The 57,671-nt window shown below is 72.4% G+C and carries 46 protein-coding genes (2 of these 46 running past the window's edge); 22 read left to right on the forward strand and 24 right to left on the reverse strand.

Going from position 1 to position 57,671, the window contains the following annotated elements; genetic code table 11:
• From rffA to HOO61_RS16470, 3 genes are all read right to left on the reverse strand, one after another.
• Positions 1-1,063 carry the 5' portion of a dTDP-4-amino-4,6-dideoxygalactose transaminase gene (rffA, locus tag HOO61_RS16460; protein ID WP_172260388.1) on the reverse strand. Its footprint begins 134 nt before the window's first position, so the window shows 1,063 of its 1,197 coding nt (coding positions 1-1,063); the start codon lies at positions 1,061-1,063; its stop codon lies beyond the left edge, outside the window.
• 110 nt (positions 1,064-1,173) lie between these two features.
• Complete coding sequence (locus HOO61_RS16465; protein WP_172260390.1) at positions 1,174-1,923, reverse strand: sulfotransferase; 750 nt, start codon at positions 1,921-1,923, stop codon at positions 1,174-1,176.
• On the reverse strand, positions 1,920-2,825 hold the full coding sequence (locus HOO61_RS16470; protein WP_172260392.1) for a glycosyltransferase family 2 protein: 906 nt from the start codon (positions 2,823-2,825) through the stop codon (positions 1,920-1,922). The genes HOO61_RS16465 and HOO61_RS16470 overlap by 4 nt, the downstream gene beginning before the upstream one ends.
• A gap of 223 nt (positions 2,826-3,048) precedes the next feature.
• On the opposite strand from HOO61_RS16470, the gene HOO61_RS16475 reads away from it, so the two are divergent.
• Genes HOO61_RS16475 through HOO61_RS16485 form a run of 3 tightly spaced genes read left to right on the forward strand, consistent with a single transcriptional unit; the run spans position 3,049 to position 7,627 of the window.
• Entirely contained in the window at positions 3,049-6,120 is a 3,072-nt protein-coding gene (locus tag HOO61_RS16475; protein WP_172260394.1) for an FtsX-like permease family protein, read from the forward strand.
• Complete coding sequence (locus HOO61_RS16480) at positions 6,120-6,962, forward strand: ABC transporter ATP-binding protein (protein ID WP_172260396.1); 843 nt, start codon at positions 6,120-6,122, stop codon at positions 6,960-6,962. The genes HOO61_RS16475 and HOO61_RS16480 overlap by 1 nt, the downstream gene beginning before the upstream one ends.
• Entirely contained in the window at positions 6,959-7,627 is a 669-nt protein-coding gene (locus HOO61_RS16485; protein ID WP_172260398.1) for an ABC transporter ATP-binding protein, read from the forward strand. Before HOO61_RS16480 ends, HOO61_RS16485 begins: the two co-directional genes overlap by 4 nt.
• Here the strand turns inward: HOO61_RS16485 and HOO61_RS16490 are convergent.
• The 3 genes from HOO61_RS16490 to HOO61_RS16500 are packed head-to-tail and all read right to left on the reverse strand — an operon-like array spanning position 7,620 to position 13,313.
• Entirely contained in the window at positions 7,620-11,027 is a 3,408-nt protein-coding gene (locus tag HOO61_RS16490; RefSeq protein WP_172260400.1) for an error-prone DNA polymerase, read from the reverse strand. The two genes, HOO61_RS16485 and HOO61_RS16490, sit on opposite strands and share 8 nt — an antisense overlap.
• On the reverse strand, positions 11,027-12,607 hold the full coding sequence (locus HOO61_RS16495; protein ID WP_216659073.1) for a DNA polymerase Y family protein: 1,581 nt from the start codon (positions 12,605-12,607) through the stop codon (positions 11,027-11,029). The genes HOO61_RS16490 and HOO61_RS16495 overlap by 1 nt, the downstream gene beginning before the upstream one ends.
• A 19-nt stretch (positions 12,608-12,626) precedes the next feature.
• On the reverse strand, positions 12,627-13,313 hold the full coding sequence (locus tag HOO61_RS16500; protein WP_172260404.1) for a hypothetical protein: 687 nt from the start codon (positions 13,311-13,313) through the stop codon (positions 12,627-12,629).
• 178 nt (positions 13,314-13,491) lie between these two features.
• On the opposite strand from HOO61_RS16500, the gene HOO61_RS16505 reads away from it, so the two are divergent.
• On the forward strand, positions 13,492-14,940 hold the full coding sequence (locus tag HOO61_RS16505; protein WP_172260406.1) for a phospholipase D-like domain-containing protein: 1,449 nt from the start codon (positions 13,492-13,494) through the stop codon (positions 14,938-14,940).
• A 64-nt stretch (positions 14,941-15,004) separates the two neighbouring features.
• Here HOO61_RS16505 and HOO61_RS16510 read toward each other — a convergent pair whose 3' ends face one another.
• The 6 genes from HOO61_RS16510 to HOO61_RS16535 form a co-directional block, all read right to left on the reverse strand.
• Positions 15,005-15,295: a sigma factor-like helix-turn-helix DNA-binding protein gene (locus HOO61_RS16510; RefSeq protein ID WP_172260408.1), complete on the reverse strand. Its 291-nt coding sequence runs from the start codon at positions 15,293-15,295 to the stop codon at positions 15,005-15,007.
• Between the two features lie 190 nt (positions 15,296-15,485).
• A complete protein-coding gene (locus HOO61_RS16515; RefSeq protein ID WP_172260410.1) occupies positions 15,486-16,115 on the reverse strand; it encodes a YceI family protein in 630 nt (209 codons plus the stop codon).
• Positions 16,116-16,269: 154 nt separating this feature from the next.
• Positions 16,270-16,548, reverse strand: a complete 279-nt coding sequence (gene catC / locus HOO61_RS16520) for a muconolactone Delta-isomerase (protein ID WP_172260412.1) — start codon at positions 16,546-16,548, stop codon at positions 16,270-16,272.
• A 6-nt stretch (positions 16,549-16,554) separates the two neighbouring features.
• Positions 16,555-17,424: a catechol 1,2-dioxygenase gene (gene catA / locus HOO61_RS16525; protein ID WP_172260414.1), complete on the reverse strand. Its 870-nt coding sequence runs from the start codon at positions 17,422-17,424 to the stop codon at positions 16,555-16,557.
• A gap of 66 nt (positions 17,425-17,490) precedes the next feature.
• Positions 17,491-18,591 carry a mandelate racemase/muconate lactonizing enzyme family protein gene (locus HOO61_RS16530; RefSeq protein WP_172260416.1) on the reverse strand — a complete coding sequence of 367 codons (1,101 nt, stop codon included), beginning with the start codon at positions 18,589-18,591 and terminating at the stop codon, positions 17,491-17,493.
• Positions 18,588-19,514 carry a LysR substrate-binding domain-containing protein gene (locus tag HOO61_RS16535; RefSeq protein ID WP_172260418.1) on the reverse strand — a complete coding sequence of 309 codons (927 nt, stop codon included), beginning with the start codon at positions 19,512-19,514 and terminating at the stop codon, positions 18,588-18,590. The genes HOO61_RS16530 and HOO61_RS16535 overlap by 4 nt, the downstream gene beginning before the upstream one ends.
• A 233-nt stretch (positions 19,515-19,747) precedes the next feature.
• Between HOO61_RS16535 and HOO61_RS16540 the strand changes: the two genes are divergently transcribed.
• Positions 19,748-20,530 (forward strand): 1,6-dihydroxycyclohexa-2,4-diene-1-carboxylate dehydrogenase, encoded by a 783-nt coding sequence (locus HOO61_RS16540; protein WP_172260420.1) that lies wholly within the window; start codon positions 19,748-19,750, stop codon positions 20,528-20,530.
• A gap of 83 nt (positions 20,531-20,613) precedes the next feature.
• Positions 20,614-21,675: a 2-keto-3-deoxygluconate permease gene (locus tag HOO61_RS16545; RefSeq protein ID WP_172260422.1), complete on the forward strand. Its 1,062-nt coding sequence runs from the start codon at positions 20,614-20,616 to the stop codon at positions 21,673-21,675.
• Positions 21,676-21,729: 54 nt separating this feature from the next.
• Here HOO61_RS16545 and HOO61_RS16550 read toward each other — a convergent pair whose 3' ends face one another.
• The 5 genes from HOO61_RS16550 to HOO61_RS16570 form a co-directional block, all read right to left on the reverse strand.
• A complete protein-coding gene (locus HOO61_RS16550; protein ID WP_172260424.1) occupies positions 21,730-22,905 on the reverse strand; it encodes an endonuclease/exonuclease/phosphatase family protein in 1,176 nt (391 codons plus the stop codon).
• Between the two features lie 81 nt (positions 22,906-22,986).
• A complete protein-coding gene (locus HOO61_RS16555; RefSeq protein ID WP_172260426.1) occupies positions 22,987-23,628 on the reverse strand; it encodes a 3-oxoacid CoA-transferase subunit B in 642 nt (213 codons plus the stop codon).
• A complete protein-coding gene (locus HOO61_RS16560) occupies positions 23,625-24,404 on the reverse strand; it encodes a CoA transferase subunit A (RefSeq protein ID WP_172260428.1) in 780 nt (259 codons plus the stop codon). Before HOO61_RS16560 ends, HOO61_RS16555 begins: the two co-directional genes overlap by 4 nt.
• Entirely contained in the window at positions 24,401-25,177 is a 777-nt protein-coding gene (gene pcaD, locus HOO61_RS16565) for a 3-oxoadipate enol-lactonase (RefSeq protein ID WP_172260430.1), read from the reverse strand. The genes HOO61_RS16560 and pcaD overlap by 4 nt, the downstream gene beginning before the upstream one ends.
• Before the next feature lie 55 nt (positions 25,178-25,232).
• A complete protein-coding gene (locus HOO61_RS16570; RefSeq protein ID WP_172260432.1) occupies positions 25,233-26,447 on the reverse strand; it encodes an acetyl-CoA C-acetyltransferase in 1,215 nt (404 codons plus the stop codon).
• A gap of 176 nt (positions 26,448-26,623) precedes the next feature.
• On the opposite strand from HOO61_RS16570, the gene HOO61_RS16575 reads away from it, so the two are divergent.
• The 8 genes from HOO61_RS16575 to HOO61_RS16610 all read left to right on the forward strand — a co-directional run bounded on the left by HOO61_RS16575 (position 26,624) and on the right by HOO61_RS16610 (position 33,910).
• Positions 26,624-27,151: a hypothetical protein gene (locus HOO61_RS16575; RefSeq protein ID WP_172260434.1), complete on the forward strand. Its 528-nt coding sequence runs from the start codon at positions 26,624-26,626 to the stop codon at positions 27,149-27,151.
• A 55-nt stretch (positions 27,152-27,206) separates the two neighbouring features.
• On the forward strand, positions 27,207-28,091 hold the full coding sequence (locus tag HOO61_RS16580; protein WP_172260436.1) for a LysR substrate-binding domain-containing protein: 885 nt from the start codon (positions 27,207-27,209) through the stop codon (positions 28,089-28,091).
• A gap of 102 nt (positions 28,092-28,193) precedes the next feature.
• On the forward strand, positions 28,194-28,376 hold the full coding sequence (locus HOO61_RS16585; protein ID WP_172260438.1) for a hypothetical protein: 183 nt from the start codon (positions 28,194-28,196) through the stop codon (positions 28,374-28,376).
• Positions 28,377-28,382: 6 nt separating this feature from the next.
• A complete protein-coding gene (locus HOO61_RS16590) occupies positions 28,383-28,550 on the forward strand; it encodes a hypothetical protein (RefSeq protein ID WP_172260440.1) in 168 nt (55 codons plus the stop codon).
• Positions 28,537-29,118, forward strand: a complete 582-nt coding sequence (locus HOO61_RS16595; RefSeq protein WP_172260442.1) for a TetR/AcrR family transcriptional regulator — start codon at positions 28,537-28,539, stop codon at positions 29,116-29,118. Before HOO61_RS16590 ends, HOO61_RS16595 begins: the two co-directional genes overlap by 14 nt.
• 40 nt (positions 29,119-29,158) lie before the next feature.
• Positions 29,159-29,974, forward strand: a complete 816-nt coding sequence (locus HOO61_RS16600) for a DNA/RNA non-specific endonuclease (RefSeq protein WP_172260444.1) — start codon at positions 29,159-29,161, stop codon at positions 29,972-29,974.
• 220 nt (positions 29,975-30,194) lie between these two features.
• On the forward strand, positions 30,195-31,760 hold the full coding sequence (locus HOO61_RS16605; protein ID WP_253942522.1) for a CocE/NonD family hydrolase: 1,566 nt from the start codon (positions 30,195-30,197) through the stop codon (positions 31,758-31,760).
• A gap of 41 nt (positions 31,761-31,801) precedes the next feature.
• On the forward strand, positions 31,802-33,910 hold the full coding sequence (locus tag HOO61_RS16610; RefSeq protein WP_172260449.1) for an elongation factor G: 2,109 nt from the start codon (positions 31,802-31,804) through the stop codon (positions 33,908-33,910).
• A 15-nt stretch (positions 33,911-33,925) separates the two neighbouring features.
• Here HOO61_RS16610 and HOO61_RS16615 read toward each other — a convergent pair whose 3' ends face one another.
• On the reverse strand, positions 33,926-35,251 hold the full coding sequence (locus tag HOO61_RS16615) for a serine hydroxymethyltransferase (protein ID WP_172260451.1): 1,326 nt from the start codon (positions 35,249-35,251) through the stop codon (positions 33,926-33,928).
• 73 nt (positions 35,252-35,324) lie between these two features.
• Between HOO61_RS16615 and HOO61_RS16620 the strand changes: the two genes are divergently transcribed.
• The 4 genes from HOO61_RS16620 to HOO61_RS16635 all read left to right on the forward strand — a co-directional run bounded on the left by HOO61_RS16620 (position 35,325) and on the right by HOO61_RS16635 (position 42,057).
• Positions 35,325-36,236 (forward strand): LysR family transcriptional regulator, encoded by a 912-nt coding sequence (locus HOO61_RS16620; protein ID WP_172260453.1) that lies wholly within the window; start codon positions 35,325-35,327, stop codon positions 36,234-36,236.
• A 111-nt stretch (positions 36,237-36,347) separates the two neighbouring features.
• Positions 36,348-37,859 carry a DUF3375 domain-containing protein gene (locus tag HOO61_RS16625; protein ID WP_172260455.1) on the forward strand — a complete coding sequence of 504 codons (1,512 nt, stop codon included), beginning with the start codon at positions 36,348-36,350 and terminating at the stop codon, positions 37,857-37,859.
• Positions 37,856-38,599 carry a DUF4194 domain-containing protein gene (locus HOO61_RS16630; protein ID WP_172260457.1) on the forward strand — a complete coding sequence of 248 codons (744 nt, stop codon included), beginning with the start codon at positions 37,856-37,858 and terminating at the stop codon, positions 38,597-38,599. The genes HOO61_RS16625 and HOO61_RS16630 overlap by 4 nt, the downstream gene beginning before the upstream one ends.
• Positions 38,600-38,601: 2 nt before the next feature.
• Positions 38,602-42,057, forward strand: a complete 3,456-nt coding sequence (locus HOO61_RS16635) for an ATP-binding protein (RefSeq protein WP_172260459.1) — start codon at positions 38,602-38,604, stop codon at positions 42,055-42,057.
• Here HOO61_RS16635 and HOO61_RS16640 read toward each other — a convergent pair.
• Positions 42,054-42,881 (reverse strand): SigB/SigF/SigG family RNA polymerase sigma factor, encoded by an 828-nt coding sequence (locus HOO61_RS16640; protein ID WP_172260461.1) that lies wholly within the window; start codon positions 42,879-42,881, stop codon positions 42,054-42,056. The two genes, HOO61_RS16635 and HOO61_RS16640, sit on opposite strands and share 4 nt — an antisense overlap.
• A 175-nt stretch (positions 42,882-43,056) precedes the next feature.
• Between HOO61_RS16640 and pta the strand changes: the two genes are divergently transcribed.
• Positions 43,057-45,132 (forward strand): phosphate acetyltransferase, encoded by a 2,076-nt coding sequence (pta, locus tag HOO61_RS16645; RefSeq protein ID WP_172260463.1) that lies wholly within the window; start codon positions 43,057-43,059, stop codon positions 45,130-45,132.
• On the forward strand, positions 45,129-46,328 hold the full coding sequence (locus HOO61_RS16650) for an acetate kinase (protein ID WP_172260465.1): 1,200 nt from the start codon (positions 45,129-45,131) through the stop codon (positions 46,326-46,328). Before pta ends, HOO61_RS16650 begins: the two co-directional genes overlap by 4 nt.
• Positions 46,329-46,415: 87 nt before the next feature.
• Here the strand turns inward: HOO61_RS16650 and HOO61_RS16655 are convergent, their stop codons facing one another.
• The 3 genes from HOO61_RS16655 to HOO61_RS16665 all read right to left on the reverse strand — a co-directional run bounded on the left by HOO61_RS16655 (position 46,416) and on the right by HOO61_RS16665 (position 48,509).
• Positions 46,416-46,691, reverse strand: coding sequence for an HU family DNA-binding protein (locus HOO61_RS16655; protein ID WP_172260467.1), 276 nt, complete (start codon positions 46,689-46,691; stop codon positions 46,416-46,418).
• Between the two features lie 104 nt (positions 46,692-46,795).
• Positions 46,796-48,103, reverse strand: coding sequence for a threonine/serine exporter ThrE family protein (locus tag HOO61_RS16660; RefSeq protein ID WP_367650220.1), 1,308 nt, complete (start codon positions 48,101-48,103; stop codon positions 46,796-46,798).
• Positions 48,104-48,113: 10 nt separating this feature from the next.
• Positions 48,114-48,509, reverse strand: coding sequence for an SHOCT domain-containing protein (locus HOO61_RS16665; RefSeq protein WP_172260469.1), 396 nt, complete (start codon positions 48,507-48,509; stop codon positions 48,114-48,116).
• A 170-nt stretch (positions 48,510-48,679) separates the two neighbouring features.
• Between HOO61_RS16665 and HOO61_RS16670 the strand changes: the two genes are divergently transcribed.
• Positions 48,680-49,663, forward strand: a complete 984-nt coding sequence (locus HOO61_RS16670) for a YihY/virulence factor BrkB family protein (RefSeq protein ID WP_172260471.1) — start codon at positions 48,680-48,682, stop codon at positions 49,661-49,663.
• Here the strand turns inward: HOO61_RS16670 and HOO61_RS16675 are convergent.
• Positions 49,653-50,258 (reverse strand): hypothetical protein, encoded by a 606-nt coding sequence (locus HOO61_RS16675; protein WP_172260473.1) that lies wholly within the window; start codon positions 50,256-50,258, stop codon positions 49,653-49,655. The two genes, HOO61_RS16670 and HOO61_RS16675, sit on opposite strands and share 11 nt — an antisense overlap.
• A gap of 102 nt (positions 50,259-50,360) precedes the next feature.
• The gene (locus HOO61_RS16680) at positions 50,361-53,045 is read right to left on the reverse strand and encodes a GNAT family N-acetyltransferase (protein ID WP_172260475.1); all 2,685 of its coding nucleotides are present in this window, start codon (positions 53,043-53,045) and stop codon (positions 50,361-50,363) included.
• Between the two features lie 278 nt (positions 53,046-53,323).
• Between HOO61_RS16680 and HOO61_RS24240 the strand changes: the two genes are divergently transcribed.
• On the forward strand, positions 53,324-57,671 hold the 5' portion of the coding sequence (locus HOO61_RS24240) for a ThuA domain-containing protein (protein ID WP_172260477.1). It continues 2,261 nt past the right edge of the window; 4,348 of the gene's 6,609 nt are visible here — the first part of the coding sequence; it begins with the start codon at positions 53,324-53,326; its stop codon lies beyond the right edge, outside the window.

A 57,671-nucleotide genomic window follows, 5' to 3' on the forward strand; every position in this document is an offset into this window, starting at 1 on the left:
CCGTCGGGCGCACGGCGAACGAGCGCCCGGCGTCGGAGGTGTGGAGCGGCTGGTAGTGGAAGGTGGCCTGCACCCCCGCCTTGCGCATCAGCTCCAGCACGTCGTTGCGGCGGTCGCGGTGGGACAGCAGGACGTAGAACATGTGGTGCGCCGCGCCCCGGTCCTCCGGCACCCGCATCACCTCGAAGCCCAGCTCGTCGGCGTACGGCGCCAGCGCGGCGGCGTAGCGCTCGCTGACGCGCTGCCGCTTGGCCTGCACGGCCTCGCGCTGCTCGAGCTGGCCGAGGAGGTAGGCGGCCAGCACGTCGGACAGCCCGAACGAGGAGCCGGTGTCCTTCCACGTGTACTTGTCGACCTGGCCGAGCATGAAGGCGTGGCGGTTGGTGCCCTTGTCGTAGAGCACGCGGGCGCGGTCGACGTCCTCCGGGTCGTTGAGCAGGAGAGCGCCGCCCTCGCCGCAGACGAAGTTCTTGGTCTCGTGGAAGCTCAGGGTCGCGTAGCGGCCCAGGCTGCCCAGCGGCTCGCCGCGCCAGGTGCCGAACAGGCCGTGGGCGTTGTCCTCGACCAGGCGCACCTCCGGCCACTCGGCCAGCACGTCGCGGATCCCCTGCACGTCGCAGGCGACGCCGGCGTAGTGCACGATCACGACGGCGCGCACGTGCTCGTCGAGGAGCGTGGCGAGGTGGGCGGGGTCGAGGCCGAGCGTGTCGGGCTCGATGTCGCAGAAGAGCAGGCCGGCGCCCTGCCGGGCGAAGGCGAGCCCGGTGCTGGTGAAGGTGAACGACGGGACGATGACCGTGTCGCCCTCCTGGAGGTCCATCAGCATGGCCGACAGCTCGAGGGCGGCCGTGCACGAGGTGGTCATCAGCACCTCGGCCGAGCCGGTGTCGGCCGCGAGGACCTCCGCCGACCGTCGAGCGAAGTCGCCGCCCGACGACAGGTGCCCGCTCCGGACGGCCGCCTGCACGTGCTCGAGCTCGCGCCCCTCCACCGAGGCGACGTTGAACGCGATGTCCGGCAGCTCGCCGACCAGGTCGTGCTCGAGCTCCTGTGCATGTGCCACGACGGGCACCTCCCTCTGTCCTTCTCGTGTGTCCGGGCCTTCTCGTGTGTCCGGGCCTTGTCGTGTGTCCGGGCCTTCTCGTGTGTCCGGGTCGTTCGCGTCGGTGCGGGTCACCACGGCAGCGCTCTCCCCAGCTGGTCGGCCAGGCGGACGTTGCTGTCCTTGAAGTACCCCTCGAGCGTGCCCCTCACGCCTGCGTCGAGCACGGGGGCGTCGCCGGGGCTCGCGTTGACCTGCCTCGCCCCCGGCGTCGGCGTCCGCCCGGGGTCGAGGCCGACGTCCGCGACGAGCCCGCGCAGCACCTCGGGGTCGGCCAGCAGCTCCTCGAGGAACAGCACGTGCGTGGTCGCCGGGAACGTCGCGAACCACGGTGCGAGCTGCTCGGCGTAGCGACCGCGGCGCAGGTAGGCCACCGGCGACACCGACGAGCGCCGGGTGTCCCACGGCTGGTCGTCGTGCAGGTCGGCGAGCAGGGCGTCCTCGAGGTCACGGTCCTCGAAGCCGTTGGCGGTGCTGAACCGCCAGTGGGACACGGCTCGGCGCACGGGGTCCCGCAGCAGCGCGACCACCTCGACCTCCCCGAGCATCGCCGCGGCGCGGCCCGGGGCCTGCGGGTCCTCGAGGTAGCTGGTGCTCTTGTCGCCGAGCAGCTCCTCGTCGCGGGCGTGGGCGAACCACGTGCGGTGGTAGGAGTCCGCGCCGCGGGCGGTGAGCTCCGCGTCGCAGAAGACCTTCGGCTCGGGCGGCGACGGTCGGGCCATGGTGAGGTCGGGGTGCGCGTCGAGCGCGCGGCTCAGGTACGTCGTACCGCACCGCTGCGCACCGACGACGAGGAGGTGCCGGTGGTCGCAGCCGGTCACGAGGACACCCGGCGGGCCACGTGGTAGGTGGTGACCGCGCTGACCGCGTTGAGCGTGCGGACGACGTACTCGCCCAGCATCGACAGCAGCATGATGACGAAGCCGTTCATCAGCGCGAGCAGCACCGCGATCGTCGTCCAGCCCGGCACGGTGGAGTCCACGAACAGCGCCCGGACCAGGTAGAAGAGGCCGAGCAGGAAGCTGACGCCCGCGACCGCGAAGCCCACGCCGGCCGCCAGTCGCAGCGGGAAGACGGAGTAGCTGAACAGGATGGTCAGCACGAGCGAGGCGATCCGTCGCAGGCCGTAGTTGCTGGCGCCGACCGGTCGGGGGTCGTGCCGCACGAGCACGTCGGCCGGGTCGCTGGAGAACATCAGGGCCTGGCCGGTGATGTAGGGGTGGGCCGTGCGGGAGTCGCAGATCCGCTCCACCACGTCGCGACGCAGGATGCGGAAGTTGGACACGGCCAGGCCGGGCGGCTGGTCGAAGACCCGGCGGTTGATCATGCTGATCGCCTTGCTGCCCAGCCGTCGGTAGCCGCGCGCCTGCTTGCGCTCGAAGCGGCCGAAGACGACGTCGTGGCCCTCCATCGCCTTGTCGATCAGCAGCAGCACCTGATCGGGCGGGTTCTGCAGGTCGTCGTCGAGGGTGATGACGTAGTCGCCGGTCGACTCCCGCATGCCCGCGAGGTTGGCGTGGTGCTGGCCGTAGTTGCGCAGCAGGTCGAGCGCGACGACGTGGGGGGAGGTGCGCGCGCGCTCGGCGATCACGTCCCAGCTGTCGTCCCGGCTGCCGTCATTGACCAGCACGACCTGGTAGCGCAGCCCGGCGGACTCGAAGACCTCGACGACGCGGTCGACCGTCGACCCCACGACGTCCTGGCTGTTGTAGACGGGGATCACGACTGTGTACGAGCTGGCTGACCGGTCTGCGGTGGACTGTTCGAGAGCGCTTCGGTCGTCGCCCACCATGCCTCCTGATCGTCGTCCGCCGTCGCCACAGGGCGGCTCGCATCGAGCATATGGCCCATCGACCCACCGGGGGGACGGCCGGTCCTGTCGTCCCACCCGGACGGGCGACGGACCGCTATCCTCCCCGCACCGCACGACGACAGGAAGTGGCCACATGGGCTGGCGATCCCCGCGCGCGCACGCGTGGTCGCCCGGCCGCCACGCGTGGCGGTCGGCATGGCGCCACCGGCGCGGCCAGGCGTTGGCCCTGGTCGCCATCTCCGCACTGGTCACGGCCTGCACCACCTTCGCCCCGGTGTACGACCGGGCGATGCAACAGTCCCTGGTCGACACGCTGCTGGCGCAGGCGACACCCGCCGAGGCGACGGTCACCCTGGTGTCCGAGAGCAGCGACTTCGCCGGAGGGACGGAGCCGCGCGACCCGCGCGAGCTCGCGATGCGCATCCCGGACGACCAGGCTGCGCGCCTCGGGCCGGTCGTGCTCGGCCGCTCCGCGATCGTCGTGCCCACGACGGGCGAGGTCCCGCCCTCGGGCCTGCTCCTGTGGCGCGACGGCGCGTGCGAGCACGTACGCATCCTGAGCGGCGCCTGTCCGGACGCGCCCGGCGAGATCCTGGTGAGCGAGGAGGACGTCGACAACTTCGGGCTGCGGCTCGGCTCGGTCCGCGAGGTCGGCTCCTCGATCACCGACCTGCCTGACATCCGCCTCGAGGTCGCCGGGACCTACGCCCCGCCGCTCGACGACGTGTGGTGGCAGGGCCAGCGCATCGTGGGCGTCTCGGCCCTCGTGCGCGGGCTCGACCCGTCGGCCAACCACGACGCGTGGTTGACCACCGAGGCGACCTTCACCGACGGCTCGATCATGACGGCGGAGACGTCACAGGCAGGTGCACCCGTGCGCACCGAGGACGCCGATGTCGACGGCGTGCTCGCGCTGGGAGACGGCGTCCGGGAGATCGACGACGACCTGCGCCAGCGGGGCGATGACCTGGGGCTCCGCACCGGCCTCGACGAGCTGATCGACACCGTGCTCACCCAGGTCGACCAGGCCCACCGCACCGTGCCGTTGCTCCTGGCGCCGATCGGTGTGCTGTCGGTCTTCGTGCTCTGGCTGGTGCTCAGCGCCGCCACGTCCTCGCGACGCAATGAGGTCGCGGTCGCGCGACTCCGCGGCCATGGCCCGTCGGGCGCCGCCGGGCTCCTCCTGCTGGAGCTGCTGCCCGCGCTCCTGGTCGGCGTCGTGCCGGGTGCCGTCCTGGCAGTGGCGGGAGGGATGGTCGTCGGTCGCGTGCTGCCCGGATCCGCGCCGCTCGAGGCCGGGGCGGGCTTCGGCACCGCGCTCCTCATCGCGATCGCCGTGATCGTGCTGAGCTCCCTCGCCGCCGCCGTACGCACGGCGCGCGAGCCGTTGCCCGACGTGGTGCGCAGCGGCCCGGCGCCGACGAACCGGTGGACGCTGGGAGCGGTCGACGCGTTCGTCGTCGCCTGTGTCGGCACCGGTGTGGTCGCCTTCGTGACCGGGAGCCTGCAGGGTCCCCTCGCCCTCGCCGGGCCCGCACTCATCGCACTGCTCACCGGCCTGCTGCTGGCGCACCTGGCCGGTCCTGTCGGTCGGCTGCTCGGCCGTCGCCTGCTGGCGCGCGGTCGCCTGGTCTCCGGCACGAGCCTGCTGGAGGTCGGACGCCGGTCGGAGGGGCGAACCGTGATCGTCGTCCTCACCGTCGCATGTGCGCTCGCGGTCTTCTCCATGGACGCCCTGGCCATCGGCGAGCGCAACCGGGCCAACGCCAGCCAGCACGACGCCGGCGCCCCGGTCGTGCTCCGGGTCGCGGGTGGCGACGTCGACGGTGTGCGAACGGCGTTGACGGCCGCCGACGCCTCGGGCCGGGCGACGGCCGTCCTGGTCGGACGCGACACCCTCGCCGTCGACCCCGACGAGTTCCGGCAGATCGCGTTCTTCCCGCGCGGCGGTCCCACCGAGGAGGAGTGGCGGGCGATCGCCCCGCCCGACCGTGAGCCGATGGAGATCACCGGCACGCGCGTCTCGCTCGACGTGGAGACCGGCGCCGGTCTCGCCTCCGGAGACGTCTTCGGCAACGAGGTCGACGTACGGCTGAGCCTGGTCGTCACCTCCGCCACCGGCGTACGACGCACGGTCCAGCTCGGAACCCTGCCGCCGGACGGCGCGCGCCAGCGGCTGACGGGCAGGGCCGACGCCTGCTCCGAGGGCTGCCGGTTGGCAGCGCTGCAGCTGACGACCGTGCAGGGCGCGCTCGTCCGGGGCAGGCTCGCGCTTTCGGGCCTGCGCGTCGACGGCAAGGTGGTCGACTGGGCGACCTCGGCCTCGGACTGGAACACCACCGAGGACAAGGACACCTTCATCTCAGCGGTCGGCGGCGGTGGGGGCACGCTGCGGCTCGCGATCGAGGGGCGCGGCTTCTACCCGATCGAGGTCTCCCCGGCCTGGGTGCCGCGGGCGATCCCCGCGCTGCTGACCGTCGAGCCGCCGCATGCGTCCGCGGAGACGCTGATGCTCGAAGGTGTGGACGGCACCGATCGGCCGGCGGAGGACGCCGGTTCGCTCGTCCTCGTGCCGGCGATGCCCGACGGATCCAGCCTGGTCGACATCGACGCTGCCACCCGCGGTGCGGCGATCACCGACGACACACGCGTCGAGGTCTGGATGGAGGACGACGCCGAACTGGTGGCAGCCGTGCAGACGGCGCTGCGCGAACGGGTGATCGCGCCGAGCGACGTACGGCGCTTCGCGACCGTCCGTCAGTCCTACGACGACACGGTCGCCCGCTGGAGCCTGGCGCTCGGCGCCGCGGTGGCGCCGGCGGTGATGGTCCTCGCGCTGCTCGTCCTCCTGGTGCTCGCGGCGATCGGCTGGCGCACCCGCGCCCGCGACCTCGCCGTGCTGCGGCTCACCGGGGTGGACGGGCGGACGACCCGCCGCCTCGCCGTCTGGGCTCAGCTGTCGGCCGTCATCCCGGCCATCGTCGTCGGAGTGGCAGCAGGCATCGCTGGCGCGGCGCTCGCCATGCCGGACGTGGCGTTCTTCCCCGAGCCGCCGGAGGTCCCGGTCGTCGACCCGTCGACCTCGTGGCCGGCTGTCCTCGCGGTTGCCGCGACCTGCGTCGTGGTGCTGCTCGTGGTGGCCGGGGTCGCGGGCCTGGTGGGGGCTCGCCGAGCCCACGTCGAGCGGGTCAGGGAGGGCGCCTGATGCGCGGGCTCACCATTCGCACCCGCGGCCTCGTGCACATCTACCACGCCGAGGGGCACGACGTCGCGGCGCTGTCGGGGGTCGACCTCGACGTCGCGGCGGGGGAGACGGTCGGGCTGCTGGGCCCGTCCGGCTCGGGCAAGTCGACGTTGATGAGCCTGCTGGCAGGGATCTTCCGCCCCAGCGCCGGCAAGGTGTTCGTCGGCGAGACCGAGCTGTCCACCGCACCGCCGCGCGCGCTCGACCGGCTCAGGGCGACCGACGTCGGCCTGATGCTCCAGGGCGCGAGCCGCAACCTGCTGCCCCACGCCACCCCCGCCGACAACGTCCGGTTCGCCCAGCAGCAGGCCCGTCGCGCCGGCCGCTCGCTCCCCGACCCGGCCGAGGTGCTCGCCGAGCTCGGCCTCATCGACCATGCAGACGAGCCGCTCACGCGGCTGACCCCCGGCGGGTTGCAGCTCGCGGCGGTCGCCGCCGCCGTCTCCAACCGTCCCGGCCTGCTCCTGTGCGACGAACCGACCAGCCAGCTCGACCACGCTGCACGTGACCGGGTCCTCGACGCGCTGGCGCACGTCAGCACCACCCACGGGACCACCGTCGTCCTGGTCACCCACGACCCTGACGTCGCCCGCGTGCTGCCACGCACGGTCACCATCCGCGACGGCAGGATCGGTGGTGAGGGGCGCAGCGGCGACGAGTACGCCGTGGTCACCGCCGACGGCTTCCTCCCCCTCCCGGGCCACGTCCGCGACAGGCTGTCGCCGGGCACGCTGGTCCGGATCGACGAGGTCGGCGACCACTTCGAGCTCAAGGCGCAGCACGACGAGGAGGACCCCGCATGAGCGACCTCGGGTGCACCGGCCTCGGTGTCGCCTACGGCGAGCTCGTCGCCGTACGTCCCCTCGACCTGCACGTGCCCGGCGGGCGCATGCTCGCGGTCACCGGACCGTCGGGCGCCGGCAAGTCCTCGCTGCTGTGGGCGCTGGCGTGTGCCTGGCGCCCGGCGGCAGCGACGGTCACCGGCGCGGTGGAGGTCGACGGCCGCACGCTCGGCGACCGCGACGACGCCGCCCGGGCCGGGGTCGTCCTGGTCCCGCAGGGCAACGGCCTCAGCGTGTCCCTCACGGCCGAGGAGAGCATCCTCGTCCCGCTGCTCGGGATCGGTGTGCCCGCCGGGGAGGCGTCGGGCCGCGTGACCGAGCAGCTCGGCCGGGTCGGGCTGGCGGAGTTCGGCCGCCACCTCGTCGACCAGCTCTCGGGCGGCCAGCAGCAACGCGTCGCGCTGGCGCGTGCCTTCGCGCTGCAGCCGCGCGTGCTCCTCGCCGATGAGTCCACCAGCGACCTCGACGCCGGCAACCGCGAGCTGATGATCGCCGCTCTCCGCGAGGAAGCCGCCCGCGGCGCGGCCGTGGTCCTCGCGACCCATGACCCCGAAGCCGCCGCGCAGGCCGATGCGGTGCTCGCGCTCGACGAGGGCACGGCGACCTGGGTGCGCCCGCTCACCTGAAGTCGCGAGACGACGCTCGTGCCTGCAGGACCGCCCCTGCGCCGGGGACGACGACGTCGATGCCCTCGACCCGGTCGGCGACGAGGTTGGTGACGCCCTCGTTGCGCTCGAGCCGCCCGCGCACGACGACGGCGACCTTGTTGCGGGCGGCCTGCCGGTGGGCCTTCATCACCCCGATCGAGCACACGACGTTGAGCATCCCGGTCTCGTCCTCGAGGTTGAGGAAGGTGACGCCCATCGCGGTGCCCGGCCGTTGCCTGTGGGTCACGAGGCCGCCGACGTGGACGCGCCGCCCCGACTCGGCGTCGGCCAGCTCGGCCACCGAGCGCACCCCCGCGCGGCGCAGCTCGTCGCGCAGGTGCTCGACCGGGTGGCGCTCGGGAGAGACGCCGGTGGCCCACAGGTCGGCCAGGGTTATCTCGGGCTCGCTCATCCCTGGCAACGTCGGCGCAGCGGGGGCGGGAGTGGTGCCGGGCAGGTGCTCGGCCGCCTCGGCGAACCCGGCCGTCCACAGCGCCGAGCGGCGGTCCAGCCCCCAGGCGTCGAAGGCGCCGGCGGTGGCCAGAGCCTCGAGCTGCGCGGACGTCAGGGAGGCTCGGCGGGAGAGGTCGGTGATCCCGGTGAACGCGGCCTCCTCGCGGGCGGCCACGATGCGGCGCGCCACGTCGAGCCCGATGCCGCGCACCGAGTCGAGCCCGAGGCGTACGGCGAGCGCACCGTCGCGGCGGTGGGTGGGCACCGGGTCAGGGGTGCCGGGCACCCACTCGACGCGGGTGAACCTCGGCCGGCAGCACTCGTCGAGACCGGTCGCCACCACCGCGTCGGACCCATTTCCGGGCAGCAGGGGCTCCAGCTCGGCCTGGGCCGCGGACAGCGTCACGTCGGGGCGGCGTACGTCGACGTCGTGGCGGCGGGCGTCGTGGACCAGCGACTGCGGGGAGTAGAAGCCCATCGGCTGGTTGCGCAGCAGCCCGGCGAGGAACGCCGCCGGGTAGTGAAGCTTGAACCACGACGAGGCGTAGACGAGCAGCGCGAAGGACAGGGCGTGCGACTCGGCGAAGCCGAAGTTGGCGAAGGACAGGATCTTCACGTAGATCGAGTCGGCCAGGTCGCCGGTGATGCCGCGCCGCTGCATGCCGGCGTAGAGCTTCTGCTTGACCGACTCGATGCGCTCGACGCCCCGCTTGGAGCCCATCGCGCGGCGCAACAGGTCGGCGTCGTCACGGCTGCAGTCGCCGAGGGTGACGGCCATCGCCATCAGCTGCTCCTGGAACAGCGGGACGCCCTTGGTGCGCTCGAGGACCGGCACCAGCTCCGGGTGGTCGTAGGTGACCGGCTCCTGCCCGGTGGCGCGGCGGACGTAGGGGTGGACCGCGCCACCCTGGATCGGCCCGGGGCGGATCAGGGCGATCTCGATGGCGAGGTCGTAGAACTCGCGCGGGCGCAGCCGCGGGAGGGTGCCGATCTGGGCGCGGCTCTCCACCTGGAAGACGCCGATCGAGTCGGCGCGGCACAGCATGTCGTAGACCGCCGGCTCCTCCTTGGGCATCGTCGCGAGGTCCCACTCCTCGCCGAGGTGGTCGGCGACCAGCCGCATCATGTGGTCGAGGGCGCCGAGCATGCCCAGCCCGAGCAGGTCGAACTTCACCAGCCCCATCGACTCGCACGCGTCCTTGTCCCACTGCAGCACGGTGCGTCGCTCCATCCGCGCCCGCTCGATGGGGCAGACCTCCCCGATGGGCCGCTCGGTCAGGACCATCCCGCCCGAGTGGATGCCGAGGTGGCGCGGCGCACCCATCAGCTCCTCGGCGAGCGCGACCACCGGGGCCGGCACGTCATGCGCGGCGGGGTCGCCCATGTCTCCGGCCACGACCGCCTTCCACCCGTCGATCTGCTTGGACCAGGCGTCCTGCTGGCCGGGCGAGAAGCCGAGGGCCTTGGCGGCGTCGCGCACCGCCATCCGCGGCCGGTAGGCGATGACGTTGGCCACCTGGGCGGCGTTGCGCCGGCCGTAGGTGTCGTAGACCCACTGGATGACCTCCTCACGCCGGTCGGAGTCGAAGTCGACGTCGATGTCGGGCTCCTCGTCGCGGTGCGCGGAGATGAACCGCTCGAACGGCAGCTTGTAGAACACCGCGTCGACGGCGGTGATGCCGAGGGCGTAGCAGACCGCCGAGCTGGCCGCGGATCCCCGACCCTGGCAGAGGATCTTCCGCTCGCGGGCGAAGGCGACGATGTCGTGGACGATGACGAAGTAGCCGGCGAAGTCCTTCTCGGCGATGATCCGCAGCTCGTGCTCGAGCCGCTCGCGCGCCTCGGCCTCGTGGGGGACGCCGGCGTAGCGCTCGGCGAAGCCGCGCTCGGCCAGCACCCGCAGCCACGAGTCGGCGGTGTGGCCCTCGGGGATCTGCCGCTTGGGCAGTGCGGGTGACGCCTTGCGCAGGTCGAAGGCCAGCTCGTCGGCCAGGGTGACGCTGCGCGCGACCGCGTGGGCGTACGTCGGCAGAGCGGCGGCTGTCTCCGCACCGGTGCGCAGGTGTGCGGAGCCCGAAAGGTCGAGCCAGCCGTCGAGGTCGGTGAGGCTGCGACGGGCCCGTACGGCAGCCATCGCGGAGGCCAGCCGGTGTCGCTGGGGGGTCGCGTGGTGCACGTTGCCGGCCGCGACGACGTCGAGCCCGTGGACGGCGGCCAGCCCCGCGAGCGAGGCGTTGGTGGTGTCGGCGCCGGGGCGCGGGGACAGCTCGACGAGCACGTGCTCGAGGCCGAACAGCGACGTCAGCCGGTCGAGGGCCTCGGCAGCCGCGGCCTCGCCGCCCGTCGCCAGCGCCTGGCGCACGTCGCCCTTGCGGCACCCGGTGAGCACCACCCAGTGGCCGCGCCCCTGCTCGGCCAGCTCGTCGAGGTCGTAGACCGGACGACCCTTCTCGTCCCCGCGGAGGTGGGCGTCGGTCATCGCCGCGGCCAGCCGGTGGTAGCCCTCGACGCCTCGCGCCAGCACCAGCAGGTGGCTGCCCTCGGGGTCGGGGACGCCGTTCTGCGGGCCGCTGAGCCCGAGCGACAGCTCGGCGCCGAAGACGGTGGGCAGGTCGTAGGCCGCCGCTGCCTCGGCCAGCATCGGGGCGCCGTAGAAGCCGTCGTGGTCGGTGATCGCGAGCGCGTGCAGGCCGAGCCGCACCGCCTCCTCGACCAGCTCGGCCGGCGAGGACGCGCCGTCGAGGAAGCTGAAGTGGCTGTGGCAGTGCAGCTCCGCGTAGGGCGTGACCGCAGCGGGCCGCTCGATGGATCGCGCCTCGGTGGAGGCGCGCTTGCGCCGCGAGACCGGGGCGTCGTCGGCTCCTGGCAGGCCGCTGAGCCGGCGCTCGAGCTCCTTCCAGTGCATCTGGGGGTTGTTCCAGCCCATCAGTCGTACCCCGCTTCGAGCGCCCAGCCCTCCGGGGCGCGCACCAGCAGCCAGGCCCGCCCGTCGGCCCCGACGACCTGGAAGCGGGCGGTGGGGCCGGACCCGCCCGACCACCAGCCCTCGTCGGTGGGCCAGGGGCCGGCCCACGCCGTCACCGGCTGCCACGGCAGGCCCGTGCCGTCGCGGCCGGTCACCCGGAAGCGCCGCGGCTCGCCGCTGACAACGCCGCGATCGGTGACGCAGACCTCGCGGCCGGCGTCGTCGACGACCTCGGCCGCCGGGGGAGTGGCGAAGACACGGACGGGCGCGGGGCCGGGCACCCGTCCGGGCCATGGCCGGTCCACCGGCCTCAGGTCGACCGCGCGCTCGCCCCACGGCACCAGGGCCTGGCGCGCGCCCGGGCTGCGGCCGCCCTGCAGCACCGGACGTCGTACGGCGTCGAAGCCGACCATGCCCTGCACCCGGGCCACCCCCCGTTGGACGAGGTCGTCGGAGGCGGATCCCCACAGCGCCTCGCCGTGGGCGGCGGCGGGCTCGACCAGCTCGGGCAGGAACCGGACCCGGTCGATGGGCGCGCGCACGTCTCCCACCTGCTTGCGGGCGCGCAGCGAGCCGCCGGCACCGCTGGTGGACCCGGCCGACTGCAGCTGCCAGTGCACGCGGTCGACGAGGTCACGGGCGGTGAAGTGGCGTGGGTGCAGCCACACGCGTGAGGAGCACACGGCGCCGTCGGACTGCGCCTCGACGCGCACTCCGGTGGCGACCAGCTGGTGGTGGGCGAGCTGCGAGACGAACCGCTCGGCCGTGGTGCGGACGCTGAAGGTGATCGCCTCGACGGAGTCGAGCGGCGGCTCGAACGCCACCTCCGCGTCGAGCTCCGGCGGCGGGGTGCGCGCCGCGAACAGCGTGGGGTCCTCGCCCCGGGCCCGCCGCCTGACGGTGGCACCGTAGGCGCCGAGCCGGTGCTCGACCGCGTCGCCGGGCAGGTCGGCCAGGTCGCCCAGCGTGCGCAGACCGAGCCGCTCGAGCAGCCCGACGAGCTCGCGACCGCGCGCGCCGTCGTCCTGCAGCACGTGCACGGGCAGCCCTCGCAGGAAGGACGGTGAGCCGCCGTCCGGGACGACCGTCCACGACTGCACCTCCGCGGTCCGGGCGGCCTGCTCGGCGGTGAAGAGGTCGTCGGCGATGCCGACCCGCACGTCCCACACGCCCGTCTCGACCAGCGCCTGGCAGGCGGTCGCCGCTGCAGCGGTCTCGCTGCCGTACCAGCTGCCGGGGGCGCGCACGGCCAGCAGGCCGGGACGCAGGGCGGCCACCCCGGGCCGCAGGTCCTCGACGACCGCGAGGACCGGCTCGAAGGCCCGGGCGTCGCGGTCGGGGTTGGCCGAGAGCAGCAGCAGGTCGGGGCACCGGGCCTGCGCGTCGCGTCGGCGCTGCCCACGACGTACGCCCTCGGCGCGGGCCGGGCCGTTGCAGACCTCCACGACGTTGGCCGACAGCACGGCGGCGGGGGAGCGGAGCGACCGGTCCGCCTCCTCGAGCGCGGCGACCACCGACCAGTCGGGGCACCACACGACCATGACCCTCACCGGAGCACCGTCATCCGGCTCTGCCGTCGACCGACCGGATCTCGCGGACCTGGCGGACCGGGGGCGCCTCGAGACGGCGTACGCCCGGCCACGCCAGGTCGGCACGCTCGGGCGGCCGCGCGCCGCGGTGTACGGCGACGCGGGCGCGCCGCTCCTGCAGCTCGCCGGCGCCGGAGCCCGGACCGCTCCAGCGCGATTCCTCGACACCGATCCGGGCGGTGGCCCGCGGCCAGTGCCCGTGGACGACGAGCACCGCGGATCGGGTGCGCAGCCGCGAGTCGAGGATCCCCGCCGTGCGCTCGTCGACGGAAGCAGGCGGTCGCAACACCACCACCCGCAGCACGTCGACGAGCGCGGCCGTCACCTCCAGCCAGTGCTCACCGGGGTCGGGCACCAGCACCGTGCGGGACAGCTCGATGCCGAGCTCGGCCGCGGCCTCGGCCCCGAAGTCGGCACAGCCAGCGAAGCCGACCCACTCCCCGGCCTGCGAGGCCCCCGCCGCGAGCGCCAGCGCGAGCGACGCCGAGTCGACGGCGTAGGTCGAGCCCGCGTGGAGGGGGACCAGGTCGGCCAGCCCGGGCAGCGTGGCTACCGGCTCGCCGGCCGGCCTGCGCTCCATCGCCGCTACCCGCTCGCGCAGCTGCTCGACCACGGACCGACCCGGGTCGAGCGCGGCGATCGAGCGGGCGGACGACATGGCTCCATGATCGAACACGTGTTCGAACGAGTCAAGCGGAACGGTCTTGCCACGACCCCCCGGGGTGGGACATCAGACCACGAGCAGGTCGCCGTGGTCGTGTCGCTGGACGGAGCGGCCCGGAACGGGCCGCGTCTGCTTATGCTGACCGCACGCGTTCGACGGAAGGGTTGGGGTCGTGTCGAAGATCTCGAGGCTCGTGGGGGGTCTCTGCCTGGTGCTGGTGGCCACGCTGGTGCTGGTCGCACCAGGACAGGCGGTCTCGGACGCCGGCGCGCCCACAGCCGCCGAGCCGAAGCCGAAGCCGAGCAAGTGGGAGGCGCCGAGCGGCCCCTTCTTCAATGACCCCCACCTCGCGAAGGGTCACTTCGAGATCGAGCGTCGGGTGATCAAGACGATCCGGAACACCCCCAAGGGGTCGACCATCCGGATCGCCATCTACTCCCTCGACCGTGTCGGAGTCTCCCGGGCGCTCGTCGCGGCCTACCGGCGCGGCGTCCGGGTGCAGATGCTCCTCAACGACCACTGGGAGAACGGTGCGGTGAAGATGCTGCGCGACGAGTTCGGCAAGAACCCGCGGCGCGACAGCTTCGTCTACAAGTGCAAGCAGAGCTGTCGGGGAGCGGCCAACGAGTTCAACAACCTGCACTCGAAGTTCTACCTCTTCAGCCAGGCCGGGAAGTCCGAGGACGTCATCGCGGTCGGCTCGGCCAACATGACGCGCAACGCCGCGATCCACCAGTGGAACGACCTCTACTTCACCGACGGCGACCACGAGCTGTTCCGGCAGTTCGTCGGGCTCTTCAACGACATGCGCAAGGACTACGACACCCGCCAGGAGCCGATCGCGTTCTGCGGGACCCCCGCCAACGGCGTGGCGTGCGACGACTCGCTCGACAAGCACACCGCCGTCGCGTTCCCGCGGGTCTCGAGGCCGAAGGACGACCTGGTGGTGCACCTGCTCGACCGTGTCCGCTGCCTGACCCCCGACCCGGTGACCGGCGAGGTGAAGCGCACCCGCCTGGCCCTGTCGATGCACACCATGCGCGGCAACCGCGGCAACTACCTCGCCGAGGCGATCCGGCAGAAGTGGGTGCAGGGCTGCGACGTGCGGGTCACCTACGGCCTCATCGGCTACCACACGAAGGGCGCCATCGCCGCCCCCACCAAGCGCGGCCGGATCCCGCTGCGTTCGACGGGCATGGACTACGACCTCGACGACAACTTCGACCTCAACAACGACGGGATCGACGACCTGATCCTCGACTACTACAGCCACCAGAAGTACCTCGTGATCGAGGGCACCTTCAACGGCGTGCCCGACACGTCGATGGTGCTGACGGGATCGGTGAACTGGTCGAGCCTCAGCACCGCCAACGACGAGGTCTGGTTCACCGTGCGGGGTGCGGTCGTGGCGAAGAAGTACCTCAAGAACTTCGACTACCAGTGGAACAACGCGCGCAACACCCGCAACGCCTACACGACGACGTACGCCAACTTCCGCGTCCGTCGCACCGTGCGTCAGCCGGACGGCACCGTGCGCACGGTCTGGCGGACCGTGCGCCGTCCCGTGACGACGGTCGAGCCGGACCGCTACCTGCCGGGCCCCTACTGGGAAGCCGACTGACGGAAGCCGGCTGACGGAAGCCGGCTGACGGAAGCCGGCTGACGGAAGCCGGTCGCGCGGGGTCTCAGGCGGCGGGGAGTGGACCCGAACGGGCCCGGCCGACCACGCGCCTGAGGATGCGGCCCACCTGCGCCTGGGTGAGCCCGACGAGCTCGGCGACCTCCTGCTGGGTGCGCTCGTCCACCAGTCGCCACTCCAGGACCCGGCGCTCGCGTTCGGGAAGCCCGCTGGCACGGGCGCCGAGCACGAGCCGGGCCTCCACGGACTCGGGTCCGCGGTCGACCCAACCCACCAGGTCCGCGATCGTCCGGGTGCGGTCCGGCGCTTCGGACAGCTCCGCGATGCTCGTGGTCATGGGATCCCCTCCCGGCGGTGGGTCGTGTGGCCCGGCTCGTGCGCCGGCCGTGGCACGACTCTGGCGCTTCGCCGCGCTGCCTGACAGCCGAAAAGCGAAAAGCATGGACAAACCTTGGACAGAACGACGGACGGACCCGGGAGCTCGTGGCTCCGGGTCCGTCCGGGAGGGGCGGCGTCGCTGCCGGGGGTCAGGCGTTCCTGATCGCCGAGACGTCGAACTCGAGCTTGATCTTCTCCGAGACGAGCACGCCGCCGGTCTCGAGAGCGGCGTTCCAGGAGAGGTCCCAGTCCTTGCGGTTGATCGAGGTCGCGCCCTCGAAGCCCACCCGGGTGTTGCCGAACGGGTCGATCGCGGTGCCGGTCTCCTCGAACGGGATCGTCACGGGGCGGGTCGTGCCCTTGATCGTCAGGTCGCCGGTGATGGTCCACCCGGTGCCGTCGCGCTCGACCGAGGTGGAGGCGAAGGTGATCTCGCCGTGGTTCTCGACGTCGAAGAAGTCCGCGGAGACCAGGTGGCCGTCGCGGTCGGCCGAGCCGGTGGAGATGCTGGCGGGCCGGATGCTCAGGGAGACGCTCGAGGCGGCCGGGTTCTCGGCGTCGACGTGCGCGGTGCCCTCGAAGTCGGTGAACTGGCCGCGGACGGTGGTGACCATCGCGTGGCGGGCCGAGAAGCCGAGGCGGGAGTGGCTCGCGTCGATGGTGTAGTCGCCGGTGAGGGCGTCGCGCTCGGCGACGGCGACGGGCGCGGCGGCCTGGTCGACGACCGGCTGGGCGGCGGCGGGGGTGGTGGTCTTGGGGCTGCGGCGGAAGAACGACATTGGGGTGCTCCTGGCGTCTAGGGGTTTGGTTGATGATTCAACCAACTCAACCGACGGGGACGGCTCCGCATTCCCGTCCCGATGTGATCCGCGTCATGCCGACGGCCCGGTTCCGCCGGTGGGCGGGGCCGGGCCGTCGGTCGTCGATGGTCGCTCAGGCGATCGACGAGGGGTGCGTCGCCAGCGGGGTGACCTGGATGTCCATGTAGGGGAACAGCGGCAGCCCGGAGAGCAGGTCGTGGAGCGCGTCGTTCGACTCGACGTCGAAGATCGAGACGTTGGCGTACTCGCCGACGACCCGCCACAGGTGCGGCCAGCGGCCGGAGTGCTGCACCTCCTGCGCGTACGCCTTCTCCTGCGCGACCAGGTCGGCCCTGACGTCGGCATCCATGTCGAGCGGGATCCGGACGTCCATCCGCACGTGGTAGAGCATCGGCGCTCAGGCCTTGACGGGGTCGAGGACGAAGTCGTACGTCACAGTGGCGGAGCCGTCGGCCTGCTGCTGCGGGTCGAGGATCAGCTCGGGCTTGACGGCCGAGGCGATGTCGTCGTCGTTGTGCTCGTCGCCGGGGAAGTAGAGCTGGGCGGTGAGCAGCTCGTGGCCGGGGGCCGAGACCTTGACGTGCAGGTGGGCCGGGCGCCACGCGTGCCAGCCGGCGGCGGCGATCAGCTTGCCGCAGGAGCCGTCGGTGGGGATCTGGTACGGCGCCGGCTGGACGGTCGTGATCTCGAAGCGGCCCTCGGCGTCGGCGGTGAAGGAGCCGCGCAGGTTCCACTGGGGGATGCCCGGGGCGAACTGCGAGTAGAAGCCGTCGTCGTCCGCGTGCCAGAGCTCGACCTTGGCGCCGCCGAGCGGGGCGCCACCGGTCGAGGTGACCTGGCCGCTCCACACGAGCGGGGTGCCGCCCTCGTCCTCGCGCATCGGGATGGTGCCCTTCGCGCCCTGCTCGGGGGCGTCCGGGACGTAGTAGGGGCCCTCGATCGAGCCCTTGTTGCCCTCGCGGTGCTCGGTGGCGACGTCCTCGACCACGTGCTCGAGCCACACGTCGAGGAAGAGCGGCCACTCGCCGTCCTCGCCGACGTTGATCAGCCACGCCTTCAGCGCGTTGAACTCGTCGTAGGTGACCTTGTGCCTGCGGACCGTCGCGTAGATCGCCTCGAGGACCTCGCGGGCGAGGGTGTCGACGCGCTCGGCGGGGACGTCCTTCACTGCGTCGAAGGGCGACTTGTCGGCGTGGAAGCGCTCGGTGGCGCTGGCGCCGGAGGCGGCAGCGGAGGCCTTCTCGGTCTCGTTCAGGGTGGTGCTCATGGCGGTGCTCCTTGCTCGGGGTAGGGGTGGTGCGGGAGTGCTTCTGGGAGTGCTTCTGGGTGCGCGTCAGTCCTGGCGGTAGCGCGCGAGCTTGTCGGGGTCGATGGCGGCGCCGAGCCCGGGCCCGGACCGGGCGACGAGCTGGCCGCCGCGGATGTCGAGCGGCTCCGCGAGGAGGTCGTCGGTCATGTCCAGGAAGTTGGAGAGCTCGCCGGCACGGCGCGAGGTCAGCTCGAACGCCGAGCCGAAGGCGACCGAGCACAGCGAGCCGAGCTGGCCGTCGATCTGGTTGCCCATGACGACCTCGACGCCCAGTCCCTCGGCGAGGTGGTGGACGCGCCGGCTGGCGGTGAAGCCGGTGCGGGCGGTCTTGATGCTGACCGCGGTGGCCGAGCCGCCGAGGACCTCGCGGGTCACCTCGGCCGGGGTCACGACCGACTCGTCGGCGATGAACGGCACGTCGAGCTGCTGGACCAGCCAGCGGCGGCTCACGACGTCGTCGGCGGGGCACAGCTCCTCGGCGAAGGTCAGGTCGAGGTCGGCCATCTCCTTCATGGCCCGCGCGGACTCCGAGGCCGACCAGCCGCGGTTGCCGTCGACGTACAGCTCGACCTCGTCGCCCAGGCCGACGCGCAGGGCGCGCACGACCTCCGTGTCGAGCCGGACCGGGCGGCGGCCGACCTTCACCTTGAAGGTGGTGATGCCGTAGGTGTCGCGCATCCGCTCGGCCTCGGCGACCATCGCGGCCGGCTCGTCGAAGCCGAGCATGTGGGAGACCCGCATCCGGTCGGTGTAGCCGCCGAGCAGCTCGGTGACGCTGTAGCCGAGCGACTGCCCGAGGGCGTCCCAGATGGCCATGTCGAGCGCTGCCTTGGCCGTCGGGTTGCCGACGGTGCGCGACAGGCGGGCGTGGATCTGCTCGCGCTCCACCAGGTCGAGGCCGACGACCTGGCCGGCGAAGATGGTGTCGATGACGGCGACGATGCCGGCCTGGGTCTCGCCGTAGGTGAACGGACGCGGCGGCGCCTCGGCGACCCCGACGACGCCGTCGTCGGTGGTGACGCGCACGAGCACGTGCTCGGCGACGTGCACCTCGCCGCTCGCGAACTTCAGGGGCTTGCGGTAGGGGATGGCGAACGGGATCGCCTCGACCTGCGTGATCTTCATCGGGGGACCTCGTCGGGCTCGGGGAGCGTGGTGGGGGAGGCGGTCGTGGGGGAGTCGGCGGACAGCACGTCGAGGACGGCGAGCACGGCCGGGTTGGTCTCGTCGGCCCGCCACACGAGGGCCAGGTCGACGGTGGGGGCATCGGTGACGTCGCGGAAGACGACCCCGGCCAGCGGCGCGGCACGTACCGACGCGGGTACGAGGGCGACGCCGAGGTCGGCGGCGACCAGCGGCAGCAGGACCGAGATGCCGGCCGCCTCGTGCTCGCGGATCGGGACGAAGTCGACCTCCCGGGCACCGCGCAGGATGGCGTCGTTGACCGCGGAGTCCGGGCCGGAGAACAGGACGAACCGCTCGGTGCGCAGGTCGCCCATCGAGATGCTCGTCTGCTCGGCGAGCGGGTGGTCCTCCGCGACCGCGAGGACGAGCGGCTCAGAGGACAAGGTGCGTGAGGCGAGCCCGTCGCCGGGCATCGGTGGCCGGAGCACGCCGAGGTCGAGCGTCCCGTCGTGCAGGCCGTCGACCTGGGCGGGCGTGAGCAGGTCGGCGTGGATCTCGAGGCCCATGCCTGGCAGCTCCCGCTTCACGGTGCGCGCCATGCGGGGGAGCTCGGTGTGGGCGGCACTGCCGGTGAAGGCGATGCGGACGAGGCCCTGCCGGCCGGCGGCGATGCGTCGCACGCCGCGGGTGGCGGCCTCGACGGAGTCGAGGATCCGGGCCACCTCGAGCTGGAAGAACTCCCCGGCCGGCGTCATCCGCACCTGACGGGTGGTTCGGGCGAACAGGGGCGTGCCGAGCTCGGACTCGAGCTGGCGGATCGACTGCGACAGCGCGGGCTGCGCCATGTGGAGCCCTTCGGCCGCGCGGCCGAAGTGGCGCGTCTCGGCCACGGCGGCGAAGTAGCGCAGGTGTCGCAGCTCCACGGCGGGCTCCCTTCGTGTGGTGGTGATCACGTATGTCGACGGTAAGTCGCGACATTGATCGAGCACAAGGTCGCATCTCTGGCTGATTGATTGACAGCAACGATGAATGGGCCGAGCAGATTGATACGTCAGAGAGCGGCAATCATCGGCAACTGATCTTTCTCCTCGACCGAATCGTCGTGCCACCCTGCTGCTCGGCGTGACACTCGTCACCGCTCGAGAGGAGGTCATGGATGTTCGACAGACGATTCGCCGACAAGGTCGTGGTGGTCACCGGGGCCGCGCAAGGCATCGGTGCTGCGGTGGCACACCGCGCAGCCCGGGAGGGCGCCCGCGTGGTGCTGGGTGATCGTTCCCCGTTGGTCGAGGAGGTGGCGGACGAGATCGCGGAGGTCGGCGGTCGTGCCCTCGCGCACGAGTGCGACCTCGAGTCGTACGAGGGGGCCGAGTCCCTGGTGGGGACGGCGACGGGCGAGCACGGGCGCATCGACGTGTGGATCAACAACGTCGGCGGCACCATCTGGACCCGGCCGTTCGAGCACTACGACGTGGCGGCGATCGAGCAGGAGATCAACCGGTCCCTGTTCCCGACGCTGTGGTGCTGCCGCGCCGTGCTCCCCGTCATGGTGGGCCAGGGCCGCGGGACCATCGTGAACGTCTCGTCCATCGCGACCCGCAGCATCAACCGTGTGCCGTACGCCGCAGCCAAGGGCGGCGTCAACGCATTGACGGCGTCGCTGGCCTTCGAGGCTGCCGCGAAGGGCGTGCGGGTCGTGGCCACCGCTCCGGGCGGGACGGAGGCACCCGCCAGGCGGGTTCCCCGCAACACCGAGGACCTCGACGAGCGCGACCGGCGGTGGTACGAGGAGATCGTCGATCAGACCGTCTCGTCGACCCACCTGTCCCGCTACGGGACGCTCGACGAGCAGGTCGCACCGATCCTCTTCCTTGCCTCGGACGAGGCGTCCTACATCACCGGCAGCGTGCTGCCGGTGGGTGGTGGCGACCAGGGCTGAGCCGGCCACCCGGTCAACGCCCCACGACTTTCCCCCAGCCGGGCCGCACGATCGTGCGCGCCCCTACACGAAGGACTCTTGTCATGGACCCACTCCTGCGCGCCATCGGTCGGATCCCGGGCGCCCTCATGATCGTCCCCCTCTTCCTCGGGGCCGTCGTCAACACCGTGTTCCCCGACGTTCTGGCGATCGGCAGCTTCACCACGGCGCTGTTCAAGGACGGCGCACCTGTGCTCATCGGCCTGTTCTTCCTCTCCGTCGGTGCGCAGATCCAGCTGCGTGCAGCCCTGCCGGCCGTGGAGAAGGGCCTCGTCCTGCTGCTCGCCAAGTACGGCGTCGCGGTCCTCGCCGGCCTGGCGGTCGCGTTCCTGACGCCCGAGGGCAACCTGTGGGGACTGGTGCCGCTGGCCGTGATCGCCGCGATGTCGAACTCCAACGGGTCGCTCTACGTCGCGCTGACCAGCCAGTTCGGCAACAAGACCGACAAGGGCGCCATCTCCATGCTGTCCATCAACGACGGCCCGTTCCTCACGATGGTCGCGCTCGGTGCGGCAGGGCTCGCGGACTTCCCACTCATGGCCCTCCTGGCGGCGATCCTGCCGATGATCCTCGGCTTCGTCCTGGGCAACACGAGCACGATCGCCCGTGAGTTCTTGGCGCCGGGGGAGAAGCTCATCATCCCCTTCGCGGCGTTCGCGCTGGGCGCGGGCATCGACTTCACGGTGCTCGCCACGTCCGGGCTGGTCGGGGTCCTGCTCGGTCTGGCCACCGTCGTCCTCTCCGGCGGAGCCGCCGTGCTCGCCCTCTATGCGTGGCACGTCGTTCGCCGCCACCCGCGGCCGACGCGCAACCTCGTCGCCGGTGTGAGCGAGGCAAGCACCGCCGGCAACGCCATCGCCACGCCCGTAGCGGTGGCCAGCATCGACCCCAGCCTGCTGGCGGTCCAGGAGAGCGCCACGGCGCAGGTCGCGGCGGCGGTGGTCACCACGGCCTTCACTGCGCCCTTCCTCGTCGCCTACGTGTCGGCGTGGCAGCGTCGTCGCGGGGTCACGCCCGAGGCCGAGGAGGCCCTGTACGAACCCCGCGAGGCCCCGCTCGCCCTCGAGGGAGAACCGCTGCCACAGCTCGACCCGCAGCGAGTCTGACCGCACGCACGTAGAGGCCCCCTCCCGCGGGAGGGGGCCTCTACGTGCGTGCGGTCAGCGGCGGGCCGGCACCACCAGGCGTGCGACGACACCGGCGTGGTCGGAGGGCCACAGGCCCGACGCGGTCATGTCGGCCGGGTCGTCGCCGACGATGTGGGCGCGGGCGGCCTTGACGTCGCGGCTGTGCAGGACCAGGTCGATCCGCGAGGTGAGCGGGTTGTCCGGGTCGGTGAGGGTTGCGCCGAGGCAGCACGTGAAGCCGGGGTCACCGGGGTTGTTCCTCGGCCAGGCGTCGGCGCCGACGCCCGCCAGGAGGCGCGTGTACGCCGGTGCGTCCGGTGCGTCGGAGTTGTAGTCACCGACGTAGACCATCGGCAGGCTGCCGAGCTGGGTCGTGAGAGCGGCCTGCGCGGCCAACAGCTCGCCGACCTGGGCGACGCGGACCTGCTCGCCGTCGAGACCGGGGATGCCGAAGGCCTCGAGGTGGGAGTTGACGAAGCGGAACGTGGCCTTGCCCACCGTCAGGTCCGCCGAGCCCCAGCCCCGCGCCACGGGCAGCAAACCCCCGTCGTAGGGGAAGCTGATGATGGTGTCGTAGGTGCCGGTGCGTGCGTTGGTCGCGGCCACGTCGTCGCGGACGATGATCACGTCACGGTCGGCGAGGCTGACCGCGCGCGTCGGGAACGTGGCCGTGGGGCTCGCCAAGTAGGGGATGGGCGGGGAGGAGAAGTTGTGCGCCGTCGCGCCCGCGACCTCCCGGTAGTCGGCGCCCCGCTCCTCCAGCGCATCCAGCAGCAGTTCGAGGAAGTCGTACGCGACGGTCGGGTTGCTCGTCTCGCGGGTCAGCGGGTTGTAGGCGTACGTCGTCCAGGTGGTGACCTCCTGCAGGCCCACGGCGTCCGCATCGGCCGCCACGATCTCGTCGGCGATCGCCCCCATCCGCTCCTCGGGCCGGGTCGCCTGCACGGCGGCCCACGTCTGCGTCGCGGCGCCGACGATGGCGGCGTTGTTGCCGCTGACGAGCGCCGTCAGGATCGGGGTCAGCTCCGCACCGAGGTAGAGGTTGCGCGTCATGACGGTGGCCGTGCGCGCCGGGGTGCCCTGCCCGGCGCCCGGAGGGCCGGCATGGACGCTCGCGCTGGGCACCAGTGCGGTGCCCAGCGCGAGTGCCGAGGCGAGGAGACCCAGGAGGACGCGGAGGAGGACGCGGTGGTGGGGGGTTCTGGTCATCCTCGGACCGTCGCACTCCCGGCCGCGACGGGGCATCCCCCAATTGGGGGCATTGGGCCTCAGTCGTCGTGAGTCGTCATGTCAGACCCCGACCGGCACCCGCACGGGGGCGGCGGTCCGCTCGACGAGCTCCTCGGCGGTGACGCCCGGCGCGAGCTCGACGAGCTCGAAGCCGTCGCCCGCGACGTCGAGGACGCCCAGGTCGGTGACGACCCGGTCGACGACGCGACGGCCGGTGAGGGGGAGGTCGCACGCGGCGACCAGCTTGGCGGCGCCGCTCCTGGAGACGTGCTCCATCAGCACGATCACCCGACGGGCGCCGCTGACGAGGTCCATCGCGCCGCCCATGCCCTTGACCATCGATCCCGGCACCATCCAGTTGGCGAGGTCGCCGGCCATGGAGACCTGCATGCCGCCGAGGACGGCGGTGTCGATGTGGCTGCCGCGGATCATCGCGAAGCTCAGCGAGGAGTCGAAGAACGACGCCCCGGGCAGCACCGTGACGGTCTGCTTGCCGGCGTTGACCAGGTCGGGGTCGACCTCGTCCTCGTAGGGGTAGGGCCCGACACCGAGGATGCCGTTCTCGGCGTGCAGAGTGACCGTCGAGTCCGCCGGCAGGTGGGCCGGGATCATCGTCGGCAGGCCGATGCCGAGGTTGACGTACTCGCCGGCCCTCAGCTCGAGCGCGGCCCTCGCGGCCATCTCGTCTCGTGTCCAGCTCATGCCTGCGCCGCCTCTCGGGGTCGGGTGGTCAGCTTCTCGATGTCCTTCTCGTGGGCCTGCGACGGCGTCAGCTCGACGACGCGCTGGACGAACACCCCGGGCAGGTGGATGTCGTCGGGCGCGATGTCGCCGACCTCCACGACCTCCTCGGCCTCGACGATGGTCAGCCGCCCGGCCATCGCGGCCGGGATGTTGAAGTTGCGGGCCGAGGCGTGGAAGACGCAGTTTCCCGCGCGGTCGACCTTCGCGGCGCGGACGAGTGCGACGTCGGTGACGATCGACTCCTCGAGCACCATGTCGACGCCGTGGAAGGTGCGCACCTCCTTGGCCTCGGAGGCGAGCGCGACGGTGCCGTCGGGGTGGTAGCGCCAGGGGAGGCCGCCCTCGGAGACCATCGTGCCCACGCCGGTCGGGGTGAAGAAGGCCCCGATGCCGGCACCGCCGGCGCGCAGCCGCTCGGCGAGCGTGCCCTGCGGGGTGAGCTCGACGGTCAGCTCGCCGGCGAGGTACTGCCGGCCGAACTCCTTGTTCTCCCCGACGTACGACGCGATGACGCGCGTGATGCGGCGGGCCTCGAGGAGCAGGCCGAGGCCCGCGCCGTCGACGCCGCAGTTGTTGGACACGACGGTGAGGTCGTCGGCGCCCTGGTCGAGCAGCGCGCTGATCAGCGTCCACGGGATGCCGACCAGGCCGAAGCCGCCGACGGCCAGGCTCGCGCCGGGTGCGATGTCGGCGACGGCCTCCGCGGCGCCGGGGACGACCTTGTCGATGCTCATGCCGTGCTGCCCTTCAGGTGCTGGACGATCGCGGGGGTGATGGCCTGCGGCTGCTCCGCGTTGGCGAGGTGGGCCGATCCGGGTACGACGAGCAGGTGTCCGTCCTGGACGCCGTCGGCGATCGCCTCGAGGTGCGGTGGGGGCGTGGCCGGGTCGTCGGCACCGGCGATCGCGAGCGTCGGTGCGGCGATGCGGGGGAGGTCGTCGCGCAGGTCCATCTCGGCGATGACCTCGCAGCACGAGGCGTAGCCCTCGGCGGGCGTGGCGCTCACGACGGCCTCGCTCTCCGCGCGGACGTCGGGGTTCTCCCCGAGGAAGTCCGGGGTGTACCACCGGGCGACGACGGCCTCGGCGACCGCCGAGCTGCCGTTCGCGCGCACGGTGGCGGCGCGGTCGTGCCAGGCGCTGGACGGGTCGAGCTTGGCGCCGGTGCACAGCACGACGAGGCGGTCCACGCGCTCGGGGTTGCGGGCGGCGAGGCGCATGCCGGTCATGCCGCCGAGCGACAGGCCGACGAAGTGGGCCTTCTCGACGCCCAGGCTGTCGAGCAGCGCGACGACGTCGTCGGCGAGGTCGTCGATGCCGTAGGGACCGGGCGGGACGGGGGAGCCGCCGTGGCCGCGGGTGTCGTAGCGCACGACGCGGAAGTCCTTCGCCAGCTCGTCGGCCTGGGCGTCCCACATGGAGGTCGTGGAGCCGAGCGAGTTCGACAGCACCACGACGGGGGCGCCCTCGGGGCCGGTGACGACGTGGTGGACGGAGACGGCGCTCATTTTCGGGGTCCCTGGTCGAAGCGGAGCGGAACGAGCATTCGGCTGGGGTGAATCATCAGACGACCCGCTCGAAGACTGCAGCGAGACCCTGCCCGCCGCCGATGCACATCGTCTCGAGGCCGTAGCGCGACTCCCGGCGCTGCATCTCGTGGGCCATCGTGGCGAGGATGCGGGCACCGGTGGCGCCGACCGGGTGGCCCAGCGAGATGCCGGAGCCGTTGGGGTTGAGGCGCTCGTCGGTCGGGTCGACCTTCCACTCGCGCAGGCACGCCAGCACCTGGGCGGCGAAGGCCTCGTTGAGCTCGATCAGGTCGATCTCGTCGAGCGTGAGCCCGGCGCGCTCGAGTGCGGCTGCGGTCGCGGGGACCGGGCCGATGCCCATCACCTCGGGCCCGACCCCGGCCACGGCCCACGACCGCAAGGCGAGCAGCGGTCGCAGCCCTCGGCGCTCGGCCTCGTCGCGTGTGGTGACCACGCACATCGCAGCGCCGTCGTTCTGCCCGCTGGCGTTGCCGGCGGTGACGGTCGAGGCGGGGTCGACCTTCTCGCGGACCGGCCGCAGCGCGGCGAGCTGCCCGAGAGTGGTGTCGGGGCGTGGGTGCTCGTCGCGGTCCACGACCACGTCCGGCTTTCCGCGGCGGCCCGGGACGGTGACGGGCACCAGCTCGTCGGCGAGCCGGCCCGCCTCGTGGGCCGCGCCGGCCCGCTGCTGGGAGCGGACCGAGAGCTCGTCCTGCTCCTCGCGCGAGATGTCGTACTCCCTGCGGAGGTTCTCCGCCGTCTCGAGCATCCCACCCGGCACCGGGTGGTCCTTGCCGCCGGCGGTCTCGCGGGCCCGCACCAGGCGGTCCATCAGCTCGACGCTGCCGCTGCGGACGCCGGTCCGGAGACCGAGGGCGTAGTGCTCGACGTTGGACATCGACTCGGCGCCACCCGCCACGATGAGCGTGCCCGCGCCGCTGGCGACCTGCGCGGCGGCGTACAGGACCGCCTGCAGGCCCGAGCCGCAGCGACGGTCGAGCTGGAGACCGGGGACGCCGGTGCCGAGCCCGGCGTCGAGGGCGGCGATGCGGCCGATGGCCGGGTTCTCGCCGCTCGGGTAGCAGTTGCCCAGGACGACGTCGTCGACGTCCCCCTCCTGCAGGCCCGTCCGGCGGACGAGCTCGATCAGGGTGGTCGAGGCCAGGTCGACGGCGGACAGGGAGGCGAACGCGCCGCCGTAGCGACCCACCGGGGTCCGTACCGGCTCACAGATGACGATGTCGGGCATGGATCGAACCTAGTCGTGACGTTCGATACAGTGAAGTATCCGTTTCGGCGACACTGAGACCCGCAGCGTCCTAAAGGTCTGCGGGAGGTGCGCGGCGGTTGAGCGATCGCCGGCGCCGACCCTTGCGGCCGGTCAGCGAGCGGCGCGATCATGGGAGCCCGGGGGAGGGAAGCGGCATGGACACGACGAGATGGACCGCTCGCGCACTGTCTGCCTGTGTGGTCGGAGCGATGCTGGCCCTCCCGGGGGCGGCGCACGCGGGGACCGGCGTGTTCGACGATCCGGTCGGGGACTCGACCGGCGTGGACGTCTCGCGGGTGCGGGTGGTCCACAGGAACGCCGTGAAGGTCAGCGTCCGCTCGGCCTTGCCGCTGGCGGTGGCGCAGGTCTACTCGTTCTGGATCGACACCGGCCGCGGCGCCCGGCCGACCTACCGGGTGTCGTTCCGCGCCAACGCGGGGTTCGACGACGCGCTCGGGCTCGTGGGGTCCTTCGGCCAGCGGCCGTCGCGCTTCGTGAGGTGCCCCGGCATGCGGGCGCGCGCCGACATCTTCACGGACGCCCCGGTCTCCCTCCGGATCCCGCGGCGGTGCCTGGGCGACCCGAGGAGGGTCCGGGTCGCCGTACGCTTCGAGGACGAGACCACGGGCTCGACCGACTGGGCGCCGGAGCGACGGACGTTCACTCCCTGGGTGACGAGGTAGACCGGAGGTCGTGCCACTCATTCCGACCTGATCGAGACTCTGGAAGTCTTGGTCCATGGAACTGCGCCACCTCCGCTACTTCGTCGCCGTCGCCGAGCAGCGCCACTTCGGCCGGGCTGCCGAGCTGCTGCACATGGCGCAGCCGCCCCTCTCGCAGGCGATCCGCCAGCTGGAGGCCGAGCTCGGCGTCACCCTGCTCACCCGCACGACCCGGCGGGTGGACCTGACCGCTGCCGGCACGGCCTACCTCGCCCGGGCGCGCGACATCCTCGCTTCGGTGGACGCCGCGAGGGAGGAGGCCGAGCGGGTCGCGTCCGGCCGGTCTGGCCGTCTGGTCGTCGGGTGCGTCGGCTCGGCGACGTACTCACTCCTCCCCGCCCTCGCGCGCCGGCTGCGTGAGGAGGTCCCTGCGGTCGACTTCGGCTTCCGTGGCGAGATGCTGTCGCCCGAGCAGGTCGCGCGGCTGCGGGACGGCTCCCTCGACCTGGCCCTGCTGAGGCGGCTGCCCGACCAGAACGGCCTGACCGTGACCGGCGTGCGGCACGACCGCCTGCTCGTGGCGATGCCGCAGGATCACCGCTTCGCGTCGAGGCGGCGGTTGCGGGTCACGGACCTGGCGGGGGAGGACCTCGTCGTCCACGCCGGGGGAGGCCGGTCGGCGATGAACGCGCTCGTGCAGGACCTCTTCGAGGATGCCGGGCAGGAGGCCCGGGTCGTCCACCAGGTCGCCGAGACCTCGACCCTGGTGACCTTCGTGGCGGCCGGGCTCGGCATCGCCGTCGTGCCCGAGCCGACCGCGGCGCTCGCGGTGCCTGGCGTCGTCTACGTCTCGCTCGTCGGGGCGCCCGGGATCGAGCTGGTGGCTGCGCACCGCGCCGACGACGACAACCCGGTGCTCGCCCGCGCGACCGCTGCGCTGTCGGCGGTGGCGGACGGCTGACGCCGGCGCGGCCCCGCACCTCGCGGCCCTTGGTGGGTGTCGCTACGATGACCGTATCGTTATCCCGAGGGCCGGTGACCGGCCCAGGAAGAGGTGGCAGGAATGAGTGTCGAAGTGGTCGTGTTCATCGTCGCGGCGTCGCTGGCAGGCGGGCTCTCGATGGGGGCCGTCACCTGGATCTACTTCCTCGACAAGTGGCGCTCGGACCCGGAGACGTCGTCCGCGCCACCGCCCCGCTCCGTCTTCGCGGGGCCGGACGAGGGTCGCCTCGACGAGGCGGCGTGAGCCGACATGCACCCGCTGCTCGTCCTGCTCGCGTTCACCGTCGCGGCCGTGGCGACGTACGCCGTCGTGCTGGGGCTGCTCACGGCGGCATCGGTCGTCCCGCGCGACCGTGGGGAGGGGCAGGCGTCGGAGGAGCCTGGTCTCCGACACGATGGTGAGCATGCCGGCCACTGACTCGTCCTCGCGACCGGGCCGCCCGCGCGAGGCATCGGTGGACCAGCGCCTGCACGCCGCCGTGCTCGAGCTGCTCCGCACCGGCGGCCCGGGAGCCGTGACGGTCGACCGGGTCGCGGCGACCTCGGGTGTCGCCAAGACGTCCATCTACCGCCGTCACGCCAACCGCAGCGAGCTGCTGACAGCCGTCCTGTCCACCGCCATCGGCCTCCCCGACGTGCCCGAGGAGGACGAGGTGCGCGACAAGATCCGCGCCTCGCTCGAGCAGACCTGGCGGCAGATGGGTGTCGTCCTGGGGCCCGGTGGCCTCGCTGCGATCGTCGGCGACAGCGACCCGGAGTTCACCGGGCTGTTCCGCGCGGCGCTCCAGCCCTACGTCGACACGCTCGTCCAGCTGATCCGTGCCGACGTCGACGCCGGCCTCCTGCGCGCCGGGCTCGACGCCGAGGGCGTGGTGAGCCTCATGGTCGGCGCCTACCTCGGCGAGCTCGTGCGGCGCGGCGAGGTGGCGCCCGCGTGGTTGGACCGGACCCTCGAGCTCCTCTGGGTGCTCATGGCGCCCTGCTGAGCACAGCGCCCCGGTTCGAGGCGTGCGCGAGACTGCGAGCATGGCCGACCTCGGGTACGACCCCCGCTTCCTCGACACCGACATCGCGCCGCCGCAGACGCCCGCTCCCGGTCCCGACGACGACCCCGCGCTCGCGACGCCGCTCGACTACGCCCACTTCACGGTGCGGATGCACCCCGAGCGCCGACTGGCCTGGTGGGTGGCCTGGAACGTCGACGGTCTGCGCCTGTTCCCCAGCGACAGCATCAGCCGGTCGGGGGAGCGGTTCCGGCTCGACCCCCGCATCCCGGCCGACACGCAGACGGGTGAGGCGGTGTACGCGGCCAACGACCTCGACCGCGGCCACGTCGCGCGCCGCTCCGACGTGCTGTGGGGGACGCTCGACGAGGCGAGGCTGGCCAGCTCCGCCTCGTTCTACTTCACCAACATCACGCCGCAGCACCAGGACTTCAACCAGTCCGGCCGCGGCGGGGTGTGGGGCCTGCTCGAGAACGCCGTGCTGGCCCTCGAGGGGTTGGCGGAGCGCCGGCTGACCCTCTTCGCCGGACCTGTGCTCGACCCCGACGACCCGCCCTACCGGGGCGTGCAGCTGCCCGTCGAGCACTGGAAGGTCGTCGTCTACCGGCTCGACGGGCGGCTGCGCGCGAAGGCGTTCCTCCTGACGCAGGACCTCGACGGCCTCGAGCGCGCGGCGCCTGACTTCCTGGACGACTTCGACACCTGGCTCGTGCCGCTCGCGCTCCTCGAGGAGCGCACCGGCCTGACGTTCGCGAGCCTGCGGGACGCCGTCGAGCCCGAGGAGCTCCGACCCACAGGCCCGGTCCTCATCACGGACGCCGAGCAGGTCGACTGGTAGCGAGGGCAGGCCGGCGTCTCGAGCTCGTTGACAGACCTCCCGGTCGGACCGATCGTGGGAGATGAGCCCGGGCCGGCCGGCCCGGGCGTCGGTCCAGAGCTCCCGGACCGGAGGCGGCATGCGGCACCGGTTGCGGCACCCCCTCGCGGGCGGCGTCGCCCGCGTCCTCCGGCTGCCGCCGGGCCGTCACCGCTACACGGTGCGCCCGGTGTGTGTCCCCATGCGTGACGGCGTGGAGCTGCTGGCCGACGTGTACACGCCGGTGGCCGGGTCCGCGGGCACGGTGCTCATCCGTACGCCGTACGGCCGTGACGGGCTCGTCGCCCAGCTCACCGCGGGCTTCTTCGCCGCTCACGGTTACCAGGTCGTGAACCAGGGCTGCCGCGGGACGTCCGGCTCCGGCGGGACGTTGGACCCGTTCCGCCAGGAGCGTGCCGACGGGGCCGACACCGTCGCCTGGCTGCGTGGGCAGCCCTGGTTCGGCGGTCGGCTGGCGCTGTGGGGTGCCTCCTACCAGGGGCACGCGGCCTGGGCCGTGCTGGCGGACCCTCCTCCGGAGGTGGTGACGGCGGTGATCGTCAACTCGGCGCACGACGGCCACTGGGCGACGCACGGGTCCGGCGCCTTCTCCCTCGAGGAGGTGGTGGGTCTCATGGACGGCCTGGGCCACCTCGACGTCGGCGCGGTCAAAGGTCTCGCGCGCGGCGTGACGGCGGGTCGGCGGCTGCGGCCCGCGTTCGAGGAGCTTCCCCTCGTCAGGGCCCAGGAACTCTTCGTGCGCACCGGCATGCCGTACGCGGACTGGCTGGTGGCGTCGGACCCTGACGACCCGCTGTGGCGCGACATGCGACTCGGCCAGGCCCTCGACCGGGTCACCGTGCCGGTCCTGCTGCAGACAGGGTGGCAGGACAGGTTCCCCGCCCAGATGATCGAGGCATTCGGGCGGCTGCAGCAGCGCGGCGTCGAGGCCGGGCTCACCATCGGACCGTGGACCCACGTCCAGACGCTCACCAAGGGCGCGGCAGTCGTCATGGCGGAGGCACTGGACTGGCTGGCCGAGCACCTCGCCGGCGCCCCGGGTCGGCAACGGCCGGGCCCGTTCCGGATCTACGTGACGGGAGCGGAGGAGTGGCGTCACCTGGACGCGTGGCCGCCGCCCGCCGCCGAGCGTGTGCTGCACCTCCAGCCCGGGGGCGGGCTCGCGGAGACGCCGCCGCCGTCCTCGGCCGGCCCGACGACGTTCACCTACGACCCTGCCCGCCCCACGCCGGCGGTCGGCGGCCGGGTGATCAACCCGGCGATCGGCGGTCGCCGCGACAACCGCACGCTCGAGGCGCGCCCGGACGTCGTCACGTTCGACAGCGCACCGCTGACCGAGCCACTGGAGGTGCTCGGCGAACCGGTCGTCGAGGTCGTGCACGAGACCGACAACCCGTGGGCCGACCTCTTCGTGCGCCTGTGCGAGGTGGGGCGCGGCGGGCGCTCGGTCAACCTCAGCGACGGCTTCGTGAGGCTGGGGCCGGACGACGCGAACGGAACCGTCGTGCTGCGACTGGACGCCCTCGCGCACCGGTTCGCGGTCGGCAGCCGACTCCGGCTGCAGGTCTCCGGAGGAGCCCATCCCCGGTACGCGAGGAACCTCGGCACGGGCCAGGACCCGGCGACGAGCACGGACCTCGTGCCGTCGGCGCGCACGGTCCGTCACGGCGAAGGTGGTCTGTCGCTGGTCCGGCTGCCGTGCGTCTCACCCTTGCCTCCGGGACCGGATCGGGCGACAGTGACCTGACAGTTCTCGGACCGTCGGAACAGTGAGCAGGAGCCGCCACGGTGAGCAGAGAATCCGGCGCTGTCGCCGGTCAGACCGGCGCCCCGATCGCCACCCGCCCGGAGGAGATCCGCAACGTGGTCGTCGTGGGCGCGGCCGGTGCGGGCAAGACCACCCTCGTCGAGCGGCTGCTGGTCGCGGCCGGTGTCCTGAACCGGGCCGGCAGCACCGACGACGGGACGACCGTGTGCGACTTCGAGGAGGTCGAGCACCGCCAACGCCGTTCCGTCGCGCTCGCGCTGGCCCCGCTCGTGCACGACGGCGTGAAGGTCAACCTGCTGGACACCCCCGGGTACGTCGACTTCGTCGGCGAGGTGCGCGCGGGCCTCCGCGCGGCGGACTGCGCACTCTTCGTCGTAGCCGCGAACGAGGGCATCGACGAGGCCACGCGCGCGCTGTGGCGCGAGTGCGCCGACGTGGCCATGCCCCGGGTCGTGGTCGTCACCAAGCTCGACCACGTGCGCGCGGACGTCGACGGCGTCGTGGCGCAGGCACAGAGCGCGTTCGGCGAGCGGGTGCTGCCCGTGCACCTGCACGAGGAAGGGCGTCTCGTCGGCCTCATCGCCGACGACCACCGGCACGAGGCACAGCGAGCAGCGCTCGTCGAGGGCATCATCGAGGAGTCCGAGGACGAGACGCTGATGGAGCGATACGTCGGCGGCGAGCAGATCGACACCGAGCTCCTTCTCCGCGACCTCGAGCTCGCCGTCGCGCGGGGCTCCTTGCACCCGGTCGTCCCGGTCGACGCGACCAGCGGCGTCGGAGCCCCGGAGCTCCTCGACCTGATGGTGGCGGCGTTCCCCTCGCCGCGCGAGCACCCGATGCCGAAGGTCTGCACGCCGACGGGTGGACCGGGTCCGGCGATCACGTGCGACCCGTCGGGTCCGTTGGTTGCGGAGGTCGTCAAGACGACCACCGACCCCTACCTCGGGCGGGTCAGCCTGGTCCGCGTCTTCTCGGGGACGGTGCTCCCGGACACCACGGTCCACGTCTCTGGGCACCGCTCGGCGTGGACAGGCGGCAGCGACCCCATCTCGAGCCATCCGGCCTCGAGCCACCCGGACCACGACGAGGACGAGCGGATCGGGTCCCTCTCCGTGCCGCTGGGCAAGGCCCAGCGCGTCGTCGCCTCCGCGGTCGCGGGCGACCTGTGCGCCATCGGACGGCTCAGCCGGGCCGAGACCAGTGACACCCTTTCCGCCGTGGACACGCCACTGGTGCTGGAGCCCTGGCAGGTGCCCGATCCCCAGCTGCCCGTGGCGATCCAGGTCCGCACGAAGAGCGACGAGGACAAGCTCGGGTCGGGACTCCAGCGGCTCGCAGCCGAGGACCCCACCCTGCGGGTCGAGCACAACGACGAGACCCACCAGGTCGTGCTGTGGACGATGGGGGAGGCCCACGCGGACGTCCTCCTCGACCGGCTCGCCGGCCGCTACGGCGTCCAGGTCGACGAGGTCGAGCTCCGGGTCCCCCTGCGGGAGACGTTCTCCCGCGCGGCCACCGGCCACGGCCGGCACGTGAAGCAGAGCGGGGGGCACGGTCAGTACGCCGTGTGCAGCATCGAGGTCGAACCGCTTCCGCAGGGCAGCGGGTTCGAGTTCGTCGACCGCGTCGTGGGAGGTGCGGTGCCGCGCCAGTTCATCCCCTCGGTCGAGAAGGGGGTCCGGTCGCAGATGATGCACGGGGTCACGAACGGCTGTCCGACGGTCGACCTCAGGGTGACCCTCACCGACGGCAAGGCCCACAGCGTCGACTCCTCCGACATGGCGTTCCAGACGGCCGGCGGGCTGGCGCTCCGCGACGCCGCGACGCGCGGCGGGACGTGCCTGCTCGAACCGGTTGACGAGGTGGAGGTGCTCGTCGCCGACGCCCTGGTCGGCACGATCATGGGGGACCTGTCCGCACGGCGGGGCAAGGTCCTGGGCAGCGAGCCGGCCCGCGACCCGGGCATGGTCGTGATCCGGGCGCACGTGCCCCAGCTGGAGCTCCGTCGGTACGCCGCCGAGCTGCGCTCCCTCGCCCACGGCTCGGCGTCGTTCACCCGGGCGTTCGCGGGCTACGAGCGGGTGCCCGACCAGGTCTCCGCCAGGCTTCCGGCCCGCGCCGACTAGGCACGGTCGGCAGCCTCAGTCGGTCGTGTAGTGGATGCCGCTGAAGTGCGCCCGCCACTCCGTGACGCGTGCCGCGACCTGCCCCGGGTCGGCCTGCGGGTCGAGTCCGTCCGCGATGAGCGACCCGAGGGTGGCCATGTCGGCTGGCTCCATCCCGATGCGGACGACCTCGGGGGTGCCGAGGCGCAGGCCGTTGGTGTCTCCGCCGACCTGGTCGATCGGGAGGCCGATCCCGCAGGCAAGGAGATTCGCTTTCCGCAGCCGTCTCGCTGCGTGCTGGCCGCCACCCCACGGCTGGGCACGAACAGCGAGCTGGTGGGAGTGCGTCGGCCCGTCGCTGCCCTCGTGGACGGGGAGCCCGCGCAGCGCCAGCTGACCGGCGAGCTCGGCGGCCGTCTCGACCATGGTGGTGGCGTAGTCCTTGCCGGTCACCTTCCAGTCGAGCATGGTCACGGCCAGGGCGGCGGCCTTGCCGGCGTCGAAGTTCGCGGTGAGGCCGGGATAGGCGATGGCCTCGATGCGCTCGGCCAGCTCGCTGTCGTTGGTGAGGACCAGTCCGCCGGGAGGACCGCCGAGGCTCTTGTAGGTGCTCATCGTCATCAGGTGGGCGCCCTGCTCGAGCGGGTTCGGCCAGGCGCCGCCCGCGACGAGGCCGCAGACGTGCGCCGCGTCGAAGAGGAGCACGGCGCCGACCTCGTCGGCGACCTCGCGCAGCTGGGCGACCGGGTGCGGGTAGAGGTTGAGGCTCGCGCCGATCGTGATCATGCGCGGACGGACCTCGTGGGCGAGCCGGCGCAGGGCGTCGACGTCGACGGTGTAGCGGTCGGCGTCGACGGGGGCCGCGACGGTGTTCAGCCGGTACATGCCGGCCGAGCCGCCCGCGTGGTGGGTGACGTGTCCACCGATGCTGGGAGGCGGCGCGATGATCGTGTCGCCGGGCTCGCAGGTCGCGAGGAAGGCGTAGAGGTTGGCGATCGCACCCGACGGCACCCTGATCTCGACGTACCGCGCGTCGAAGACCTCTGCGGCCAGCTCCGCGGCGATGACCTCGATCTTCTCGATGGCCTCCAGGCCCATCTCGTACTTGTCGCCGGGGTAGCCCAGGGAGGCCCGCGACCCGAGACCTGCCGCGAGCATCGCCTCGGCGCGGGGGTTCATCACGTTCGTCGCCGGGTTGAGGTTGATGCAGTCGCGATCGTGGATCTGGCGGTTCTGCGTCACGAGGCGGTCGAGGGTGTCGAGCACGTCGCTGCTCGAGGATCCCGCGGCGCCGGCGGCGAGCTGGTCGACGTACGCCGCGCTCTGCGGTGGCAGCCACGGTCGAGGTGCGAGTGCGGTCATGAGGAGATCGTGCACCGCCGACATTGGTAAGCACCAGCGCCGATCTCTGGACGACACCGTTTAGTCTCGCTACATGGTGGAGACGTCGAGGCTGCGGTTCCTGCAGGCGGTGCATCGCTGCGGCGCCGTGGGCGCCGCCGCGCGTCAGCTCGGCTACACCCCGTCCGCGGTGAGCCAGCAGATCGGGAAGCTGGAGCGGGAGGTCGGGCTGCCGCTGCTGGAGCCGGCGGGTCGCGGGGTCGTGCTGACCGACGCGGCGCTGGTGCTGGTCGAGGCCGCGGCTGCCATCGACCAGGCGCGGGAGCAGGCGAACGGCCGGATCGAGGAGCTCCTCGGCGTCGCGAGCGGTGAGACGGTGGGGACCGTCAGCGTCGCGTGCTTCCCGTCCGCGATCCGGGGAGTGGCCGCGCCCGCGCTCGGTTCCTTGGCGCAGGCGGCGCCACGACTGCGCGTCGACCTCGTCGAGCTCGCTCCCGAGCCGGCCCTCGAGGCCGTGGTCAGCGGGCGCGTCGACGTCGCCGTCGTCCACGACTGGGTGCACGACCGGACCACCTTCCCGGCCTCCCTGGAGACGACCCACCTCGCCGACGATCCCGTGGACCTGCTCGTGCCCGCGGGTCATCCGCTGGCGGGGCGGAGGACGGCCCGGCTCGAGGAGACGGTGGACGACGTCTGGGTGACGGACGTCTCGAACGGCATCTGCACCCGGTGGATCCTCGACATGCTGCGCGCAGCGGCCACGGAGCCACGGGTGGACTTCCGGGTGGAGGAGTACGCCTCCCAGGTCGCTCTCGTCGCCGCCGGCCTCTGCGTCTGCGTCCTGCCGCGACTCGGTCGTCCGGACCTCCCCGGCACGGTGCGAGCCATCTCCCTCGAGGGGCCTGTCCCGACCCGGCGCTTCATCGCAGCACACCGCACCACGACATCGCGTCGTCCTGCCGTCCAGCTGCTCGTCGAGGCCCTGCAGGCGCAGGTCTCCGGGTGACCTCGAGGTCGTCCGGGCCTCGGCCCGGACGGGCCCGCCCCACGGGCCGTCGGTGCCCTTTGCGATGCTTGCGCACCGAGCACAGGCGGTGACGAATCGAGGGAACGGGTCGTGAGTGGGATCGCAGGCGAGCTTGCGCGCGTGAAGGGCGCGTTCGCCCAGCCCACGCTGACCCTGCTCCACCAGCGGCAGGCGCCCGTGGTCATCACCATCTTCCGGACGGCGTTCGGCCGCACCAACCACCCCATCCCCACGGCGCGGCTGCACACCCAGGTCGAGGAGCACGTCGCCCAGATGCGGCTCGCCGGCGAGCAGGACGTCCCCACCGGCACGGGCCGTGAGATCTGCCAGCGCTGGATGCGCGGGCAGTGGCTAGTGCGCTCGCTCGACGAGGCCGGGCACGAGGTCTACGCGCTGACCTCCCACGCCCAGCAGGCGCTCGAGCTGGTCAAGAACCTCGCGCGCGACCGGGCCACGCTCAGCGAGCACCGGGTCGCGACGATCCTCGGCACCGTCCGCCGGTTCAACTCCGAGGCCAACCCCGACCGCACCTCCCGCGTCACGATCCTCAACGAGGAGATCGCCCGGCTCCGGGCCGAGCGCGACCGACTGGTCGACGGCGGCGAGCTGGACGGCGCGACCGAGGACTACATGCTCGAGGGGTTCACCGAGCTGCTGTCGCTGATCTCGGCGCTGCCGAGCGACTTCGCCCGGGTCGAGGAGCGTTTCGCGACGATCCGGGCGGAGATCCTCGCTGCGTTCCGGGCCGAGGACCGTCCGGCCGGTGAGGTCATCGACGACTACCTGGCCCGCGCCGACGCGCTGATGACCGCCACCCACGAGGGACGGGCGTTCGAGGGGGCGTTCGCGCTGCTGCGCGACGACGCCCTGGTGACGCAGCTGCGCGAGGACCTGACCGACCTGCTGGAGCACCCGCTCTCGGACCGGATCCTCAGCGACGCCGACCGCGCCGAGCTGCGGGGCACGGTGCGGCTGGTGCGCGACGGCCTCGACCGGGTGCTCGCCCAGCGTTCCCGCGTGACGGCGACGCTGAAGGAGTACATCGTCTCCCACGATGCCGCCCGCGACCGCGAGCTCGAGCAGACGCTGCGCCAGGTGGAGGCCGAGCTGATGACGTGGATGGCCACCACCGGGCCGCGCGCCGCCCACGACGTACCGCTCCTGCCCGCACGCACGAGCATCGACCACCTGCGCGAGCGCTTCCACGACCCCGCCGACGACGTGCTGCCCGACCGGATCAGCACGCCGGACCCCGACCTGGCGCCCCCGGTCTCGCTCTCCGAGCTCATGGCGCAGGGCGGGCCGAGGCTCTCGACGCTGCGGGAGCGCCTCGACGCGGTGATGACCTCCCTGCTCCCGGTCGCGTCCCTCGGGGCCCTGTTCGACGGGCTGGAGCCGTCGCTGCGCCGGCCGGTCGAGATCTTCGGGCTGCTGCACCTCGCCGCCGACCGGGACTGGCGAGCACAGGACTCCGCGGAGCCGTTCGAGGCCGTCCGGCCCGACGGGAGCCGTCGCACCTTCGCCGTGCCCCGCACCCCGCTGCCCGACCCCGACCTCCCCGACCTCCCCGAGCCCCAGCAACGGACGGAGACCCGCCCATGAGCGTCGAGACCCACCCCGAGATCGACGACGAGGTCGTCGACGAGGTCGTCGACGAGGGTTCGTTCTCGCTCTTCGAGGGCGACGAGGGCGGCCTGGAGTACGCCCAGCGCCGCGCCCTCGTGACGCTGCTCAAGCAGCGCTTCATCAGCGCCCGCACGCACCCGCGCGACTGGAGCGTGCTCGTCGAGCACGAGCGCCTCATCCGGTCGCGGCTCAACGACCTCTTCCTCGAGCTGCAGGTCGACCGCGCCCGCGAGGTCGCGTGGAAGCGACAGGCGACCTCCGAGACCGGGAGCCGGTTCCCGACGATGCTCTACGACGCCGCGTGGTCGCGCGAGGAGACGCTCGTGCTCGTGCACCTGCGCGACCGGCTGCGCGCCGGGGTGGCGAGCGGCGACGCACGCGTCTTCGTCGACCGGGAGGACATCGTCCGCTACGTCGCGAGCTTCCGGCCCTCGCACGCCACCGACGTCGCAGGCGACGACAAGCGGGCCCGCAACGCGATCACGAGCGTCGTGAAGGCGGGGCTCCTGATCGCCACCGGGTCGGAGGAGCGCTTCGAGATCAGCGAGGCGGTGGAGCCCCTGATCCCGCTCGAGCTGCTCCAGGAGCTGCTCGAGGCGCTGGTGGCGGCCAACGCCGGCGACGTCCCTGCCGGGCCCGACGAGCCGGCCGACCTGTTCGACGACGACGGCGGCGCGGACCACCCGGTCACCGGCGATCCCGCAGAGGAGCAGTGAGCATGTCGATCGACGAGATCGAGCAGACGACGGTCGACGGGTTGTTCGAGCGCCGCGACGTCGCCACGCCGGCCGACGACACGATGCAGTGGCGGGCGGCGCTGCTCCAGATGGTCAACTGGGGCGGCTTCGGCGGCCTCACTGTCGTACCCCTGCGCGGCGACGCGACGATGATCTCGGGCGCGTCCGGCGTCGGCAAGAGCACCATCCTCGACGCCTACACGGCACTGATGATGCCGTCGGACACCAAGTTCAACGGTGCGTCCAACGACGCGGTCGCGGGCCGCGCCCGCGGTGCCGGCCAGCGCAACCTGCTGTCCTACCTGCGCGGCGCGGTCGACGTGGTCGACGACCCCCGCACCGGCCGGCCGGTCGAGAAGCTGCTCCGCGGCAAGGGCTCCGACACCTGGGGCGCGATCGCGATGACGTTCGTCAACGACCAGGGCGGCCGGTTCACCGTGCTCCGCACCTACTACGTGCCGCGGCGCGCGACCCGGTCCGCCGACGTCCAGATGCAGCTGGCCACCCAGGACGGGCCGCTTCCCCTCGACACGCTCGAGGTCGCCGTGCCCGAACGGTTCCACGCCAACACGCTCAAGAAGCTCTTCCCCGGCATCCGGGTGCACCGGACCTACGCCGAGTTCGCGGCCGTCCTGCACGCGCGGCTCGGCATCGGCGCCAACGGCGACGGCGCGAAGGCCCTGCGGCTGCTCGCCCGGATCCAGGCCGGCAACCAGGTCCGCAGCGTCGACGAGCTCTACAAGGACATGGTCCTCGAGCGACCGTCGACGTTCGCTGCCGCCGACCGCGCGATCGAGCACTTCGACGACCTCGACACCGCCCACTCGGCCATGCGCACCGAGGAGCAGAAGCTCGAGCTCCTCGCGCCGATCGTCGACCTCCACGACCGCAAGGTGGCGGCCACCCGTCGGCTCGCCGAGCTCGACTCCTACGGCGTCACGCTCGACGGCGACACCCCGCTCCGGATGTGGTTGCTGCGCACCCACCTCCGCCTGATCGAGTCCGCCGTGGTCGACAACCGCGCCGACCGCGCATCGGCCGCCGACGAGCTCGGCACGACGACATCCGCGGAGCGCACGCTCCTGACCGACCTCGAGGCCGCCAAGGAGTCGCACCGCGCCGCCGGCGGCTCGACGCTGCAGTCGCTCGCGCTGTCGCTGGAGCAGGAGCAGGTCGTCCGCGACGACCGGCTCCGCCGACGCGAGGTCCTGCAGGAGCGGCTGCTCCCGCTCATCGACGCCACCGACGCCCAGGCGCCCGACGTCGAGGCCGCGCTGCTGTCGAGCGAGTCGTTCGCCGTGCTCCAGATGCACGCCCAGCAGTGGCTGTCCGGCTTCCAGCGCGAGCAGGAGCGGATCCGGCGCGAGCGCGACGCCGTGCTCCGCGAGCAGTTCCCGCTCAGCCAGCGTCAGGCCGAGCTGCGGCGCGAGCGGGCGTCGCTGGAGAGCCGCACCGGCCGCGTGCCGGCTCGGATGGACGAGCTGCGCGCCGAGGTCGCCCGGGCGAGCGGGCTCGGCGTCGATGAACTGCCCTTCGTGGCCGAGCTGCTCGACGTGGCGCCCGACGAGGCGCGGTGGCGCACGGCCATCGAGACGGTCCTCGGGGCGAGCGCTCGGATGATGCTCGTGCCGCTCGATCGGCTGGAGGGATTCTCCGCCGCGATCGACGGGCTGCGGCTGCGCGGGCGGCTGACCTTCGAGGGTGTCGAGCTCGACCTGCCCGACCTCGGTCCGGCAGACCCGGAGCGGGTTGCCGGCAAGCTCGTCTTCCAGGACTCGCCGTTCTCGGGCTGGGTGCAGGCGCACGTGGGGGAGACGTCGCGCAACGCGCTGTGCGTCGAGTCCGCCGACGGCCTCTCAGGCCCCGGCTTTCGCGTCACCCTGGCCGGCCAGACCCGCAACGGCCGCCGCGGCGCCCACGGGCGCAACGACACCCGCAACATCATCGGGTTCTCCAACGTCGACGCGATCGCCGAGGTCGACGCGGAGCTCGCCGACCTCGAGGAGCGGCTCGACGGCGTCGGCGCCGACGTGGCTGCGCTCGACCAGAGGTCGCGCGTGCTGGAGAAGCAGCGCACGTCGTACGACGTCGTGGCCGCCGCGCGCTTCGACGACTTCGACGTCGACGGCAGCGACCGACGCATCGCCGAGCTCGAGCGCCGCCGGGGCGAGATCCTCGAGTCGGACGACGGCCTCCGGGAGCTCGAGGCGCAGATCGCCGACCTCACCGCACGGCTCGAGGAGACGCGACGGGCCCGCTACGCCGCCGAGCAGCGGCAGCGCGAGCTCAACGCCGCCCACGGTGACCTGGTCGACGCCGAGGACGTCGTCAAGGACCGGCTCCAGGCGATGGAGGACGCCGGCGAGGTCGTGCTCAGCCCGGAGCAGGAGGCCGCCCTGGTGGTCGACTTCGCGGCTGCCGCGTCGCCCGCCGACCCCGACGACCTCGACCGCTTCGCCGAGTCCTCCCAGCGGCTCGCCGACCGGCTCCGCACCGCGGTCGGCGACGCCGAGGCCGAGGTCCGGAGGGTCGACGACGACCTCACGCAGGTGTTCCGCGTCTACAAGATGCAGTGGGACTCGCCCAACCTGGGCGCGACCGCGGACTCCTACCCCGACTACGCACGCATCCTCGACGACATCCGCGGCGAGGGCCTCGCCGCCCGGCGGGCCGAGTGGCGGCGCCGGCTCACGGAGTGGAGCGGTCAGGACCTGGTGCCCCTCGTCGGCGCGATGGCCGCGTCCGTCGAGGAGATCGAGGACCGGCTGGAGCCGATCAACGCGATCCTGCGGCGCCTCGAGTTCGGGGCGTCGGGCGACCGGCTCCGGATCCGTCTGCGTCGACTGGCGCCCGCCCACGTGCAGGCCTTCATGAAGGACCTGCGCACCCTGTCGTCCGGGTCCGCCAACGAGCTCGACGAGGAGGCCCTGGAGAAGCGGTTCGCCGAGCTCAGCCGGTTCATGCAGCAGCTGCGCAGGCCGAGCCAGGTCGGCGAGGCAGCCACGTCATTGACCGACCGCGACCGCCTGCTCGACGTACGCCGCCACGTGGAGATCAGCGCCGAGCGCTACGACCACACCACCGGCGAGCTGCGCGCGACCTATCGGACGCTGGGGGAGAAGAGCGGTGGCGAGAGCCAGGAGCTCGTCGCCTTCATCGTCGGCTCCGCGCTCCGCTTCCGGCTGGGCGACGAGATGCGGTCGCGGCCGCGCTTCGCGCCGGTCTTCCTCGACGAGGGCTTCGTGAAGGCCGACTCCGAGTTCGCCGGTCGCGCCGTCCAGGCGTGGCGCGGGCTCGGCTTCCAACTCGTCGTCGGCGTCCCGCTCGACAAGGTCACCGGCCTCGAGCCCCACATGGACGAGCTGCTCGCCATCACCAAGAACAGCGCCACCCACCAGTCCTGGATCACGCCGATCACCGACGCCGAGCGCGCCTAGGCAGCCGACAGCGGTTCGGACAGGTCGGCGCGCAGGCGCGTGAGCACGCGGGTCAGGATCCTGGAGACCTGGGCCTGCGTCAGCCCGACCATGTCGGCGATCTCGCGCTGGGTGCGCTCGTCGACGAAGCGCCACTGGAGGATCAGACGCTCCCGCTCCGACAGGCGGCCGACCGCGGAATCGAGCACCATCTTGGCCTCGAGGGACGCGAACCCGCGCTCCTCGAGCCCCAGCACGTCCGCGATCGTCCCGCCGGGCTCGTCGTCGGCGCTGGTGTCGATCGACGCCGGCCGGAAGCAACCGTCGGCCGCAAGGGCCTCCACGACCTCGTCCGGGTCGACGTCCAGGTGGCGCGCGATCTCCGACGGGCGGGGAGAGCGGCCGAGGAGCGCCTCGAGCTCGTGCTGGGTCGCCCGGATCCGGGACTGCAGCTGCTGCACACGCCGTGGGACGCGGATCATCCACCCGGAGTCGCGGAAGTGCCGGCGCAGCTCGCCCCGCACGGTCGGGACCGCGTAGGACATGAAGTCGTGCCCGGCGGAGGGATCGAAGCGGCGGGCCGCCTTGATGAGGCCGACCAGGGCGACCTGCTCGAGGTCGTCGAGGTCGATGCCTCGGTTGCGGTAGCGGGCCGCCATCGAGCGGGCGACGGGTGTGTTGGTCGCGATCAGCTCGTCCACCAGCCCCTGGCGCGCCGGCCCGGACCCCGCCCGACGCAGCTCGTCGACGATCGCGGTCGTACGTCGGGCGCGCTCGTCGCGCTCGACGGCCTGGGGGGAGTCGCCGAGGTGGGCGGGGGCTGCGGGCGTCGTGAGGGTGGCCACGATCTGCTCCTTCCGGGCCGTGGGGCCGTGCTGGGCGTCGCCCGGAGTGGGCGTGCACTGAATCGTCGCCGGGGAGGTCGGCGCGCGGACAGCCGAAATGCGAAACATTGGACAAACCATAGACATCGGGATCCGGCGCGGGGCCGCGAGATTGCCCGGCCGCTAGGGTCGGGCCATGGCTCGCAGCGTCTACGTGGCCGGTGTCGAGGGGTTCACCGGCAAGTCCGCAGTTGCGCTCGGCGTGCTCGAGCAGCTGTCCCGCCGGGTGGCCCGGGTGGCGGTCTTCAGGCCGGTGGTCCGTGCCGAGGCGTCGACCTGGGACGTGCACGACTACGTCCTCGACCTGCTCGTCTCGCACGACGCCGTCTCGCTGACGTACGACGAGTGCGCGGGCGTCAGCTACGACGACGTGCACGCCGACCCCGACGGGGCGATGGACCGCATCGTCGCGCGCTACCACCAGGTCGCCGAGCAGAGCGACGCCGTGGTGGTCGTCGGCAGCGACTACACCGACGTCGGCGCCCCGGCGGAGTTCGCCTTCAACGCCCGGGTCGCCGCCAACCTCGGCGCACCGGTCCTGCTCGTCCTCAACGGGCAGGGGAGGGGCGCCGACCAGCTGTGCACGGCGGCCGCGATGGCGGAGGCCGAGCTGGCTGCCAACCACGCCGCGCTGTTCGCCGTCATCGCCAACCGCGTCGACCCCGAGGCCACCGAGCGGACGGCGGCGGCGCTGCGCCGCGACGGCGTACCTGCCTTCGCCCTGCCCGAGCAGCCCCTGCTCAGCGCGCCGTCGGTCGGCGACCTGATGGCGGCCTGCGACGGCCACCTCGTGCGCGGCGACGAGGGCCAGCTGGCGCGCGAGGTCCCGGGCCTGGTGGTCGCGGCGATGACCCTGCCCAACGTGCTCGACCGGCTCTTCGACGGCGCACTCGTCGTCACGCCCGGTGACCGGCCCGAGGTCGTCCTCGGCGTCCTCACCGCCCACCAGTCGGCCAGCTTCCCGCAGCTCTCCGGCATCGTCCTCAACGGCGGTCTCGACCTGCCCGAGCAGGTGGATCGGCTGCTCGACGGGCTCGAGGTGGCGCTGCCGATCATCGCCACCGACCTCGGCACCCATGCCACCTCGACCGCGCTGACCAACCGCCGCGGTCGTCTCGACAAGGACTCGCCGCGCAAGATCGCGACCGCCCTCACCCTCTTCGCCGACCACGTGGACGGGGACGAGCTGATGAGCGGTCTCGAGGTGGCCCGCACGTCGGTCGTCACGCCGCTGATGTTCGAGCACCGGGTCCTCGACGACGCGATCGCCGACCGTCGCCACATCGTCCTGCCGGAGGGGGAGGAGGAGCGCATCCTGCGCGCTGCCGACGTCCTGCTCCGGCGCAACGTCGCCGACCTGACGCTGCTCGGCGACCCGATGATCGTGCGCGCCAAGGCCGCCCACCTCGGTATCGACGTGTCCGCCGCCCGCCTGCTCAGCCCCTACGACGAGGAGCTGCGCGAGCGGTTCGCGCAGGAGTACCACCAGCGCCGCGCGCACAAGGGGATCGACCTCGAGGCGGCGCGCGACATCGTCGTCGACGTGTCCTACTTCGGCACGATGATGGTCGAGCTCGGCCTCGCCGACGGGATGGTGTCGGGCGCGGTGCACACCACGGCGCACACGATCCGGCCGGCGCTGGAGGTCATCCGCACGGTGCCCGAGGTGTCGGTGGTGTCGTCGGTGTTCTTCATGTGCCTCAAGGACCAGGTGCTCGTCTACGGCGACTGCGCGGTCAACCCCGACCCCACCGCCACCCAGCTCGCCGACATCGCGATCGCGTCGGCCCACACGGCCGCCGCCTTCGGGGTCGAGCCGCGCGTCGCGATGCTGTCGTACTCCACCGGCACCTCCGGTAGCGGCACCGACGTCGAGAAGGTCACCCAGGCGACGGCGATGGTCCGCGAGCGGGCGCCGGACCTGCTCGTCGAGGGCCCGATCCAGTACGACGCCGCCATCGACGCGGCGGTCGCGCGCACCAAGCTGCCCGACTCGGCCGTGGCCGGGCGGGCGACGGTCTTCGTCTTCCCCGACCTCAACACGGGCAACAACACCTACAAGGCCGTGCAGAGATCGGCGGGCGCGCTGGCGGTCGGCCCGGTCCTGCAGGGCCTCCGCAAGCCGGTCAACGACCTGTCGCGCGGCGCGCTGGTGCGCGACATCGTCAACACGGTCGCGATCACCGCGATCCAGGCGCAGGAGCGCTCGTGACCCGGCGGGTGCTGGTCCTCAACGCCGGCTCGTCGTCGCTGAAGTACCGCCTCCTCGACGGCGGCACGGGCGTCGCCGAGGCCTCCGGCACGGTGGAGCGCATCGGCGAGGACACCGGCACGCTGACCCACTCGGTCGGCGGCCAGGACCACACCGAGGAGCGACGCGTCACCGACTTCGAGGACGCGCTGCGCTCGGCCCTCGACGCCTTCGAGCGGCACGGGCCGGCGATCGACCGCGACCACCTGGCGGCGGTGGGCCACCGGGTCGTGCACGGCGGCGACCTCTTCGCCGACCCGGTGGTCGTGGACGACCACCTGCTCGCCACTGTTGAGGACCTCGTCCCGCTCGCGCCGCTGCACAACCCCGCCAACCTGGAGGGGCTCCGCGTCGCCCGCCGGCTCTTCCCCGACGTGCCGCAGGTCGCGGTCTTCGACACCGCGTTCCACCAGTCGATGCCCGAGCACGCCTACACCTACGCCGTCCCGCTGGCCTGGCGAGAGGAGCACCGGATCCGCCGCTACGGCTTCCACGGCACGTCGTACGCCTTCGTCTCCCGCCGTGCCGCCGAGCTGCTCGACCGCCCGGTGGAGGAGACCAACCTCGTGGTCCTGCACCTCGGCAACGGCGCGTCGGCCGCGGCGATCAGGGGCGGGCACTCCGTCGACACGTCGATGGGGCTCACCCCGCTCGAGGGGCTGGTGATGGGCACCCGCTCCGGCGACCTCGACCCGGCCATCCACGGACACCTGCACCGCGAGGTCGGCTGGTCGCTGGACGAGATCGACCGGGCGCTCTACCGCGAGTCCGGCCTGCGCGGGCTGTCCGGGGTCAACGACTTCCGCGAGCTCACCCGCCGCATGGGGGCCGGTGACGAGACGGCCAGGCTCGCCTTCGACGTCTACGCCTACCGCGTGCGCAAGTACGTCGGCGCCTACTACGCCGCCCTCGGCGAGCTGCACGCCGTGGTCTTCACCGGCGGCGTCGGCCAGCACAGTCCCGACCTGAGGGCCGCGGCGCTCGCCGGCCTCGACCGGCTCGGGATCGTCCTCGACCCCGCCCGCAACGACGCTCGCACGAACGAGGCCCGTGCGGTCTCGGCCGAGGACTCGGAGGTCGCCGTCCTCGTCGTGCCCACCGACGAGGAGTGGGAGATCGCGCGCCAGGCGCTGGCGGTCGTGCACGGCTCGGACTGAGCGTTCCGCGCCACGACCGACAGCGGGGAAGATCGACCTGACATGTCGCGGACGATCTTCCCCGCTGCTAGGCGATGGAGCCTGGTGTCAGCCGTTGACGGCGTTCTTGAACGCAGCGGCCGGCTTGAAGGCAGGCGCCTTGCTCGCAGCGATCTCCATCGTCTCGCCGGTCTGCGGGTTGCGGCCGGTGCGAGCCGAACGCTCGCGGGACTCGAACGTCCCGAAGCCCGGCACCGTGACCTTGTCGCCACCGGCGACAGCGCTGGTGATGGAGGCGATGACGGCCTCGAGGGCCTTGTCGGCCTGGGCGTTGCTCAGCTCGGCGTGCGAGGCGATGGCGTCGCGCAGCTCGGTCTTGTTCACGTGATCTCCTGATCGTCGGGTTCACTTACGGCGGCCATTCAACAACGACGGTCGGATCGGTGCGTGGTCGGCCAACCCCAAGGGGTGGCTGGGCGCTCGAACGGTCAGGTGGCCTTGTCGCCGCCGCGCCGGAAGGGGCCGACCATGAGGGGACCCGACAGCCTCGCCTCCAGCCGGTGCTTCTCCCGCCTGACGGGCTGGGCGAGATACTGGCCGAGGATCACCCCAGCTGCCAGTGCCAGTGCGGTGGCGAACGCGGACGCCAGCTGCAGCACGCCGTCCTGGCCCGCCGCCAAGAGGGCCAGGCCGCGGTAGATGTCGAGCCCCGGCAGGAGCGGCACGATGGCCGGCACCACCACGACCAGCGGCGGCACCCGGAAACGACCGGCGACGAGGTAGCAGACTGCGCCGATCATCACCGCCGCGGCCGCGGACCCCCAGGTGCGACCGACCGGGGAGCTCGACACCGCGAGCAGGACCCCCTGGCCGAGTGACGCCACGAGCGCCACGGCGACGAGCGAGCGCGCCGGAGCGTACGAGGCGAATGCGAAGGCCGCAGCGGCGAGGGCCGCACCGAAGACCGTGACGCCCACCTCCGCCACACCCGAGGCACCGGGCTTGAAGCTGGCGAGACCAACGCCGAGCAGCTCGCCCACGGTGAGGCCGGCCCCGACGCCGGCGATGATCCCCGCAGTGTTGAGCATCGCACTGATCAGGCGTGCGCTGGCCGTGACCGGGAACCCGGTGAGTGCATCCTGGGTGGCGCCCAGGATGCCCACACCCGACAGGAGGACGACGATGCCGACCGTCACGACTCGGGACGGGTTGACCTCGAGCTGCGAGGTGGAGGCCGTCACGGCGATGAGAGTCGCCACGAAGCCGCCCGCTGCCTGCTGGTAGAACGCCGGGATGCGGTGCTCGGGAAGAAGCCGTTGTGTCCCCCCGATCGCGCAGGCGGCCAGGAACGCAAGCACGCACACGACCGGGCTGCCGCCCAACGTGAGCGCGATCCCCGTGCCCATCACGCCCCAGCCGAGGGTGACGGCCCAGCGCGCCCGACCGTGACCCGTCGACACGATGCGGGCGATCCGTGCCTGCGCCTCGCTGCGATCGATGTCGCCGGCCACGAGCCGGTCCACCGTCTCGTCGACCGCCACCAGCTGCGCGTAGTCCACGGACCGTCGGGTAAGGCTCCTGACCTGGATGGCCGCAGGCTCTCCCGCAGTGGGCTGGTAGCGCAGCGTCAGGTCGGTGTACGTGACGTCCGCGCTGACGTGCCGCACCCCGCACGCCCTGGTCGTGGCCAGCATCGTGGCCGTCACGTCCGCCGCGCCCGACCCGGACGCCAGCAGGACCTCGCCGATGCGCAGTGCGAGGTCCAGCGCGGCGTAGACCTCGCTCCGCTGCCTCACGGCTGCTCAGTCAGGCCAGTGCCTTCGCCTTCAGCGCTTCGAACTCCGGCTGGGTGATCGCGCCTGAGTCGAGCAGCGCCCTTCCCTGGGCGATCTGGTCGGCCGGGCTCGTGCCGGATCCCGCTACCTGCTTGATGTACTGCTCCTGGTCGGCCCGCATCTTCTCCGCCGACGCGATCTGTCGCTGGGTCATGCTCCGACCGCGGGCGATCACGTAGATGAGGGCTCCGAGCCACGGGACCAGGACGAGGAGTATCGCCCACCCCGCCTTGCCCCATCCGCTGAGCGAGTCGTCGCCGAAGAGGTCGAGCAGGCAGCGGAACCACACGATGATCGCTGCGATCCAGATGAAGAACCAGAAGCTCCACAGAAGCACGTCCCAGAAGTCCGTGGTGATGGAGTCCATGATCTCGTCCTTTCAGTCCGCCCCGAGGCCGCATGGTCGAGGGTCGTAGCGAGCGTGGCAGGAGATCCGCGACGATTGCTCACTCGTTGCGGGTGAGGATCAGACCGTCGAACGCGACTCATCCGGTTGAGGTGAGGTTGCGGCGTCCGTCGTGCGGTAGGCATCGAGCCATGAGCGAGGTCGGCGGTCGCGGCCCAGCCCGCGACGAGGTCGGGCCATCGGAGGGCGACCTGCCTCCGGCGTGGTCGCCCGAGGAGCTCGCCCGCCAGGCGGTCGATCGCCTGCCGCCGCGACTGCGCCGGCCGATCACGCGCCTGCTCGAGGGCTGGCCGGGACGGATCGCGCTCAACAGCGCCGAGAGCTGTGTCCGCATCGAGATCTTCGACCGGTCCATGACGATCGCGGCCCAGTTCTTCACCTCCGTCTTCCCCATCCTCATCCTCATCGCCAGCTGGGTGGGTGGCGCGAATGCTGACACCATCGCGGAAGCGGTGGACATGCCGGACGAGTCACGATCCGTGCTGGACCAGGCGGTCGAGGCGTCTGCCAGCACCGGGTTCGGCGTGGCGGGGGCCATCATCGTCCTGGCGTCGGCGACCAGCCTTTCCCGCGCGCTGACGCGCGCCTACGCGGCCATCTGGGGGCTGCCGCGGCCGCGCAGCACGCTGCGCTCGGCGTGGAGGTGGCTGGCCGTGGTCGTCGCACTGGCGCTCTCGCTGTTCGTGGTGCGAGCCCTGAGCCAGTACGCCGCCGCGGTCCCACCGGGGGAGGTGTGGGAGCGGGTCGTGGCGTTCGGCTGCGACCTGGTCATCATGACGTTCGTCCCGTGGCTGCTGCTGACGGGGGCCGTGAGACCTCGCTCCCTGATGCCGGCGGCACTCCTCTTCGCCAGCCTGATGCTGTTCGTCCGTCCGGCATCAGCGCTGTGGCTGCCGGTCGCGCTCGAGGCCAGCGCCGGGAGGTACGGCTCGATCGGGGTGGCCTTCACCTACCTGGCCTGGCTCTACGTCGTCGCCTTCTGCGTCCTGCTCGCGGCCGTGTTCGGACAGGTGATCGCGGTCGACCGCGGATGGCTCGGCGCCTGGCTGCGGGGCGAGCACCATCGGGTCAGCGAGCCCCGTGCTCGCGTCGGCGGGCCGGACGTCAGGACCTGAGCTCCGCGCAGGAATCCGCCTCGGTGAAGGCGTCCTCCAGCTCCTGGGCTCCGTCGAGCACGCGAAGGTCGGCGATCGCTGCTTGTGCGTCCGAGATCATCTGGGCCAGGGCGCCGGTGACCGCCGAGACGCTGGCGAGGAGCTCGCCCATGCCTTGTGGCTGGTCGCTGGTGGCGTCCTCGACGACGTCTGCCTGCGTCTGCAGCTGCTCCGACAGCGACGAGATCCGATCCTGGGCCTCGTCACCGGCCTCGGTGTCCGGGGTACCCAGGTCGCCCAGCTCCTCCACGAGCGTTGAGGTGGCGGTGCTGACCTCGGTGAACGTCGCCTCGATCTCGTTGGCGCTGAGGTCGCGCGGAGTGCTGAGGGTGGCGCGGGCGTCCGCGACCGTGCTGGTCCATGCACCGACCGTGGAGCAGACGTCGGAGGCCCACGACTCGGCCGCCGTCGGCTCGTCGACGGAGCCGTCGTCCGACCCGCACCCCGACGCCACAAGCGCCAGTCCGGTGAGCACAGCGACGAGGACGAGGCGGTGTCGGGCCGTCCCCCGACGGGTGGGCAGTGCGTGGTCGACGTCTCCAGCAGCAGGGCGCACGTCGGCTCCTCCTCGGTCATGACGACAGGTGCTTGCTCGATCGTCGTCCGCCCGGGCCTGCCGGGCCCCACCCGCGACGGGTGGTTCGCTCGTTGCCGGCCGTCAGGACCGCAGCCGGCGCGGGATGCCCGTGTCGAGCTCGGACGGCTCGGCGATGCGGAGCTTGACGTCGACGCAGTAGAGGCCGTGGGCGTTGACGACCACGGGCTCGAGGGTGAGGTCGGCGACGTGGGGCACGTCGACGGCCAGCCGACCCACCGACACGACCAGCGCCTCGAGCGGGGCGAGGTCCACCTCCTCGAGGCCGTGGTCGCCGACCAGCTGCGGCCACAGGCGGAGAGCACGGACGGCCCGCGCCGCGTCGGCGGCCTCGACGGGCGGCAGCAGCAGGACCTCCTCGGCCCAGCTGCCGACGGGCCCCGCGCCGCTCGCGACCCGGACGAGCGGACCGAGCTGCGGGTCGCGGACCAGGCCTACCGAGGCGAGGTGCCCGAGGACGAGCGGCTGGACGAGCACGTCGACACGGTCCCGGCCGAGCTCGCCGGCGAAGCTTCGTACGGCGTCGGCGACGTCGCTGCCGGTGCGCAGGTCGATCCGCACCAGGCCCCGGTCGGACTTGTGCAGCACCGTCGGGTCAGCCACCTTCACCGCCACGGGGTAGCCGATGTCCGCCGCGACCGCCTCCGCCTCGTCGGGTCCGCTTGCGAGCCGGCCGACGAGGTGGATGCCGTAGGGCGCGAGCAGCTCCCCGTGCGCGGAGGGCGCGAGCCACTCGGGCTCGCCGTGGCGGGCGGCCAGCCGCGCACGCGCCCAGGTGCGGGCGTGGACGCCGCGGGTGCCGAGCTCGACCTCGGGCTGGTCGGCGGGCACGCGGCGCCAGGCGGCGTAGCGCATCGCACGCCCGAGCGCCCCGATCGCCGCGTCCGTCGAGCGGTAGACGGTGACGCCCGGCAGTCCGCGCGCCGCCTCGAAGGCAGCACCGGGGGTGACCAGCAGCAGGGGGACGTCGGCGCCTGCGGGCCGCGCCTCGGCGACCGCGGCGAAGAGCGCGTCGCGGTCGGTGAGCCGGTTGGCCACGAGCATCACCAGGACGGCGTCGGCCTCGCCGGCGTCGAGCACGGCGCGCAGGGCGGCCGTGAGCTCGTCCGGGGTGACGTCGGCCCCGAGGTCCACCGGGTTGCGCACGTCCACCGCGCCCGGGACCGCCGTGCGCAGGGCGGCACCGAGGTCGTACGACGTCGGTGCCACGACCATCCCCTGACCGTCCGCCCGGTCGGTCGTGAGGGCGCCCACCCCGCCGGTGTTGGAGACGATGCACACCCGGAGCCCGGCCGGCAACGGTTGCTCCACCAGCAGCAGGGCGGTCTCGGTCAGCTCCGCGCCGGTGCGGCAGGCGATCACCCCGGACTGGTCCAGCAGCGCGTCGACGCCGACGCCGACGGTCGAGGCCGCGGACGGGTCCTGGCGGGCGCGCGAGCGGCCGCCCACCACCGCCAGCAGCGGCTTCAGCTCGGCGAAGCGTCGCGCGGTGCGGGCGAACTTGAGCGCGTTGCCGAACGACTCGAGGTAGAGCGCGCAGGCCGCCACCGACTGGTCTTCCATCCAGGCGGCGAGGAGGTCGTTGCTCGACACGTCGAGCTTGTCACCGAGGGAGACGAAGGCCTGCACGCCGAGGCCGACGTCGCGGGCCAGGTCGAGGAGGGCGAACCCCATGCCTCCCGACTGGGAGGCGACGGCGAGGCCACCCACCGCGGGCACGTCGTGGAGCAGCGTCGCGTCGAGCCCGTCGCCGTTGGCCAGGACGCCCTGGGAGTTCGGGCCGACGAGTCGCAGGCTGTGCGCACGGGCCAGGCCGAGCAGCTCGTGGCGCCGCTCGTCGTGCCCGGTCCCCGAGAAGCCCGAGGAGATGACGAGCGCGGCCCCGGCCCCGTTGGCGGCGGCGTCGCGCAGCACGTCGGCGACCCCGTCGGCCGGGACCGCGACCACGACGAGGTCGACCGGGTCGTCGAGGTCGGCCAGCCTGCGGACGGTCGGCAGCCCGTCGAGGACGTCCGCCTCGGGGTGCACGACGTGCAGGGTCCCGGCGTAGGGCGAGCTGCGGATCGCCTCCAGCACGCCGTGGCCGAAGCCGCCCGCGGAGCGTCGTACGCCGACCACCGCGACGCTCGTGGGGTGGAGCAGCGGCCGCAGGGACCTGGCCGCCGCGCGCCACTCGCGTCGGTCGGCCGCCTCGACGGCCTCGCGGGAGGCGTCCGTGCGCAGCTCAACGTCGACCTCGCCCGCCACCGTCCGCCTCGTGGCACCGAACCCGGCCGCGCGGAAGACCCCGAGCATGCCGTAGTTGTCGCCGAGCACCTCGGCCACGAACCGGCTGACACCGTGCCGGCGCCCGAGCGCGGCGAGGTGCTCGAGCAGCAGGCTGCCCAGCCCCCGGCCACGGTCCTCGTCCGCGACGAGGAAGGCCACCTCGGCGCTGTCGGGGGAGAGCAGCTCGGCGGTCGCGATACCGGCGACCCGGCCACGCACGAGCGCTACCAGCGCCGCTGACGCGGTGTTGTCCGGGGCGAAGAGGTGGTCGACGTAGAGCCGGCCGGCGTCCCTGCTGGGGGAGAAGAAGCGGAGCCGGAGCGTGTCCACCGACACCGACTCGTGCAATGCGAGCACGGCGTCGCGGTCGTCCGCGCGCAGCGGCCGGATCACCGCGACGGCGCCGTCGGCGAGCAGCACGTCGGCTGGGTCCGCGCTCCAGTCCCGCGGGGCGAGGGCGGGGGCCGCCTGGTCGGTCACGTGCCCAACGTGCCAGAGCGGACCCCCGCGGGCCAGTGCCCCCCGCGGCCGTCCGGGCCCTTCTGTGGAACAGGCGACGTTCTTCTGTGCGCCAGCCGCAGAAAGTCAGCCACCTTGTGTATTGACGCCGTCGAATCCTGCTCCCTACTGTGACGAACATCACGGTGCATCGCCACCGGTCGTGGGGGAGCGGACGTCGCGCGCTCCGGATCCACGCCTGGCTCCAATCCCCGCTTGGCCCCGCTTCGCCCCGCTTGGTCTCGAGAAGGCAGGACAGCATGAGCAGGTTCCGTTCACCCGCCGCACGAATCAGGACGTCAGTCGCGGGGGTGGCGGCAGCGGCCGTCGCCATCGGCGGCCTGGCAGCCGTCCCGGCCGCGGCGGCCACACCGGGCTCGGCGCCTGACCGCTCGGCGCCCGACGCCTCGCGCGGAGCGACCCCACAGGCGACCGCGGCCCTCGCGGAGCCGACGTACGACGTGCTCGTCTTCAGCAGGACCACCGGCTTCCGGCACGGCTCGATCGGCGCGGGCATCCGTTCCATCGAGCGCCTCGGTGCGCAGTACGGCTTCACCGTCGACGCCACCGAGGACCCCACACAGTTCACCGCGGCCAACCTCGAGCAGTACGAGGCCGTCGTGTGGCTGTCGACGACCAGCGACGTGCTCAACGACACCCAGCAGGCGGCGTTCGAGGACTACATCCAGGCCGGCGGCGGCTACGTCGGCGTCCACGCCGCGTCCGACACCGAGTACACCTGGCCCTGGTACGGCGAGCTCGTCGGCGCCTACTTCCAGAGCCACCCCGCCGGCACCCCCACGGCCACGATCGACGTCGAGGACAAGACGACGGCGTCGTCCTGCGCGCTGCCGGACCGCTGGGAGCGCACCGACGAGTGGTACAACTTCCAGTCCAAGGACGACCCGGTCGTCAACGGCGGCGGCGCCGACTACAGCCCGCGCGTCAACCCGAACATCAACGTCATCGCGACGCTCGACGAGTCCACCTACGTCGAGAACGACGGCAACGCCACCGACGACGACCACCCGATCGCCTGGTACCAGGAGTTCGACGGCGGCCGCAGCTTCTACACCGGCGGCGGCCACACCGACGCCTCCTTCTCCGAGCCGCTCTTCCGCCTCCACCTGCTGGGCGGCATCCAGTACGCCGCCGGCGAGACGCCCGACGCCTGCACCCCGCCGGCTCCCACCGATGCCTCCTTCGAGCAGGTCACGCTGGCCAAGGGTGTCGACAAGGTCGGCGAGCCGATGAGCATCTCGGTCCTGCCCGACGGACGCGTGCTCCACAACGCCCGCGACGGCCGCATCTTCCTCACCGACCTCGAGGGCAACACCACGCTGCTCCACGACGTGCCGATCTACTCCCACGACGAGGACGGGCTCCAGAGCCTCACCGTCAGCCCGAGCTTCGAGGAGGACGGCTGGGTCTACCTCTACTACGCACCACCGCTCGCCACACCGGCCGGCGACGCGCCCAACGACGGCACGGCCGCGGACTTCGCGACGTGGCAGGGCTACAACGTGCTGACCCGGATGAAGATGGTCGACGACGACCTCGACCCCTCGACCGAGCAGGAGCTGCTCCGGGTCGAGGCCGACCGCGGCATCTGCTGCCACGCCGGCGGAGCCATCGACTTCGACGCCGACGGCAACCTCTACCTCTCGACCGGTGACGACTCCAACCCGTTCGCCTCCGACGGATACGCACCGCTCGACGAGCGACCGACACGCAACCCGGCGTACGACGCCCAGCGCAGCTCGGCCAACACCAATGACCTGCGCGGCAAGGTCCTCCGCATCACCCCCGACCCGACCGCGGCGTCGTACACGATCCCCGAGGGCAACCTCTTCGACGAGTCGGCCACCACCGGCGACCGGACCCGTCCGGAGATCTACGCGATGGGCTTCCGCAACCCGTTTCGGATGACCGTCGACAAGCGCACCGGCTACGTCTACCTCGGTGAGTACGGCCCCGACGCCGGCGGCGCCAACGCCAACCGCGGCCCCGGCGGCATCGTGGAGTTCAACCAGATCCGCGAGGCCGGCAACTTCGGCTGGCCCTACTGCACCGGCTCCAACACCCCCGCGGAGACCTACAACGACTGGGACTTCGCGACCGGCACGACCGGCCCGAAGTTCGACTGCACCGCACCGGTGAACAACAGTCCGCGCAACACCGGCCTGACCAACCTGCCGCCGGCGCAGCCCGCCTGGATCAAGTACGACGGCGGCAACGTCACCTACGGCGGCGTCACCACCAACGAGTTCGGCGGCGGTGGCGAGGGCCCGATGGCCGGCCCGGTCTACAACTTCGACCCCGAGCTCGACTCGGACGTGAAGTTCCCTGAGTACTTCGACAACCACTTCTTCGCCGGCGAGTGGACCCGCGGCTGGATCCGCGACGTCGTGATGGACGCCGAGGGCGACGTGGTCGGCATCGACCCGTTCTTCGACTCCATGACGCTCTACGCCGCCATGGACATGGAGTTCGGGCCGGACGGCTCGCTCTACGTCCTCGACTACGGCAACGGCGGCTACTTCACCGGCAACGAGAACTCCGCGGTCTACAAGATCAACGCGATCAACGAGGGCGCCCGCTCGCCCTCCGCGTCCGCCACCGCGACTCCCGACTCCGGCGCGGCACCGCTGGAGGTGCAGTTCTCCAGCGAGGGCTCGAGCGATCCCGACGCTGATGACTCCATCGCCTCCTACGCGTGGGACTTCCAGAACGACGGCACGGTCGACTCCACCGAGGCGAACCCGACCTTCACCTACACCGAGACCGGGGTGTACGACGCCCGCCTGACCGTCACCGACACCACCGCACGCACCGGCGTGGCCACCGCGGTGGTCACCGTCGGCAACACCCGGCCCAGCGTCGAGATCGAGCTGCCGCCCAACGGCGGGTTCTTCGAGTTCGGCGACTCCGTGCGGGTCAAGGTCAACGTGACCGACCCCGAGGACGGCGAGATCGACTGCACCAAGGTGGAGATCGACTACATCCTCGGTCACGACTCGCACGGCCACCCGCTCAGCTCGCGCACCGGCTGCGACGTCGTCCTGCCGACGGTGCGCGACGAGGGCCACGACGCCTCGGCCGACATCTTCGGCGTCATCAACGCCAGCTACACCGACGAGGGCGCCGACGGCGTGCGCACCCTGACCGGCGAGGACGAGGTCGTCCTGCAGCCCAAGCGGAAGCAGGCCGAGCACACCGACACCCGGCAGGGCGTCGACACGGAGGCGACCACCGACCCGCTCGGCGGCTCGCGCAACCTGTCCAACATCGACGCCGGCGACCACGTGTCCTACGCGCCGATCAGCCTCTACCAGGTCCCGCGGCTGCGCTTCCGGGTCGCCTCGGCCGGTGCAGGCGGCACCATCGAGGCCCGCCTCGACAGCCCGACCGGGCCCCTGGCCGGCTCGGTCGACGTCCCGGTGACCGGCGGCTGGCAGCAGTGGCAGTTCGTCGACATGGACATCGCGGAGTCGGCACAGGAGGGCTCGCACGAGCTGTTCCTGGTCTTCACCAACGACGACCCGTCGGCCACCGGGCTGTTCAACGTCAACTTCTTCGACGCCGCCGGCAAGGGCGTCTCGGTCAACTCGCGACCGCAGGTGGGCGCGCAGGGCACCCCCAGCCAGGGCACGGCGCCGCTGACCGTGGACTTCACCGGCTCCGCGTCGGACTACGACGGCGACGAGCTGACCTACACGTGGGACTTCGGGGTCGCCGGGGACGGTGACACCGCCACCACCCTCGACGCCCAGTACACCTACACCGAGCCGGGCACCTACACCGCGCGGCTGACCGCGACCGACCCGACCGGCGCCGAGGGCTACTCGACGGTGCCGATCCGGGTCCTCAACGCCTGCGGCGTCCAGCAGTCCGACGAGTTCGGCGGGTCGACGCTCGACGGCAAGTGGGAGGTCATCGACGACACCGGCATGGCCGAGGTGTCGGACGGCAGCCTGCGCCTGCCGATTCAGCCGACCAGCATGTACGGACCGGGCGGCAACGTCACCGACGTCATCGTCCAGGACGCTCCGGACGGCGCCTTCGAGGTGACGGCCAAGGTGACCGCAGACGTCACCGAGAACTACCAGCAGGCCGGGCTGCGGCTCTACTCCGACGAGGAGAACTGGGCCTCGGTCCACCTCATCTCGGCCGGCGGGGTGCGCGACGTCGAGTTCATCTACGAGGCCGCCGGCAACCCGCGCAACGAGGCGGCCGACAAGCTGGGTGGCGTCCCGGCCGGGTTCCCCACGACCTACTACGTGCGTCTGATCTCCGACGGCACCAACCTGACGGCGGCGTACTCCGCCGACGGCGAGACCTTCTCATCGGTCGGCCGCCCGGCACCGCTGAGCACGTTCGCCGACCCGAAGATCGGCCCGACGGCGCTCTCGGGCGCCGAGGTGGGCCAGCCGGAGGCGGCCTTCGACTGGATCCGCTTCGAGCCCGACGGCACGGGCGGTGCTTCCGACCCGACCGACGAGTTCGACGGAGCCGACCTCGACGACTGCCGCTGGAACGCCTCGGTGCGCGAGGACCCCTCGCGCCACGAGGTCGCCGACGGTGCGCTGACGATCACCACCACCGGTG

Origin of the sequence: Nocardioides sp. zg-1230 (genome assembly GCF_013155335.1) — a bacterium.
Taxonomy (GTDB): domain Bacteria; phylum Actinomycetota; class Actinomycetes; order Propionibacteriales; family Nocardioidaceae; genus Nocardioides.

Bases quoted from the DNA above. Each gene is read 5' to 3' on its own strand.
- HOO61_RS16475 (WP_172260394.1), top strand. From the start codon at position 3,049: ATGGGCTGGCGATCCCCGCGCGCGCACGCGTGGTCGCCCGGCCGCCAC.
- HOO61_RS16480 (WP_172260396.1), top strand. From the start codon at position 6,120: ATGCGCGGGCTCACCATTCGCACCCGCGGCCTCGTGCACATCTACCAC.
- HOO61_RS16485 (WP_172260398.1), top strand. From the start codon at position 6,959: ATGAGCGACCTCGGGTGCACCGGCCTCGGTGTCGCCTACGGCGAGCTC.
- HOO61_RS16490 (WP_172260400.1), bottom strand. From the start codon at position 11,027: ATGGGCTGGAACAACCCCCAGATGCACTGGAAGGAGCTCGAGCGCCGG.
- HOO61_RS16495 (WP_216659073.1), bottom strand. From the start codon at position 12,607: ATGGTCGTGTGGTGCCCCGACTGGTCGGTGGTCGCCGCGCTCGAGGAG.
- HOO61_RS16500 (WP_172260404.1), bottom strand. From the start codon at position 13,313: ATGTCGTCCGCCCGCTCGATCGCCGCGCTCGACCCGGGTCGGTCCGTG.
- HOO61_RS16510 (WP_172260408.1), bottom strand. From the start codon at position 15,295: ATGACCACGAGCATCGCGGAGCTGTCCGAAGCGCCGGACCGCACCCGG.
- HOO61_RS16515 (WP_172260410.1), bottom strand. From the start codon at position 16,115: ATGTCGTTCTTCCGCCGCAGCCCCAAGACCACCACCCCCGCCGCCGCC.
- catC (WP_172260412.1), bottom strand. From the start codon at position 16,548: ATGCTCTACCACGTGCGGATGGACGTCCGGATCCCGCTCGACATGGAT.
- catA (WP_172260414.1), bottom strand. From the start codon at position 17,424: ATGAGCACCACCCTGAACGAGACCGAGAAGGCCTCCGCTGCCGCCTCC.
- HOO61_RS16530 (WP_172260416.1), bottom strand. From the start codon at position 18,591: ATGAAGATCACGCAGGTCGAGGCGATCCCGTTCGCCATCCCCTACCGC.
- HOO61_RS16540 (WP_172260420.1), top strand. From the start codon at position 19,748: ATGTTCGACAGACGATTCGCCGACAAGGTCGTGGTGGTCACCGGGGCC.
- HOO61_RS16545 (WP_172260422.1), top strand. From the start codon at position 20,614: ATGGACCCACTCCTGCGCGCCATCGGTCGGATCCCGGGCGCCCTCATG.
- HOO61_RS16550 (WP_172260424.1), bottom strand. From the start codon at position 22,905: ATGACCAGAACCCCCCACCACCGCGTCCTCCTCCGCGTCCTCCTGGGT.
- HOO61_RS16555 (WP_172260426.1), bottom strand. From the start codon at position 23,628: ATGAGCTGGACACGAGACGAGATGGCCGCGAGGGCCGCGCTCGAGCTG.
- HOO61_RS16560 (WP_172260428.1), bottom strand. From the start codon at position 24,404: ATGAGCATCGACAAGGTCGTCCCCGGCGCCGCGGAGGCCGTCGCCGAC.
- pcaD (WP_172260430.1), bottom strand. From the start codon at position 25,177: ATGAGCGCCGTCTCCGTCCACCACGTCGTCACCGGCCCCGAGGGCGCC.
- HOO61_RS16570 (WP_172260432.1), bottom strand. From the start codon at position 26,447: ATGCCCGACATCGTCATCTGTGAGCCGGTACGGACCCCGGTGGGTCGC.
- HOO61_RS16575 (WP_172260434.1), top strand. From the start codon at position 26,624: ATGGACACGACGAGATGGACCGCTCGCGCACTGTCTGCCTGTGTGGTC.
- HOO61_RS16580 (WP_172260436.1), top strand. From the start codon at position 27,207: ATGGAACTGCGCCACCTCCGCTACTTCGTCGCCGTCGCCGAGCAGCGC.
- HOO61_RS16585 (WP_172260438.1), top strand. From the start codon at position 28,194: ATGAGTGTCGAAGTGGTCGTGTTCATCGTCGCGGCGTCGCTGGCAGGC.
- HOO61_RS16590 (WP_172260440.1), top strand. From the start codon at position 28,383: ATGCACCCGCTGCTCGTCCTGCTCGCGTTCACCGTCGCGGCCGTGGCG.
- HOO61_RS16595 (WP_172260442.1), top strand. From the start codon at position 28,537: ATGCCGGCCACTGACTCGTCCTCGCGACCGGGCCGCCCGCGCGAGGCA.
- HOO61_RS16600 (WP_172260444.1), top strand. From the start codon at position 29,159: ATGGCCGACCTCGGGTACGACCCCCGCTTCCTCGACACCGACATCGCG.
- HOO61_RS16605 (WP_253942522.1), top strand. From the start codon at position 30,195: ATGCGTGACGGCGTGGAGCTGCTGGCCGACGTGTACACGCCGGTGGCC.
- HOO61_RS16615 (WP_172260451.1), bottom strand. From the start codon at position 35,251: ATGACCGCACTCGCACCTCGACCGTGGCTGCCACCGCAGAGCGCGGCG.
- HOO61_RS16620 (WP_172260453.1), top strand. From the start codon at position 35,325: ATGGTGGAGACGTCGAGGCTGCGGTTCCTGCAGGCGGTGCATCGCTGC.
- HOO61_RS16630 (WP_172260457.1), top strand. From the start codon at position 37,856: ATGAGCGTCGAGACCCACCCCGAGATCGACGACGAGGTCGTCGACGAG.
- HOO61_RS16635 (WP_172260459.1), top strand. From the start codon at position 38,602: ATGTCGATCGACGAGATCGAGCAGACGACGGTCGACGGGTTGTTCGAG.
- pta (WP_172260463.1), top strand. From the start codon at position 43,057: ATGGCTCGCAGCGTCTACGTGGCCGGTGTCGAGGGGTTCACCGGCAAG.
- HOO61_RS16665 (WP_172260469.1), bottom strand. From the start codon at position 48,509: ATGGACTCCATCACCACGGACTTCTGGGACGTGCTTCTGTGGAGCTTC.
- HOO61_RS16670 (WP_172260471.1), top strand. From the start codon at position 48,680: ATGAGCGAGGTCGGCGGTCGCGGCCCAGCCCGCGACGAGGTCGGGCCA.